A 40,715-nucleotide genomic window follows, 5' to 3' on the forward strand; every position below is an offset into this window, starting at 1 on the left:
CGAGCCGGGCAGTTGCTTCGCCGGGTCGCTGCTCGAACTCGCGCTGGCCGCCGACCGCTCGTTCCAGCTGGCTGGGGTGTTCGAGGATAAGGACTCTGACGCCGAGCCCGCGACCGTGACCCTCGGCGAGGCCAACCTCGGGCCGCTGACGATGAGCAACGGGCTGACCCGTCTGCAGACCCGGTTCTGGGGCGACGAGGCCGGCTACGAGGCGGTGACGAAGCGCAAGAACGAGGCCCTGGAGGCCGAGGACGCGGCCGACCTGGGCCTGGTGACGTTCGCGCCGGACGACATCGACTGGGACGAGGAGATCAGGATCGCGACCGAGGAGCGCTCCAGCTTCAGCCCCGACGCGCTCACCGGGCTCGAGGCCAACTACCGGTTCGCCGGCCCGGAGACGATGGAGACCAAGATCTTCGGGCGGCTTACCGCCTGGCAGAACTGGATATTCAACCGGCCCAACGCATCAGGCCCGGACGGCGCGCTACGCCGGTTCGGCACCGGGCAGCGGGCCGTCTTCGACCGGAAGCGAGTCTGATCCCCATGCCAGCCAAAAATGACGGAGCGGCCGCCGACTACACCGAGAAGATCCCGAACAACGTCAACCTGCACGAGGACAGGCGGCTGCAGCGGGCCCTGGAGTCCTGGCAGCCGAACTTTATCCAGTGGTGGCAGACCATGGGCCCGACGCTGCCGACCCAGGACGTCTACCTGCGCACCGCGGTCAACGTCGGCCGGGATGGCTGGGCGCAGTTCGGTCACGTGGCCATGCCGGAGTACCGGTGGGGGATCTTCCTGGCCGAACGGGACCCGGGCCGCACGGTCGGGTTCGGCGAGCACAAGGGCGAGCCGGTGTGGGCCAAGGTCCCGGGGGAGTACCGGGCGGAACTGCAGCGGCTGATCGTGATCCAGGGCGACACCGAGCCCGCCTCGGTGGAGCAGCAGCGCAACCTGGGCGCCACCGCGCCGAGCCTGTACGACCTGCGCAACCTGTTCCAGGTGAACGTCGAGGAGGGGCGGCACCTGTGGGCGATGGTCTACCTGCTGCACGCCTACTTCGGCCGCGAGGGCCGGGAGGAGGCCGAGGAGCTGCTGCACCGCAACTCCGGCAGCGACGACGCCCCGCGCATCCTCGGTGCCTTCAACGAGGAGACGCCTGACTGGCTGAGCTTCTACATGTTCACCTACTTCACCGACCGCGACGGCAAGTACCAGCTGGGCACGCTGAAGGAGTCGGCGTTCGACCCGCTGAGCCGCACCTGCGAGTTCATGCTCAAGGAGGAGGCCCACCACATGATGGTGGGCACCACCGGCATCGACCGCGTCGTCGAGCGCACCGCGATGCTGATGACGGAGCACGACACCGACGAGGTCGCCGCCCTCGGCGCGATCCCGCTGCCGGTGATCCAGAAGTACCTGAACTTCCACTACTCGGTGTCGCTCGATCTCTTCGGTGGCGAGACGTCGACGAACGTCGCGAACTACTACACCGCCGGCATCAAGGGCCGCTGGTTGGAGGACCGCCGCAAGGACGACCACCGCCTCGGCGACGACGCGATGATGGTCGACGCCGTCGTCGACGGCGAGATCGGCGAGGCCGAGGTGTCGGCGCTCGTCGGCCTCAACACCGACCTGCGCCGCGAGTACATCTCCGACTGCCAGGGCGGTATCAAGCGCTGGAACCGCATCCTCGACGAGGCCGGGTTGTCCGAGCGGCTCGCGCTGCCGAGCGTCGCGTTCAACCGCAAGGTCGGCGCGTTCGCCGCGATCGAGGCGACGCCGGAGGGAAGGAAGATCAGCGGCGACGAGTGGGCCGAGCAGCAGGGTGAGTGGTTGCCGACGGAACTGGACAAGACCCACGTCCGTTCCCTGATGCATCCGGTCTACGAGCGCGGCAAGATTGCCTCGTGGATCGCACCACCGCGTAACGGCATCAACAATCAGCCGCTCGACTACGACTACGTGCGGCTTCCCTGATCGGGGGACCGGGCGATGGCTGAGTTGTTCAACGCGTCCGTCTACCTCCTCGACCGGCGCCTGGAGGCCGGCGACGGCGACCGGCTCGCGCTCACCGGCGTCGGCGGCGATCTGACCTACGCCCGGCTGCACGAGCGGGTGCTCCGGGCCGCGGCCGGGTTGCGCGCGATCGGGCTGCAGCCCGAGCAGCGCGTGCTCATGTTCATGGCCGACTCACCCGAGTTCGTCATCGTCTACCTGGCGGCGATGCGGATGGGGGCGGTGCCGGTGCCCGTCTCGACGATGACGCACGCCGACGGCCTGGCCGAACTGCTGCGCGACTCCCGGGCCCGGCTGCTCGCCGTCACCCGCGAGTTCGGCGATCTCGCGAGCAGCGCGCTGAAGGACGCCCCCGAGGTCGCGGGCGTCCTGGCCGGCCCGGGCGCCGAGGTCGCGACCGGCCTCTCCGTCCACGCCCTCGACGAACTGGACGGCGTCGACCCGAACCCCTACGACACCAGCGCCGACTCGCCCGCGTTCTGGCTCTACACGTCGGGCACCACCGGCCTGCCCAAGGGCGCGATGCACCGGCACGGCTCGATCCGGCACAGCTGCGAGACCTACGGCACCGAGGTCCTGGGCATCACCCGCGACGACCGCTCCCTCTCCGTGGCCAAGGCCTTCTTCGCCTACGGCCTCGGCAACTCGGTGCTGTTCCCGCTGTCGGTCGGCGCGGCCGCGGTGCTCGAACCGGCGCCGTCGCGTCCCGACGTCATCGCCGAGCGGGCCCGCCAGTACGGCGCCACGCTGTTCTTCGGCGGCCCGACCTTCTTCGCCAACATGCTGCGCGCCGGACTGCCGGCCGACGCGCTGGGTCCCGTGCGGATGGCGGCCAGCGCCGGCGAGGCGCTGCCGGCCAGCCTCTACACCCGCTGGACCGAGCACTTCGGCGTCGAGATCCTCGACGGCATCGGCATGACCGAGATGCTGCACATCTTCCTGTCCAACCGGCCGGGGCAGGTCCGGCCCGGTACCACCGGCGTCGCCGTCCCGGGCTACGACCTGCGCATCCTCGACGACGACGGACGCGAGGTGGGTCCCGGAACGCCGGGCACCCTGTTCGTCCGAGGCGATTCGACCGCGATCGGCTACTGGTCGCGCTACGACGCGTCGCGCCAGGTGTTCCAGGGCGAGTGGCTGCGCACCGGCGACACCTACATCGAGGACGCCGACGGCTACTACGCCTGCCTCGGCCGCACCGGTGACATGCTCAAGGCCAGCGGCATCTGGGTCAGCCCGGCCGAGGTCGAGACCCGGCTGCTCGCCCACGACGCCGTCGCGCAGGCCGTCGTCGTGGCTGCGGCCGACCTCGACGGGCTGGAGAAGCCGGTCGCCTACGTGCTGCTGCACGAGGGGAGAGCGGTCGCCGAGGACGAGCTGATCGCGTTCTGCCGCGAGGGTCTGCCGTCGTTCAAGCGCCCCCGCAAGGTGGTGTTCGTCGACGCCTACCCGACCACGGCCACCGGGAAGATCCGTCGCGTCGAGCTGCGGGCGATGGCGGCCACTGCGCTGGTCGAGGCCCCGGTCGAGCAGCCGGTCGGCGGGCTGCACTGGCAGCGCGAGGACGCCCCGCGCTGGGACACCCACAAGCAGAGCGTGTTCGGCCCGACCGAACTCGCGAGCGTCGGGCTCACCGCCCCCGCGGCCGGCGCCGCGATCGCCGACGAGTGGTGGCAGGTCGTCGACGACGCCGGGACGATCCTCGGCTACGGCTGGCTCGACTCCGAGTGGGGCGACGCCCAGATCTCGTTCCTCGTCGTGCCGGACCGGCGCAGGGCCGGTGTCGGCGGCTTCATCGTCGGCCGGCTCGAGCGCGAGGCCGCGGCCCGCGGGCTCAACTACATCTACAACCAGGTGCCGCCCGGCCACCCCGATCGGGCGTGGATGACCGCCTGGCTCACCGCGCGGGGGTTCCAGGAGTCGTCGCAGGGCGATCTGCGCCGCCGCGTCGGCGCGGTTGCACCCGCTCCCGGTACCGCGTGAAGTGATCTTCCTTCCCGGGAAGGCTGTGCTCAACCGCTGAACCCCCGGAGGTCGACGATGCTCTCCCACTTCCTCGGACGCGTGCGTCGCCCGGCCCCGCGCCCCCCGTGCCGCCGCACCGGCCACAGCATCAGCGACATGTGCTCGCCGCCGGCCTGCCGGCACTGCGGACGGACCGTACGCTGAGCGGATGCTCGACGGCCGTCCACTGATCGACGTCCACCTCCACCCCGCCCGGCGCAGCACCCTCAAGCTGCCGTGGGACGTCTGGGTGCAGGACTTCGACGCACCCGAGCTGGACGGGCTGTACCCGGACGGTGACACCGTCGACGGCGCCGCCTTCGACGCGCTGCTCGCCGCCGAGGGGGTCGACGTCGCGCTGGTGCTCTCGGAGTACAGCCCCCGGGTCACCGGCACCCAGGCGGTCGAGGACATGGCCGCCGTCTGCGCGGCCAACCCGGACCGCCTGCACTTCGCGGCCAACGTCAACCCGCACCTGCACCACCCGGTCGACGAGGAACTGGCCCGCCAGCTCGACCTCGGCGCCGTCGCGTTGAAGGTCCACCCCGTCCACGGCGGCTTCGGCGTCAACCACCGGGCGCTGTACCCCGCCTACGCGATCTGCCAGGAGCGCGGCGTCCCCGTCGTCGTGCACTGCGGCACCTCGACCTTCCCCGGCGCGCTCAACCAGTTCGGCGACCCGATCCTGCTCGATGACGTGCTGCGCGACTTCCGCGACCTCGACCTCGTCCTGGCCCACGGCGGGCGCGGCTGGTGGTACGACGCCGCCGCGTTCCTCGCGCTGGCCAACCCGCGGGTGTGGATCGAGCTGTCCGGCCTGCCGCCGTCGCGACTGCAGACCTACTACGCCCGGCACAGCTGGCCCCGCCTGGCCCGGCGGATGATCTTCGGCACCGACTGGCCCGGCATTCCCGGGATCGCGGAGAACGCCCGCGCCGTCGCCGCCGTGTGCCCCGACCCCGAGACGGCCGACCTCGTCCTCGCCGGGAACGCGATGCAGGTCTACAAGTTCAAGCCCGGCTGCTGACGTGGCGGGCGCTCCCGAGCTGACGCTGCGCTCGACCCGCGGCAGGGGAGTGCTGGCCGCGACGATCCTGGGCAGCGGGCTGGCCCAGCTCGACGGCACGGTCGTCAACGTGGCGCTGCCCCGCATCGGCCGCAACCTCGGCGCCGGCTTCACCGCCCTGCAGTGGACGGTCAACGCCTACACGCTCACGCTGGCCGGACTGCTGCTGCTCGGCGGATCGCTCGGCGACCGGCTCGGCCGGCGGCGGATCTTCGTCCTCGGCGTCGTCTGGTTCACCGTCGCCTCGGCCGGGTGTGCCCTCGCGCCGTCGGCCGGCCTGCTGATCGCCATGCGGGCGCTGCAGGGCGTCGGCGCGGCGCTGCTGACACCGGGCTCGCTGGCCATCCTCGAAGCCGTGTTCCGGCGGGAGGACCGCGCCGCAGCGGTCGGGTCGTGGTCCGGCCTCGGCGGGGTGGCGACGGCGATCGGGCCGGTGCTCGGCGGCGTGCTCGTCGGCGTCGCGCCGTGGGGCTGGCGGCTCGTCTTCCTCATCAACCTGCCGCTCGCCGCCGTGGTCGTGTTCCTGTCCGCGCGCTACGTGCCCGAGACGCGCGACGACGAGGCGACCGGGCGTCTCGACGTGACCGGCGCCGTGCTGGCCGCCGTCGGGCTCGCGCTCACCGTGTACGCGCTCACCGAGGGCCCGCAGCGGCACTGGCCGGCCGCGCTGATCACCTGCCTCGTCGTCGGACTGCTGGTGCTGGCCGGCTTCCTGGTCGCGGAGGCCCGGGGCCACGCGCCGATGATGCCGCTGAGCCTGTTCCGCGACCGCGAGTTCTCGGCGGCCAACCTGGTCACGTTCGTCGTCTACGCCGCGCTGTCGGGGGCGCTGTTCCTGATCCCGGTGCAGCTGCAGCGGGTCTCCGGATTCACCCCGGTCGCGGCCGGCAGCGCCCTGCTGCCGATCACCGCCGTGATGCTGCTGCTGTCGGCGCGGATGGGACGCCTCGCCACCCGCATCGGGCCGCGGCTGCCGATGACCGTCGGGCCGATCGTCGCCGGCACCGGACTCGCGCTGCTGGTCCGGGTCGGACCGCGCGCGTCGTACCTGACCGATCTGGTACCAGCCCTGCTCGTCTTCGCGCTCGGCCTCTCGGCCACCGTCGCGCCGCTCACCGCCACCGTGCTCGCGGCGGCGCCCGCACGCCAGGTCGGCGTCGCGTCGGCGGTGAACAACGACATCGCCCGCGTCGCCGGCCTGCTCGCGGTCGCGGTGCTGCCCGGCCTGGCCGGCATCACGCCCACCGCGTACGACCACCCGGCGCTGCTCTCGACCGGTTTCCACCACGCCGTGCTCATCGCCGGCGGGCTGTGCGCGCTCGGCGGGGTGCTGTCGTTCCTGCTGATCCGCAACCCGCTCGCCGAGCCCGCGGCGCACCCGGTCGCCCACCACTGCGCCGTCTGCGCACCCCCAGCCCCTTCCGCTTCCCCTCCGGTCGACCCCGTCCGGGCCGGCTGAAACGGGGTCAGCCGGAGGGGAGGCGGTCAGCGGCGGGCAGCCACCAGCGGTCGGCGTCGTCCCGCGGGCGGTCGGGGTAGTCGCGGACGGCGATCGCGAGCAGCTCGTCCATGCGCCGGCGCAGTTCGGCGTCCACATCGCGCGGGTCGTCGCCCGGAGCCGCCACGATGGCCTCGCCGACGAACACCATGATCGTCTTGCCGCGCCGGACGCTGTAGCGGCGGTCGACGGTGAAGGTGCGTTGCGCGCCCCACAGCACGACGGGGACGAGCGGCACCTGCTCCCGCACCGCCAGGGTGGCCGCCCCGAGCTTGAACGACTTCAGGGTGAACGAGCGGCTGATCGTGGCCTCGGGGAAGATGCCGACGAGCTCGCCGGCAGCCAGCTCGCGGGCCGCCCGCCGGTAGGCGGCGGCACCGCTCGAGCGATCGACCGGGATGTGCCGCATGGCCCGCATCAACGGGCCCGACACCGGGTTCGCGAACGTCGCGTGCTTCGCCATGAACCGCACGAGCCGGTGCCGGGACGACGCGGCCAGCCCGATGAAGGTGAAGTCGAGGTAGCTCAGGTGGTTGCTGGCCAGCACCGCCGGACCGTGCCGCGGGATGTGCTCGGCGCCGCGCACGTCGAAGCGCAGGCCGAGCAGCCGGAAGACGATCCGGAACACGCGGACGACGACGCGGTAGGTCCTGTCGCGGGGCATATCCAACAGTTCGTGGGCGACGCCCCGGACGGACTCACCCGCGCGCGGGTCGTTGCCTCAGACCGGCACGGACAGCGACAGCGCGAAATCGCCGTCGGCGTCCGTCCACCACTGGGTCAGCCGGAGCCCGGCGGCGGCCAGTTCCTCGACGACGCGCTCGGGGCGGAACTTGGCGGAGATCTCGGTGCGCATCTCCTCGCCGCGGGCGAAGTGGACGTCGAGGTCCAACGACTCGATGCGCACCGGCTGGTCGCGCAGCGAGCGCAGGCGCATCTCGATCCACTCGTTCGCGTCGTCCCACATCGCCACGTGCTCGAACGCAGCGGGATCGAAGTCGCCGCCGAGGTCGCGATTCACCACGGTGAGGACGTTCTTGTTGAACGCCGCGGTGACGCCCTGCGCGTCGTCGTACGCCGCGACGAGGCGGTCAATCGACTTGACCAAGTCGGTGCCGAGCAGGAAGCAGTCGCCCTCGGTCAGGGGGCCGCGCACGGCGGTCAGGAAGCCGTGACGCTGAACGGGATCGAGGTTCCCGATGGTCGAACCCAGGAAGGCGAGCACGCGCCGCGGGTGGCGGGGCAGCTCGCCCAGGTGCTTCTCGAAGTCGCCCACCACCGGCTCGACGTCGAGGCTGGGGAACTCGTCGGACACCGCCGAGCTGGCGTCCTTCAGCACGGCCGGGTCGACGTCGAACGGCACGAACCGTTCGAGCGTGCCGGCGTCGCGCAGGGCGCGCAGCAGCAGGCGGGTCTTCTCCGAGGTGCCGCTGCCGAGCTCCACGAGCGTCTCGGCGCCGGTGACCGCCGCGATCTCGCCGGCGTGCAGCTCGAGGATGGACCGCTCCGTGCGGGTCGGGTAGTACTCGGGCAGCCGGGTGATCCGGTCGAACAGGTCGCTGCCGTGCGCGTCGTAGAAGTACTTCGGGGGCAGCGCCTTAGGGGTCGCGGTCAGCCCCGCTCGGACGTCGGTCGCCAGCTGCTCGGCGAAGGCGCCGGGGTCGAGATAGATCTCCACTACGCGGTCTCCAGATCGGTCACGGTGACCCCGGACCGGGTCACCTCCACACGGTGGTGGTCGGGCACGTCGACCCAGCGCGGGTCGTCGTCCCACGGCTCGCTCGCGACCACCACACCGTCGGGCTCGACGAGGTAACTCAATTCGTCGCCCCAGGTGATACCCACGATGCGGTCGCTCGTGATCATGAGCAGGTTGAGATACGCGTCCGGGTCGAGCCGGGCCACCTCGCGCACCGTGTCGACGGCGTTCGCCGCGCCGGCCGCGAACACATGCGCGGCCAGGAGCGCCGAGTCGCACACCGACTCGGCGTCGGCCCGGGCCGGCACGGCCTCGCGCGACACCCGGCCGTTGTGCGAGAGGAGCCACTCGCCGTCGGAGAACGGCGCCGCGGCGCTCTCGTCCGTCGGCATGCCGGCCGTCGCCGAGCGGACGGCCGCGAGCACCGCGCCCGACGACAGCACCGGCGCCACCGACGCGAACGACGCGTCGCCCCACAGCGGTCGGGCCGAGCGCCACCGTCGGACGCCGCCGTCGGTGTCGAGGAATCCGACGCCCCACCCGTCGGCGTTCAGCAGCCCGCGCTTCTGCCGCCGCGGCGCGTACGACTGGCGCAGCAGCCCGCAGGGCGGGTCGAGCACCAGCGAGGACACCGACCGGGGCTCGCCCAGCCAGGCCAGGTGCCTACACAACGTCCCACGCCAATCGGAGGCCGCAGAAGATCTGCCGGCGGATCGGGTGGTCCCAGTTGCGGAAGGACGGCCGGATCGTGTTGCCGCCCACCGCCCAGGAACCGCCGCGCAGGATGCGGTAGTCGCCGCCGAAGAACGGTTCGCTGTACTGCCGGTAGAGCATCGGGGTGAAGCCGGGCCACGGCGTGAGCGCCGACGTCGTCCATTCCCAGACGTCGCCGATCAGCTGCTCCACGCCGTAGGCCGAGGCGCCCGCCTCGTACGAACCGACCGGGGCCGGGCGCAGGGCCGCGCCGCCGAGGTTGGCCAGCGCCGGAGTCCACTCCGAGGCTCCCCACGGCCAGCGGCGGCGCGCCTCCACGGCGGGGTCCCAGACACACGCCTTCTCCCACTCCTGCTCGGTCGGCAGCCGCGCGCCGGCCCAGGCGGCGTAGGCCTCGGCCTCGAAGAAGCAGACATGCTGCACCGGCTCGTCCGGCGGGATGTCCTCGACGATGCCGAAGCGGCGCCGCGAACCGTCGACCCCCCAGAACTGCGGACGCTCGAGCCCGGCCTCGACGCGGTGCTGCCACCCGCGGTCCGACCACCAGCGCGGCTCGCGGTAGCCCCCGGCCGCGACGAACCGGGCGTACTCGGCGTTCGTCACCGGCACCCGCCCGATGCGGAACGCCGGCAGGTCGACCCGGTGCGCCGGCCGCTCGTTGTCGAGCGACCACGGTTCGTCCTCGGCGTCGACCCCGAGCACGAACTCACCGGCCGGCACGAGCACGGCGTCGTGCGGCACCGGGCGCGGCGGGGGCAACGCCGCCCCCGCCCCGAGCAGTGCCACGCCGTCGCGCAACTGATGCGTGGCCAGCATCGTCTCGATGTGCTGCTGCTCGTGCTGCTCGACCATGACCACCGGGAACAGGTCCTCGGCGGTGGTCCGCGCAGCGAGTGAGTCGAAGACCTGATCGCGGACGTCGGCGAGGTAGCGCCGCGCCTCCTGCGGGGTGAGCAGCGGCAGCGCGACGCGGGTCGCCCGCGGGTGCTCGAACGCGTCGTAGAGCTTCTCGATCGCGGCCGGCAGCACGCCCTGACGGGCGGCGTCGCCGCCGCGCAGCAGCCAGAGATCCTCCTGCTGGCCGATGTGGGCGAGGTCCCAGACCAGCGGACTCATCAGGGGGCTGTGCTGGCGGGTCAGCTCGGGCTCGTCGAACTCGGTGAGCGCGGCCGTGCGCACCCGGGCCTGCTCGAGGCCGCGGGCCGCCGCCTCGCGAAGGTCAGACACCCGCTCTCGCCTCCTCGGCCAGGACGGTGATCGGATCCGAGCGCCGGGCCCGCTCACGCAGCTCGTCGCCGGGCGTGCGGCCGTCGGCCACGAGCTCGGCCAGCGCCTCGACGCCGGCCTTGAGCTCGGGCGCGCAGCGGCGGGTCGCGACCTCGACGCAGCCGAACGCGGCCCGGTGCACCGCCGGGTCCTTCAACCCGTCGCGGGCGGCGGTGACCCAGGCGTCGCGCAGCGGCTCGCACAGCTCGGCGGCGCGATCGGAGGCGATGTCGTCCTCGACGAGCGCGACCGTGAGCGCCGCGAGGGCGGGCCACCAGCGGTCGGGCAGCGCGTCGAGGCAGCGGATCTCGACGTAACCGCGCGGACGCACCGGCGGGAACAGCGTGGTCAGGTGGTAGTCGAGATCGCTGGTCGTCGGGCGCCGGTCGATCGGCGACGCCCCACGCAGCCAGGCCCGGAAGGGCACCCGCTGCCGCACCGGGGTCACCCGCTCGCCGTCGCGCACCAGCATGACCGGCGCGTCCAGGGCGTACGACGCCCACGCCGCGCCCGGCTCGACGCCGCGCACAGGGTCGCTGCGGCTGTGGTCGATGCCGTGCCAGGCCTCCTGGCGCATCGAGTGCCAGCCCGACGCCTCGCCGGCCAGCAGGGTCGAGCAGGCCGACACGGCGACGAGCACGGGTCCGAGAGCGCGGATGCGGCCGAGCCGGTCGGTCCAGCGCTCACGCGGGCCGGCGTCGAGATTCACCTGCAGGGCCGCCGTCGCCGACATCATCGCCTTGCCCGAGCGGGCGCAGTTCAGCGCGGCGAAGTGCTCCTCCATCGCGACGTACCGGGCGCTGGGATTGATGCGCTGGACGGGCCGCGCGGGGTCGGTGCCGAGCGGGGCCGAGCCGAAGCCGGCGGCGGCCAGGCCGTCCTGCAGGACCCGCCGGTCGGCGAGCAGCGCGGCCACGGAGGCGGCCACGCCGACCTCGGGCGGCGTGGAGAGTTCGAGCTGACCCCCGGGTTCGACGGTCACGCTGCTGCCCGACGGCATCGGCGGCAGGCCGCCGGCGAGCTGCTGGACCTGCTCCCATGACGGGCGGCGCGCCGGTTCGGCGAGATCGACGAGATGGAACTCGAGCTCGAGGCCCACCCGCGCGGCGTCACCGCCGGGACTCTCGCGCAGCGCGCCGTCGATGATGTGCCGCCGGGCGGCGTCGAGCGGGTCGGCCGCGGTCAGCAGCTCGTCGGCGGATTCGTCGTGCTGGTCGGATGGCACTGCGGAAACAAATTGAGCGGTCACTCCGCCCCCTCCAGGTCCGGACCGGTCGCACTGCGCGACCGCGGGTCGGTGCGGGGGCGGCCCTCTGTCCGGCCGTCCTCGTATCTGCGCTAGCTCTCGGTTGAGCCGGCTGGTGGTGCTGTTCGGTTGTGCCTTCCAGTCTTGCTCACGCCTCTGACAACGCACAACGACCCGGAAAGCGTTCATCCGATCGTCATGAGCTACCGCTCCGGCAGCACCGCCCGCAGCCGCTCCAGAGCCTCGGACGTGACGTCGACGTGGGGGCTCACCCGCAGCAGGGGGCCGGCGCCGTCGCGCGGGGCGCGCGTCGTCGAGCCGGCGGTGGTGAGGACGGCGTGCTCGGCGAACAGCCGGTCCCGCACCGCCGCGACGTCCTGGCCGGCCGTCGGCCGCAGCGCCGTGATCGCGCTGCCGGTCGATCCGGCCACCGCCCACCCGGGCACGACGGCCAGCACCTGCCGGGTCAGCCGGCCGACCTCCTCCAGGCGGGCGACGACGGCGGCCGGTCCGAGGTCCAGGTACTCGCGCACCGCCCGGGCCAGGCCGATGCGCCCGGCGATGTGGGCCTCGTGCGATTCGAGGTGCCGCAGCGGCAGGGGCGAGTCCTCCATCGGACGTCGCGCCACCCGCAGCGACTCCCACCACGGCTCGGCCACTGCCAGCAGGCCGACCCCCCGCGGACCGGTGAGCCACTTGCGGCTGGTCGAGTACACCGCGTCGACGCCCTGGGCGGTGTCGACGTGTCCGAGTGCCTGGGCCGCGTCGACCCACAGCGGCACGCCGGCCGCGCGGCACGCGGCGAGCGCCTCGGCCACCGGTTGCACCAGCCCGCGGTGCGACGTGACCTGGGTCAGGTGCACCACTGTCGGCGGGTCGTCCGCCAGCACCCCGGCGAGGGCGGCGACGTCGAGCCGGCCGGTGCCGTCGTGCGGGACCTCGACGATGCGCAGTCCGCGGGCGGTGAAGGCGGCGAGGTTCGGCCCCCACTCCGGGGCGACGACACCGACCGACGCGTCCGGCGGCAGCGGCCACACCCGCAGCAGCGCCTCCAGCCCGGTCGTCCCGCTCTCGACGAACGCCACCCCGCCCGCCGGCTGCGCGAGCAACCCGGCGATGTCGTCCCGCAGCCCGTCGAGCGCGGGCTGGGCCTCGCGCATCGCGATGTAGGCACCGCGGGTCGCCTCGCGCCGGGCGTGCGCGGCCACCGCGTCGAGGGTCGCCACCGACGACCGGCCGGCGGCGCCGCTGTCGAGGTGCAGCACGGTCGAGGTCGGACGGTTCGCCGCCCACACGTTCCACGGATCGGCCAGCACCCGATCCACGCTGCCACAGCCTCCAACCGGGATACGTCAAGCACTAGCCTCCGGGTATGACTGCCGTCGAGATCGCCGCCGACGTCCGGTCCGGCCGGGGCACGGCCCGGCAGGCCGTGGAGCATGCGCTCGAGCGGATCGAGAACATCGATCCCGACATCGGGGCCTACCAGGAGGTCCGGGTCTTCGCGGCGCTGCGCGAGGCCGATGCCGTCGACGCGCGCCCCGACCGCGAGAGCCTGCCGCTGGCCGGCGTGCCGGTCGCGATCAAGGACAACGTCGCCGTCGCCGGTGAACCCATGCGGGTCGGCTCGGCGAGCACCGACCCCACGGGCCAGCCGGCGGACCACGAGATCGTCCGGCGCCTGCGCGCGGCGGGCGCCGTGGTCGTCGGCCTCACCCGGGTGCCCGAGCTCTGCGTCTTCGGCGCGACCGATTCGACGTTCGGCACCACGCACAACCCGTGGGACCGCGCCCGCACCCCCGGCGGCTCGTCCGGCGGCTCGGCCGCCGCCGTCGCCTCCGGCACCGTGCCCATCGCGCTCGGCAACGACGGCATGGGCTCGATCCGCATCCCGGCGGCCTGCTGCGGACTCGTCGGGCTCAAGCCCGGCTCGGGCGTCGTCCCGGCCGACCTCGGCAACGGGTCCTGGTTCGGGATGGCCGAGAACGGCCCGCTCGCCACCACCGTCGCCGACGCCGCCCTGATGTTCTCGGTGCTCGCCGCTCGACCCGACTACGCCGACATCGCCGACCCGGGCCCGCTGCGCATCGCCGTCTCGATCAAGGTGCCGGCCGCCGGCACCCCGCTCGACCAGCAGTGGGCCGCCGCCGCCCGCCGCGCCGGCGACCTGCTGCGCGGCGCCGGGCACGCCGTCGAGGCGGCCGACCCCCCCTACGACCAGCGCATGTTCGTCTCCGAGGCCGTGCGCTGGACGGCCGGCACCGAGCTCGACGCCCAGCTCGTCAGCAACCGGTCGGCGCTCGACGCCCGGGTGCGCCGGCACGCCGCGCTCGGCCGCCTCGCGCTGCGGGCGGGCCTGCCCAAGGAGAACGGCCGCCGCCGCTGGCAGCAGCGGGCCGGGTCGTTCTTCGCCGACCACGACGTGCTCGTCACCCCCGCCCTCGCCCAGCCGCCGATCGCCGCCCGCCGGTGGTCGCACCGCGGCTGGCTGTCGAACGTGTGGGCCAACGCGCGCTACGCACCGTTCGCCGCACCGTGGAACCTGGCCGGCTGGCCGGCGATGACCGTGCCCGCCGGGCTCGACCGCAGCGGGCTGCCCCTGGCCGTCCAACTCGTCGCCCGGCCCGGGGGTGAGGCGACCCTGCTCGCGGTCGCCGCCCAGCTCGAACGACTCCACCCGTGGCCGCGCACCGCGCCGAACCGGAAAGGAACCACGCCATGAGCGATCTCGACAGCATTCCCACCGACGAGGCCCGGGTCCGCGAACTCGACCGCGCGCACGTCTTCCACTCCTGGTCGGCCCAGGCGCTCATCGATCCGCTGCCCATCGCGAGCGCCGAGGGGTCGTACTTCACCGACTACGCGGGCAAGCGGTACCTCGACTTCTCCAGCCAGCTGGTCAACGTCAACATCGGCTACTCGCACCCGCGCATGATCGCGGCGATCCAGGAGTACGCCGGGCGGTTCACCACCATCTCGCCGGCCTTCGCCAACGACGCCCGCAGCGAGGCCGCCCGCCTCATCACCGAACTCGCGCCGGGCGATCTCAACCGGGTCTTCTTCACCAACGGCGGCGCCGAGGCCACCGAGAACGCGATGCGCATGGCCCGCCTGCACACCGGCCGGCACAAGGTGTTCGCCGCCTACCGCAGCTACCACGGCGCCACTGCCGGCGCGATCGCGATGACCGGCGACCCGCGCCGGTGGGGTAGCGAGCCCGGCATGACCGGCATCGTCCACTACTGGGGGCCCTACCCCTACCGCTCGGCGTTCCACTCGACCAGCGCCGAGGAGGAGTGCGCCCGTGCGCTGCAGCACCTGCGCGATCTCATCGCCGTCGAGGGGCCGGCCACGATCGCGGCGATCATCCTCGAGACGGTGGTGGGGACGAACGGCATCCTGGTGCCGCCGGACGGCTACCTCGCCGGGGTCCGCGAGATCTGCGACGAGTTCGGCATCGTCATGATCGCCGACGAGGTCATGGCCGGCTTCGGCCGCTGCGGCGAGTGGTTCGCCGTCGACCACTGGGGCGTCACCCCCGACCTCATCACCTTCGCCAAGGGCGTGAACTCGGGCTACATCCCGCTCGGTGGCGTCATCATCTCCGAGCGCATCGCCGCGACGTTCGACCAGCGCCTGTTCCCCGGCGGGCTCACCTACTCGGGCCACCCGTTGGCCTGCGCGAGCGCCGTCGCCTCGATCACGATCTTCAAGGACGAGGGCATCGTCGAGCACGCCCGCAGGCTCGGCACCGACGTCATCGAGCCGGCCCTGGCCAAGATCGCCGCCAAGCACCCGTCGGTCGGCGAGGTCCGCGGGCTCGGCGCGTTCTGGGCCCTCGAGCTCGTGCGCGACCGCGACACCCGGGAGCCGCTCGTGCCGTACAACGCCTCCGGGGCCGAGGCCAAGCCGATGAACGACTTCGCGGGGGCGTGCAAGCAGCGCGGCCTCTGGCCGTTCACCCACTTCAACCGCACGCACGTCGTGCCGCCGTGCAACACCCCGGCCGATCAGGTGAGCGAGGGTCTGGCGATCCTCGACGAGGCCCTCGACGTCGCCGACTCGTTCTACACCGGCAGCTGAGCTACTCGGGCCGCTCGTCCAGCGGCGTCAGGTCCACGATCTCGTCGACGAACGGCGTCGACTCGGGCAGCGGGGCCGGAGGCCGGGCGGGCGACGGCGGCGGCGTCGAGGGCACCAGGCGCAGCGTGTGCAGCCGCACGTCGGCCACCACCTGCTGCTCGACGAGCTGACGGCGCAGGATCTTCAAGGTCTGGTCGTAGACGATGCGACGGGTCAGCCCCGGTGCGAGCGAGCCGGCGATGCCGACGATGCGCCCGCGGGTGCCGGCGAGCTCGATCGGGTTGAGGATCTCGACGCTGATCAGCCGCCGGGTACCGCCGGCCACCGCGGGGGGCGGCGTGCGGTCGAGCGCCGCCGCGGCGGCGGCGTCGGGTCCGCGCTCGTCGTCCGGGCGCAGGTGGAGATAGCCCAGCGCGCCGAGGGTCACGAGGTTCGTCACGACGAGCACGATCACGAGGACGAGCACGGTTCGAACGCTACCGAGACCGGGCGTCGTCAGCCGGGCGTGGGCGCATCGGTGTGCCCCGCGCGCGCGGCGATGACGCCGGCCTGGAACCGGCTCGACGCGCCGACCTGGGCCATGTAGTCGGCGATGTGCCGCCGGCAGGTGCGCACCGAGATCGACAGCCGCCGCGAGATGGCCTCGTCCTTCTCGCCCTCGGCCATCAGCCGCAGGATCGCGGCGCGGGTCTGGTCGAGCTCGGTGTCGTCGTGCTGCTTGTTGATGACGTCCTCGAGCGGCGCGGCCTCGGCCCAGAGCTGCTCGAACGTGGCGACGACCCAGGCGATGACGTTGGGTTCGCGGACGACGGCCAGGCCGTGCCGGCCGGGGTCGTCGGTCGGGATCGGCAGCAGTGCGACGGAGCGGTCGACGACCAGGCTGCGGCCCGGCACCGACGGCGCGAAGCGGATCTTCGCCCCGTTCTGGGCGAGCTCGTTGAGGTAGGAGCGGGTGGCGCGATCGCGCAGCGCGGTGTGCTGGTAGAGCGCCCGCGTCTTGATGCCCCGCCGGGCCGAGTAGACGTTGGCGACCCGCGTGCGGCCGTCGATCCGGGTCGAGGGCAGCCGCCCGGGTGCCACCGACAGCAATTCCTGCTCGCAGCGGTCGGCGTAGTGCATGAGCACGTTCGCGATGGCGCTCTGGTCGGAGATGACGTCGACCGCGCCCTCGTGGACGATCGTGCTGAACGCGGCGTTCCACTCGGGGACGAGTCGCCGGATCGTGTCGCGACGCTGCTCGACCGCCGCCCGGCGGGCGCCCAGCTCAAGGTCCTCGGCGCCGAGCACGGTGGCCTCGGCCAGCATCGGGCTGACGGCGTTGAGCCGGTCGCCCTCGCTCAGCCGCAGCAGCCCCATCTCGGCGAGCCGCGCGACCGACTTGTCGATCTCGTCGGAGGTCGTCGCCAGCTCCTCGGCGAGGTCCGGGATGAGCTGGTCCGGCCGGCTCAGGGCGGCACGGTAGAGGGCCACGTCCAGATCGGCCAATTCGCCGAAATCGCCCACAGGTGCCGTCCGTTAGTTCGTGCCAGGCAGCTTGCTGCCACTTGGCCGATTTGAGTTCCTGGCCCTTCAATGACAATCCTATTGTCAGGCATCGGACCGATGTGAGCGACTGCAGCAGATTCATGTGCGACAAAATCGCCATAATTCTGGGCAAAGGGGTGGAAATGCTTCGGGTTGTTTCGCGGGCGGCGGCAGTTGTGGCCGTCGTCGCGGGGGTCACCCTCGGCGCGTCCACCCTCCCGGCGCAGGCCGCTCCCGCTCCGCACTCGACCGTCAGGACCGCGCCGGTCAAGAGCGCGCCGGTCCGGACCGCTCCCGCCAAGTCCACTTCCTCCGGCGTCACCTACACCCAGCAGGACTGGTGGTGGTAGCGCCCGTGCGCTGACGCTGCAGACCGTATGTCCTGGCGGTCGCAGCAGCGTGACACCGGTCCCGCCCTCCTCTGCAGCAGTCCCTCACCTCCGTCGGGTGAGCGGCTTCGGAGGGCGGGATCGATGTGTCCGGCCGTGGGGGCTCTGCGAGGATCACCTCATGGTCGAGACTCCGGACGGACTCACGCACGTGCACAGCGGCAAGGTCCGCGATCTCTATCGCAGCGCGGACGGCCGGTTGGTGATGGTCGCGAGCGACCGCATGTCGGCTTTCGACTTCGTGCTGGACTCCCCGATCCCGGACAAGGGACGCATCCTGACCGCGATGTCCGTGTGGTGGTTCGCCCAGCTCGACGCCCTGGTCGCGAACCACCTCGAGAGCGTCGACGACCCGATCATCCCGAGCGAGTGGCAGGGCCGCACGATGGTCTGCACCCCGCTCGACATGGTGCCCGTCGAGGCCGTCGCCCGGGGCTACCTCACCGGTTCCGGGCTGCTCGACTACCGCGCCACGGGCGAGGTGTGTGGGGTCGCCCTGCCGCCCGGCCTCGTCGACGGCGACCGGCTGCCCGAACCCATCTTCACCCCGGCCACGAAGGCCGCGATCGGCGAGCACGACGAGAACGTGTCGTTCGAGACCATCACCGCCGACGTCGGCCCCGAGACCGCTGCGGAGGTCCGCGACCTGACCCTGGGCATCTACTCCTTCGCCGCCGAGCTGGCGGCCGGCCGCGGCATCATTCTCGCCGACACCAAGTTCGAGTTCGGCCGGCATCCGGACACGGGGGCACTGGTGCTCGGCGACGAGGTGCTCACGCCGGACTCGTCGCGCTTCTGGCCGGCCGACCGCTGGACACCGGGCCGGCCCCAGCCCAGCTTCGACAAGCAGTTCGTCCGCAACTGGCTGCTGTCGCCCGAATCCGGCTGGGACCGCGCCTCGGGTGAGGCGCCGCCGCCCCTGCCGGACGACGTCGTGGCCGCGACCCGCGAGCGCTACGTCGAGGCGTACGAACGGCTCACCGGGTTGAGCTTCGCCGACTGGCCGGGATGATCCGACGGGGGCCGCCGGGCCACGAGATAGGCTCGCACCACCCCCGCCTGAAGGAGTTGCCCGTGGCCCGCGTGGTCGTCGACGTCGTGCTCAAGCCCGAGATCCTCGATCCGCAGGGACAGGCGATCGTCGGGGCGCTCGGCCGCCTCGGCATCCACGGGGTGAGCGAGGTGCGGCAGGGCAAGCACTTCGAGCTCGAGGTCGACGACAGCGTCGACGACGCCGCGGTGACCCGCCTCGCCGACACACTGCTGGCCAACCCGGTGATCGAGACGTTCACGATCACCCGCCCCGAGCCCGAAACGCCCGCCGCGGGCGAGGAGCAGTAGTGCCCGCTCGCGTCGGTGTCGTCACCTTCCCGGGCAGCCTCGACGACCGGGACGCCGCCCGCGCCGTGCGCATCGCCGGCGGCGAGTCGGTGGCCCTGTGGCACGCCGATCCGGACCTGCACGGGGTCGACGCGGTGATCCTGCCCGGCGGCTTCTCCTACGGCGACTACCTGCGCTGCGGCGCGATCGCCCGGTTCTCGCCGGTCATGGAGTCGATCATCGCCGCGGCCCGTGACGGCCTGCCGGTGCTCGGCATCTGCAACGGCTTCCAGGTGCTGTGCGAGGCCCACCTGCTGCCCGGCGCGCTGATCCGCAACGACCATCGCAAGTTCGTCTGCCGTGACCAGCGCCTGCGCATCGAGAACACCGCGACGGCCTGGACGTCGCACTACTCCGAGCGCCAGGAGATCGTCGTCCCGCTGAAGAACGGCGAGGGCGGCTACGTCGCCGACAAGGCCACCCTCGACGAGCTCGAGGCCGACGGTCGGGTCGTCGCCCGCTACGTCGGTGACAACCCGAACGGCAGCTACCGCGACATCGCCGGCATCACCAACGAGGCCGGCAACGTCGTCGGCCTCATGCCCCACCCCGAGCACGCGGTCGAGGCCCTCACCGGCCCCGGCACCGACGGGCTCGGCTTCTTCCTCTCGCTTGCCGGGGTGAATGCGTGAACAGCGCGAACGTCGACACCGTCGGCCGGGCCGAGGAGACGCCGGAACAGGCGCAGCCGTTCAAGGAGCTGGGGCTGGCCGACGACGAGTACGCGCGCGTGCGCGAGATCCTCGGCCGCCGCCCCACCAGCTCCGAGCTCGCCATCTACTCGGTCATGTGGAGCGAGCACTGCTCGTACAAGTCGTCCAAGGTGCACCTGCGCCAGTTCGGTGAGAAGAAGCCAGAGACCGACGCGCTGCTGGTCGGCATGGGCGAGAACGCCGGCGTGGTCGACGTCGGTGACGGCTGGGCCGTCACGTTCAAGATCGAGTCGCACAACCACCCGTCCTACGTCGAGCCGCACCAGGGCGCGGCGACGGGCGTCGGTGGCATCGTCCGCGACATCCTGACGATGGGGGCGCGCCCCGTCGCCGTCCTCGACAGCCTGCGCTTCGGCCCGCTCGACGCCCGCGACACCGGTCGGGTGCTGCCCGGCGTCGTCGCCGGCGTCGGCGGCTACGGCAACTGCCTCGGCCTGCCCAACATCGGTGGCGAGGTCGTCTTCGACGAGACCTACATCGGCAACCCGCTGGTCAACGCGCTGAGCGTCGGCGTCATGCGGGCCGACGGCATCAAGCTGGCCAAGGCCGACGGCCCGGGCAACAAGGTCGTGCTCTTCGGCGCGCGCACCGGCGGCGACGGCATCGGCGGCGCCTCGGTACTCGCGAGCGCCACGTTCGATGACGCGCATCAGGCGAAGCGCCCGAGCGTGCAGGTCGGCGACCCCTTCGCCGAGAAGGTGCTCATCGAGTGCTGCCTCGAGATCTTCGCGGCCGACCTCGTCGTCGGCATCCAGGATCTCGGCGCGGCCGGGTTGTCCTGCGCCACCACCGAGCTGGCCGCGGCCGGCACCGGCGGCATGGACGTCGACCTCGATCTCGCCCCGCTGCGCGACCCCACGCTCACGCCCGAAGAGATCCTGATGAGCGAGTCGCAGGAACGCATGATGGCGGTCGTCACGCCCGAGCGGCTCGACGAGTTCCTCGCGGTCTGCGCCAAGTGGGAGGTCCTCGCCACCGTCATCGGCGAGGTCACCGACAGCGGTCGGCTGCGCATGCGCTGGCACGGCGAGCAGATCGTCGACCTGCCGCCGCGCACGGCCGCCCACGACGGCCCGGTCTACGAGCGCCCCATCGAGCGGCCGCTCGACCAGGACGCGCTCGTCGAGCACGACGGCGCCAGCCTGCCCCGGCCGCGCGACGCCGACGAGCTGCGGGCCACCGTGCTGCGCCTGGCCGGCGCGCCGAACCTCGCCGACAAGGGCTGGATCACCGACCAGTACGACCGCTACGTGCTCGGCAACACGGTGCTGGCCCAGCCCGAGGACGCCGGCATGATCCGCATCGACGAGTCGACGAACCGCGGTCTCGCCCTCGCCACCGACGGCAACGGCCGCTACACCCGGCTCGACCCGTACGTCGGCGCGCAGCTCGCGCTCGTCGAGGCCTACCGCAACGTCGCCTGCACCGGCGCCCGCCCGCTGGCGGTCACCGACTGCCTGAACTTCGGCTCGCCCGAGGACCCTGCGGTCATGTGGCAGTTCGCCGAGGCCGTCCGCGGTCTGGCCGACGGCTGCCTGGAGCTCGGCACGCCGGTCACCGGCGGCAACGTCAGCTTCTACAACCAGACCGGCAACACCCCCATCCTGCCTACGCCGGTCATCGGCGTGCTCGGCGTCATCGACGACGTCGCCCGCCGCACGCGGCACGCGTTCCACGGCGACGGCGCGATCGTCTACCTGCTCGGCGACACCCACGACGAGTTCGGCGGCTCCGAGTGGGCCTACGCCACGCACGGCTTCCTCGGCGGTCGCCCGCCCGCGGTCGACTTCGCCCGCGAGAAGGCCCTGGCCGAGGTGCTGATCGCGGCGTCGGGGCAGGAGCTGCTCGACTCGGCCCACGACCTGTCCGACGGCGGCCTGGCCCAGGCGCTCGTCGAGTCCTGCGTGCGGGGCGACGTCGGCGTGCGGATCGAGCTGCCCGAGGGGGACCCCTTCGTGCACCTGTTCAGCGAGTCCTCCGGACGCGCGATCGTCAGCGTCACCCGCGGGCACGAGGAGCGTTTCGCCGAGCTCGCCGCCGCGCACGGGGTGCCGCTGCGGCGCCTCGGCCGGGTCGACCTCCTCGACCCCGTGCTCGACGTCGCCGGGCAGTTCCGCATCCCCGTGCGCGAGCTCCGCGACGTCTGGGGATCGACGATCCGGCGCCGCTTCGAGCCGTGACCCGGCGGCTCGCGGCGGAGGTCGAGGCCTTCCTCGCCCAGAGCTCCGCCCTCGCCGACTGGCTCGCCGCGCTGCGCCCGGACGAGTGGGCCGCGCCGTCGGTGCTGCCCGGGTGGGACGTCCGCACCCTCGCCGCGCACGTGGCCGGGCTCCACGACCGCCTGGCCGACGGGCTGCGGGCCCGCACGCCCGCACCGTCCACGCCGGTCGCGCTGTACGTGCGCAACTACGCGCCGGCCGCCGGCGAGATCGCCGCCCGTGAGGCGGGTGCCGTCGCCGGCGCCACGCCCCACCAGCTCGTGGCCCGCCTGCGCGACAGCCTCGCCGGCCGCGCAGCGGCCGACGGCGTCGCCGACCGCACCCCGGTCGCCGCGCCGCGGGGCACGCTGACCGCGCTCGACTGGGTGCTGACCCGCACCGTCGATCTCGTGGTCCACTGCGACGACCTGTCCCGCTCGCTGCCCGATCGCGATCCGGCGCCGCTGCACCGCGCCGCACTCGCCGCAGCCACCCGGCTGCTGGCCGAGATCCTGGCCGCGCAGGCGCCGGGCCGTTCGGTCGAACTGCGGGTGCCGCCCTTCGTCGCGGTGCAGGCGGTCGAGGGCCCGCGGCACACCCGCGGCACCCCGCCCAACGTCGTCGAGACCGATCCGCTCACCTGGCTGCGGCTCGCGACCGGGCGCCTCGCATTTGCCTCCGCGGTCGCCGCCGGCGCGGTGCGGGCCAGCGGCAACCGAGCCGATCTCACCGACCACCTGCCGCTGCTGTCGTAAGCCGCGGCGCGCCCGTGGGCCCGTCCGGCTGTGGCCCCGCTCACCCGTACACTCGAAGGCGTGGCGAGACGCGATGGCAAGCTCACGCACGAGTTCCTCGACGACGACAGGAAGCCCCAGGACGCCTGCGGGGTCTTCGGTGTCTGGGCCCCCGGCGAGCAGGTCGCCAAGCTCACCTACTTCGGCATCTTCGCGCTGCAGCACCGCGGCCAGGAAGCGGCCGGCATCGCGGTGAGCGACGGCAGCTCGCTCGTCGTCTACAAGGATCTCGGCCTGGTCTCCCAGGTCTTCGACGAGGCCACGCTCGCCACCCTGCAGGGCCACATCGCCGTCGGGCACACCCGTTACTCGACCACCGGCTCGACGACGTGGGAGAACGCGCAGCCGAGCTTCCGCACCACCCCGGCCGGCACCGGTCTCGCGCTCGGCCACAACGGCAACCTCGTCAACACCGCCGACCTCGCGGCCGAGGCCCGCGCCGCCGGCATCGGCAGCGGCATGGGCGCCACCACGGACTCCGAACTGCTGACGGCGCTGCTCGCCGCGCACCCCGACCTCTCGGTCGAGGAGGCGTCGATGCTGGTGCTGCCCAAGCTGCGCGGCGCGTTCTCGCTCGTGTTCATGGACGAGCACACGCTCTACGCCGCCCGCGACGCGCAGGGCGTGCGACCCCTGGTGCTCGGGCGACTCGAGCGCGGTTGGGTCGTCACCTCCGAGACCGCGGCGCTCGACATCGTCGGCGCCAGTTTCGTCCGGGAGATCGAACCGGGCGAGCTGATCGCCATCGACGAGGACGGCCTGCGCTCGCAGAGCTTCGCCCCGCCGAAGCCCAAGGGCTGCGTCTTCGAGTACGTCTACCTGGCCCGCCCCGACACCACGATCTCCGGACGCAGCGTGCACTCCGCCCGCGTCGAGCTCGGCCGCCGGCTGGCCCGCGAGCACCCGGCCGAGGCCGACCTCGTGATCCCGGTGCCCGAGTCGGGTACCCCGGCCGCCATCGGCTACGCCGAGGAATCCGGCATCCCCTACGGCGTCGGGCTGGTCAAGAACTCCTACGTCGGGCGCACCTTCATCCAGCCGTCGCAGACCATCCGCCAGCTCGGCATCCGGCTCAAGCTCAACCCGCTGCGCGACGTCATCCGCGGCAAGCGGCTCGTCGTCGTCGACGACACGATCGTGCGCGGCAACACCCAGCGCGCGCTGGTCCGCATGCTGCGCGAGGCCGGTGCGCTCGAGGTCCATGTCCGCATCTCGGCGCCGCCGGTCAAGTGGCCCTGCTTCTACGGCATCGATTTCGCGTCCAAGGCTGAGCTCGTGGCGAGTGGTCTCGACGACGAGGGCATCCGCGCCTCGATCGGCGCCGACTCCCTCGGCTACGTCTCGCTCGACGGCCTCATCGCCGCGACCGAGCAGCCGAAGACACGCCTCTGCCGGGCGTGCTTCGACGGCGAGTACCCGATCGCGCTGCCCGAGGTCGTCGGCAAGCACGTGCTCGAGGGCATCGAGAAGTCGGTGAACGGCGTCGGCCGCGAGCCCGAGCACGCGGCGTCCTACGCCGCCGAGGACGCGCTGACGCGTCCGTAAAGGAGAAGCACACCGATGAGCTCCTATGCCGACGCCGGGGTCGACATCGAGGCGGGTGACCGCGCCGTCGAATTGATGAAGGCGGCGGTCAAGCGCACCGACCGCCCCGAGACCCTCGGCGGCCTCGGCGGTTTCGCCGGTCTGTTCGCGCTCGACCTCGCCAAGTACCCGCAGCCGGTGCTGGCCAGCTCGACCGACGGGGTCGGCACCAAGCTGGTCATCGCCCAGGCGCTCGACCGGCACGACACCATCGGCATCGACCTCGTCGCGATGGTCGTCGACGACCTGGTCGTCGTGGGCGCCGAGCCGCTGCTGCTCACCGACTACATCGCCACCGGCAAGGTCGTCCCCGAGAAGATCGCGGCCATCGTGTCGGGCATCGCCGAAGGGTGCGTCCAGGCCGGTTGCGCCCTCGTCGGGGGCGAGACCGCCGAGCACCCGGGCGTCATGGCCGCCGACGAGTACGACATCTCCGGCACCGGGGTCGGTGCCGTCAACGCCGACGCCGTCCTCGGCCCCGAGCGGGTGGTCGTCGGCGACGCCTTGATCGCGATGGGCTCGTCCGGCCTGCACTCCAACGGGTACTCGCTCGTCCGCCACGTCCTGCTCGAGCAGGGCGGGCTGTCCCTGGACGGCACCCCGGAGCTGCTGGAGGGCCGCACCCTCGGCGACGAGCTGCTGACCCCGACCCGCATCTACGCGCTGGACTGCCTCGCCCTGGCCGCCGAGTGTGACGCCCACGCCTTCGCCCACATCACCGGTGGCGGCCTCGCCGGCAACCTCGCGCGCGTGCTGCCCGACGGCTCGGGCGCGACCATCGACCGCTCGAGCTGGGCCCCGCAGCCGATCTTCGACCTCGTCCAGCGCACCGGCGCCGTGGCGCGGGCCGACCTGGAACTGACCTTCAACCTCGGGGTCGGCATGGTGGCGATCGTGCCGGCCGATCGGGTCGACGACGCGCTCGCACTGCTCACCGCCCGCAATGTGCCGGCCTGGCCGCTCGGGGTCGTCGAGGCCACCGGAACAAGGGACGAAGGAACCTCGGACGGCCGCACCGGGCCCGTCCGGCTCTCCGGGGACTACGCGGGTCCGGCGTCGACCTGGCGCTAGCGTGCCAGGGTGTCGCCGGGTCGAGCGGCATGAAAAAGCAGTTTTCGCATACCCGACATCTCGTCGCGCGGGGTGATCAGCTGCGACGGAGGGTGGCCAGACCCGGCGTCAGCGTTCGGTGCCGGTCCAGTCCTCGCACTCGTCGTCGCGAGCACCGGTGTCCTCTGGTATTCCGTGCCCACCAGAGTCCGAAGTCCCAAGCTCGCGCTGAAGGGCATCGAGATCCGTGAAGTGGGTGTTGTACTTCAGCTCTCGGGCCACTTTTTGCTGCTTGGCTTTCGCACGGCCGCGCCCCATGGCTCGACCCCCTCGCTCGCGCGCTCATCCGGCTGACGGCCGTCAGTAGGGGTTGACGGGCCTTGCCGGGGAAATTGTCATGTCGTCTCCTCAGCGTACCTCGCGCAGAAGTGCCGCCGCACGCCGGTGCACAGTGTCCTAAAGTGACCGGGAAAGTCCCATTTGAACCCCCGAAAATTCGGGACAGGGACTTCCTGCATGGCACACAGTGGACAGTTGGACCTTCGTCCCTGGGCGGCGCGCTTTACGTTATGCATACTTAGCGGTGTTCACGTGGAACAGGACTCCTCGTGATGAATCGCCAGAAGGGTGGCACCCACATGACAACGGTCCGCCATCGTCCGGAGACCGAAGCTCTGCTCACCCCGTCCGAGGTCGCGACGCTCTTCCGCGTCGACCCGAAGACGGTCACGCGCTGGGCCAAGGCCGGCAAGCTCACCTCGATCCGCACGCTCGGCGGCCACCGCCGCTACCGTGAGTCCGAGGTTCGCTCGCTTCTCGACGGCAACACTGCTTCCGTCGAGTCCTGACGCAAGACACACGCGGTACTGACGCCGCGTCGAATCGCTGCTGCGGCGATTCGACGCGGCGTTCGCCGTTTTCGCCCTCCCGGTTGTGACCGGCACTACCTAGGCTGACGCAGGTGAGCGCTGAACTGTCCTACGCCAACGGCCCCGCGGCGAAGCCGCTGATCGGCCAGACGATCGATGCCAACCTGCGCGCGGCCGTCGCCCGCTTCGCCGAGCGCGAGGCCCTGGTCGATGTCGCCTCCGATCGCCGGTTCACCTACGCCGAGCTCGACGGCGCGGTCGATCGCCTCGCCCGCGGGCTGCTCGGCCGCGGCATCGCGAAGGGTGATCGCGTCGGCATCTGGGCCCCGAACTGCGTCGAGTGGTTCCTCGCCCAGTACGCGACCGCGCGCATCGGCGCGATCCTGGTCAACATCAACCCGGCCTACCGCACCCACGAGGTCGAGTACGTGCTGCGCCAGGCCTCGATCGGCACGCTGATCTCGGCCGTCTCGTTCAAGACCAGCGACTACCGCGCGATGATCGACGAGGTCGCACCGAAGCTCGAGGCGCTCGCCGGCGTCGTCTACATCGGCGAACAGTCCTGGGACGACCTGCTGGCCGCCGGCGAGTCCGTCAGTCGCGAGGACGTCGACGCCCGTTCCGGCATGCTCGCGTTCGACGACCCGATCAACATCCAGTACACCTCGGGCACCACGGGCTTCCCGAAGGGCGCCACGCTGAGCCATCACAACATCCTCAACAACGGTTTCTTCGTCGGGGAGGGGATGGGTTACACCGAGCAGGACCGCATCTGCGTGCCGGTGCCCTTCTACCACTGCTTCGGGATGGTCATGGGCAACCTCGCCTCGACCAGCCACGGGGCCTGCATCGTCATCCCGGCCCCGGGATTCGACCCGGCCGCCACGCTGCACGCGGTGCAGCGGGAGCGCTGCACCTCCCTCTACGGCGTCCCGACGATGTTCATCGCCGAACTCGCGCTGCCCGACTTCGCCACCTACGACCTCTCCTCGCTGCGCACCGGCTGCATGGCCGGCTCCCCCTGCCCGGTCGAGGTCATGAAGCGGGTCATCACCGAGATGAACATGGAGGACGTCACCATCGCCTACGGCATGACCGAGACGTCGCCGGTGTCGACCCAGACCCGCAAGGACGACTCGCTGGACCGCCGCACCGCCACCGTCGGGCGCGTGCACCCCTACCTCGAGGTCATGGTCGTCGACCCCGAGACCGGGCTCATGGTCGAGCGAGGTCAGCCGGGCGAGCTGTGCACCCGCGGCTACTCGGTGATGATCGGCTACTGGGACGAGCCGGAGAAGACGGCCGAGGTGCTCGTCAACGGCTGGATGCACACCGGCGACCTCGCCGTGATGGACTCCGAGGGCTACCTCAGCATCGTCGGCCGCATCAAGGACATGGTCATCCGCGGGGGCGAGAACGTGTACCCGCGCGAGATCGAGGAGTTCCTCTACACGCACCCCGACATCGTCGACGCCCAGGTGATCGGCGTGCCCGACGAGAGGTACGGCGAGGAACTGATGGCCTGGGTGCGGCTGCGCGACGGCGCCGACGAGCTGACCGCCGAGGCGCTGCGGGAGTTCTGCTCGGGCAAGCTCGCCCACTACAAGATCCCGCGCTACGTCCATCGCGTCGACGAGTTCCCGATGACCGTCACCGGCAAGGTGCGCAAGGTGCAGATGCGCGAGGACTCGGTTCGCCTGCTCCACCTGGCGTGAAACCCATTTGCTTTTCGACCCCGTCCGGGTAGATGCTTGCCGACAACAACTAGTTGTATGTGTCAAGCAACAAGGATCCGCCATGAACGAGACGCTGGGCGCCGAGCCGGCCGAAGAGGTTGTCGCCGTCGCCGACAACTTCGTCGCGCTGATGCGCACCTTCGGCAAGGCCCGGGCCCGGATGCTGCAGGCCGCGGCCCACGACGTCGAGTGGTCGGCCCACGTCCTGCTGAAGTGCCTGTCCAGCGAGGGACCGATGCGGGCGAGCGCGATCTCGGACCACCTGAACTCCGACCCGTCGACGGTCAGCCGCCAGGTGGCCGCCCTGGTCAAGGACGGCCTGCTCGAGCGCCGCGCCGACCCGGATGACGGCCGGGCCAGCCTGCTCGTCCTCACCCCCAAGGCCGACGCCGTGCTGGCCGATCACGACCGCATCCGCCTCGACTTCTTCGCCGGCATGCTCGGTGACTGGAGCGAGGACGACCTGCGCACCTTCGCCGCGATGCTCGACCGCTTCACCGCTGACTACGAACACGCCAACCACGATTGGCTCACCGGACGGATCGCGACCCGAACCGTCCCTGCCGGAGGTACCAACTGATGTCGTCCACCACCGCGGCCAACCCCGTGGCCGCACCATCCGAATCGGGCGATCTGTCGCACAAGCAGATCATGACGATCCTGTCCGGGCTGCTGCTCGGCATGTTCCTCGCCGCGCTCGACCAGACGGTCGTCTCGACCGCCATCCGCACGATCGGTGACGACCTGCACGGGCTGTCGATCCAGGCCTGGGTCACCACCGCGTTCCTGATCACCTCGACGATCTCGACGCCGCTGTTCGGCAAGCTGTCCGACATCTACGGGCGCAAGCCGTTCTTCATGTTGGCGATCACGATCTTCATCCTGGGTTCGATGCTCTGCGGGCTGGCCCAGTCGATGTACCAGCTCGCCGCGTTCCGGGCGTTCCAGGGCATCGGCGCCGGCGGCATCATGCCGCTCGCGCTGGCGATCATCGGCGACATCATCCCGCCGCGCGAGCGCGCCCGCTACCAGGGCTACTTCATGGCCGTCTTCGCGACCTCGTCGGTGCTCGGCCCGGTCGTCGGCGGCTTCCTCGCCGGCCAGAGCAGCATCTTCGGCATCACCGGCTGGCGCTGGATCTTCTACATCAACGTGCCGATCGGCATCTTCGCGTTGTTCGTCGTCACCCGCGTGCTGCACCTCGACCACAACCGGCGCGACCACCGCATCGACTGGGCCGGCGCGTCCGCCCTCGTGGTGGCCCTCGTCCCGCTGCTGATCATCGCCGAGCAGGGCCGCACCTGGGGCTGGGGCTCGGCCAGCGCGTTCGTCTGCTATTTCCTGGGTCTCCTCGGTATCGCGGCCTTCATCTGGATCGAGGGCCGCATGGGCGACGAGGCGTTGCTGCCGCTGCGCCTGTTCCGGCACAGCGTGTTCGCGCTCGGCTCGGTGCAGTCGATCGTCGTCGGTATGGGCATGTTCGGCGGCATCGCGTGCGTCCCGCTCTACCTGCAGATCGTGCAGGGAGCGTCGCCGACCAAGGCCGGCCTGCTGATGCTGCCGCTGATCGGTGGGCTCATGGTCGGATCGCTGACGACCGGCCAGATCACCTCGCGCACCGGTCGCTACAAGATCTTCCCCGTCATCGGTTCGGTCATGATGGTCGTCGGCCTGCTGCTGATGACCCGGATCGGCGCCGACAGCGCGCTCTGGGTCACCGACATCTACATGGCGATCTTCGGCCTCGGTCTCGGCATGAACATGCAGACGATCGTGCTGGCCATGCAGAACGCCGTAGACCCGAAGGACATGGGCGTCGCTACCTCGGCCGTGACGTTCTTCCGCCAGGTCGGTGGCTCGCTGGGCACCGCGATCTTCCTGTCGATCCTGTTCTCCAGCGCCGGCAACAACATCGCGACCGAGTACGCCAAGGCCCGCACCCAGCCGTCCTTCCAGGCGGCGGCCGCGGCGCACCCGGACCAGCTCAAGGCGATCACCGGCGGGGCCAGTCTGAACGACACGTCCTTCCTGCACACGCTCGACCGCGCCATCGCGCATCCCTTCCTCGTCGGCTTCTCCAACGCGATGGACCTGGTGTTCCTGGTGGGGTCGCTGCTCCTCGTCCTGGCCATCGTGCTGTCGGCGTCGATGAAGGAGGTGCCGCTGCGGATGATGTCCGGTCAGCAGGCGGCCCGGGCGGCCGCGGCGAACGCCGAGCAGCGAGCGGTCCCCGTCGACGTCTCGCCCCCGCACGCCGAGGCCGAGGACCCGTCCGTTCGCCGTGCGCCCGCGCCCGACCACCCTTAGGCTTCCCTCAGACGTGTTCGGGCACGGCCACGCCGCTGGTGGGCAGCGGCGTGACGACGGGACGAAGGTGGCACATGGCGCACGGCGAGAAGCGTGAGTTGGTCGCTCAGCTGAGTGGGTACGCGACGTTCGCGGACTGTGGACGCGAGGACGTCGCCGCCCTCGTCGAGGCCGGCGGCCCGTTCGCGTTGCCGTCGGGCTGGCCGCTCGTGCAGGAGGGCGTGCCGTCCGACGCGTGCTACGTGCTGACCGACGGCGAGGCGCGCGTGTTCCACCAGCGCGAGCAGGTCGCGACGATCACCGCGGGCGACGTCGTCGGCGAGATGACCCTGCTCAGCGGCGGCCAGCGCCGCGCGACCGTCACCTCGTCGACCCGGGTCAGCGGGCTGCGCATCGAGAACGACAAGCTGCGCGACGTCCTGAAGACGCACCCGAAGCTGGCCGACGCGTTCAAGGCGGTGTACGACGCGCACAGCGCCGCCGGCTGATTTACCCGTCCGGATCGCCTCGGAGCGAAATCGGACGAATTCCCCCACGAAGGCGCCTCGGATGCGAGGATCGTCGCGCGGTGCCGCGACCTCGTCGGCGCCGCACGTTCGGTAGCCGGGGGGCAACCTCTGACCCGGCTGCCCCGGGGGCGGGGGTCCACGTCATGCGCGCAGCACACAGGGCAGGTCGGCGGGGAGTGCTGGGGGCGACTCTCCTGGTCGCCACCTCGATCGGGATCATCGCGCCGACGTCGGCGCGCGCGGCCGCACCGGTCGCGCACGATCTCGGCACGCTGGGCGGCGCGACCAGCCGGGTGACCGCCATGAACAGCCGGGGCGGGGTGGTCGGCCAGGCGCAGACCGCGTCCGGACAGTTCCACGCCTTCCGCTGGACCCGCGCGGGCGGCATGCAGGATCTCGGCTCGCTCGGCGGTGGCACCAGCGCCGCCACCGCGATCAACGCCTTCGGCGTGGTCGTCGGCCAGTCCTTCACCGCGAGCGGCGTCAGCCACGCGTTCCGCTGGACCGCGGCGACGGGCATGCGGGACCTCGGCACGCTCGGGGGCGACACCAGCGCGGCGGCCGCGGTCAACGACCTCGGGGTGATCGTCGGCTCGGCCGACACGCCCGCCGGCTTTGCCCACGCCTTCCGCTGGGGCCCGTCGAGCGGGCTGCGTGACCTCGGCACGCTGGGCGGCCCGGGCAGCAGCGCGACCGCGCTCAACGACTTCGGCCAGATCGCCGGCACGGCCTCGGCGGCCGACGGCAGCAGCCATGCCTTTCGCTGGACGGCGGGCCAGGGGATGCGCGACCTCGGGGTCGCCGCGGGGCAGGGCAGCTTCGGCGGCGTCATCAACGCGCGGGGCCAGGTGGCCGGGGCACTCGCCATCTCCGACGCCGACGTCGTACATCCCTTCCGGTGGACCCCGGGTGACCGGCTGCGCGATCTCGGCGCGCTGGCGGGCGGGTTCATCGGTGCGGCGACGGACCTGAACTCGGCCGGGGAGGTCGTCGGGTACAGCGGCCGGCACGCGTTCCGCTGGACCCCCACGAGCGGGCTGCAGGACCTCGGCACGCTGGCCGGCGGATCGAGCCGCGCTGCGGCGCTCGACGACCGCGGCACGGTGGTCGGGGTGAGTGACGGGCACGCCGTGCGGTGGAGCCCGCGCGGCGGGCTGCAGGACCTCGGCACGCTCGGCGGCCCGACCAGCGACGCGGTGGCGATCGACGCCCGGGGGTTGGTCGGCGGGAGCGCCGACACCGCCGACGGGAACGCCCACGCGACGGTCTGGACGAACTGACCGGACACGGCAGCGCCCCGGGCCGATCGGTGCGATCCGATCGAGCCCGGGGCGTCGGTGGCCAGGGGCGGGGTCGAACCGCCGACCTACCGCTTTTCAGGCGGTCGCTCGTACCAACTGAGCTACCTGGCCGTGCCTCGCGCCGCGGCGCGAACCCGTGGAACTCTACCGGACCCGGCGGCGATGCTCGGACGACGTCAGCCGGCGAGCACCTCGTCGTAGCGGGTCCACACCAGTTCGACGAGCTTGGGGTGCACGCCGATGGGTTCTCCGACCAGGGCGAGGCCGGCAGCGGCCGTGTGCAGCGTGGTGACGAACTGCCCGTCGGCCAGCAGGTAGGTGGCCACCTGGCGCGGTGCGGGGAGCTGCTCGAGGGCGGTGCGCAGGTCGTCGGCCATGGTCAGCACGGTAACCGGGTGCCCCACCCGCTCGGCCAGCAACTCGCCGGTGGCGGCCAGCTCGGTGGTCGCGCCGGAACGGGTCGAGCCGGCGCCGACGAGAGCGGTGGAGGCGATGCCTTCGGCCCTGGGCATCCGGTCGAGCACCGCGTCGACGAGCAGCGGGTGCGGGCCGAGATGACGGGCGACGCGCACGTTCGGATGCGGGGCGGCAGCGGCGGGGATGTCGGTCTGCACGTGGTACCCGGTCGACAGGAGCAGCGGCACGACGATCGTCGGCTCGTCGGAGCCGGCGAGGGCGGCGGCCAGCCGCGGATCGACGACGTCGAGGAAGCAGAGCTCGACCGGGACGGCGGGTCGGGCCGCGGCGACGGCGGCCACGAGACGAGCGGTGGTGGCCGAGCCGGCCGGGGATGCGGTTCCGTGGGCGACCACGAGAAGACGCGGCGCGATGTGATGCATGGCGACCCAGACGGGACTTGAACCCGCGACCTCCGCCGTGACAGGGCGGCACGCTAACCAGCTGCGCTACTGGGCCTCGACCCGACGTCGTCCGCGAGAACTCGGTCAGGCTTCTTGCTTCGTGCCCCCAACGGGATTCGAACCCGTGCTACCGCCTTGAAAGGGCGGCGTCCTGGGCCTCTAGACGATGAGGGCAACCGCATCATGCTAGCCCCGCTGGTGGACGTCACCAGCATAGGGGACGTCCTCGACCAGTTCCAAAGCACCCCGGCCGCGGAACGTCAGCCGACCGGCCGCATCCCGAGCAGCCGCACCCCGTCGTCGTCGCGCAGGACGGCCGTGACCCAACCGCCGGTCTCGCCGTGGGCGACGAGCTCGGCGGTCGACGCCGAGAGCTCGACCGGCTCGAAGCGGCGGTGCTCCCAGTTGATGCGGGCGTCGTGCCCCTCGGCCGCGAGCGGGTAGACCGAGCTCCCGGCGGCCAGCGCGGTGCGGGCCGAGGTCAGATGCGCGATCGCGTCGTCGAGTGCGGCCACCAGCGCGGGGTTGTCGTCGCACCACGTCGTCACCAGCTCGGGACGGGTGCGGGCCACGCGGGAGCCGGACATGTACGACCCGGCCGCGAGCGAGAGCCCCAGCGGGCCGCCGGCCAGCCCGGTGACGGCCAGCGCGCCGGCGAGCACATGCGGTAGCCCGATGACCCGGGCCACCGCGGCGTCCTGGTCGGCGGCCGTGGTGGGCACCGGTTTGGCGCCGAGGTCGCAGACGAGCCCGGCCAGCTTCAGCCACGCCTCGATGGACGTCTCCGGCTCGACGATGAGGGCCCAGGGGGAGTCGCGGAAGAGCAACGGATCGGCCGCACCCCAGCCGGTGTCCTCGACGCCGGCCAGCGGGTGGCCGCCGACGAAGACGGCGTGCGGCGCGTGGGTGCGCACGGCCTCGAGGACGGGCCGCTTCAACGTCCCGACATCGGTGACGATCGTGTTCGACCCGAGGTTGGGGGCCAGCGACTGCAGGGCTCGCGCGACCTCGGGCAGCGGCATCGCGAGGACGACGAGGTCGGCGCCGTGCACCGCGGCCGCATCGGTCGGGGCCACGGGGAAGCCGGAGGCGCTGGCGGCCGCGGCCGTCGCCGGGTCGGTGTCGTAGCCCACAACGTCGATGCCGGCCTGACGCACCGCCTGGACGAGGGAACCGCCGATGAGACCGAGGCCGAGGACCGCGATGCGGTGGAATCCGGCCGTCACGTCGACGTTCCTGAGGATTCGTTCACCGCGCGACGGTATCGCCATCGTGGCGACGGGTTTCGGGCTCCGGGAATTCCGTGCCAGGATCGAGACCCGCCACACGGCGGAACGTTCGCCTCCGGGAAGGTGGTGGGACCGATGGCTCAGCAAGGGTTCGCGGTCGCGGCATTCCGCGAGGGACCGCTCTGGCGTGTGGAGCCCCTTCCGCCGACCGTCCTCGACGACCTCGGCGTGCTGCTGTCGGCGCTCCGCTCGCAGCCGCCCGAGGGCGGCCCGTTCGTCGTCGCGTGCGTCGAGGACGAGTTCTTCGTCATCGCCCGGCAGGACGGTCCACGGATCTCTCTGCTGCTCTCCGACCTGACCGCCGTCGTCGAGTTCCCACTCGCCGAGCAGGCGATGACGCGCCTCGGTGAGGATCCGCCGGACGACGACGAGCTCGACGAGGTGTGGCCCATCGGTGACCTCGAGCTGTTCGCCGATCTCGGCCTGGGCGACGAGGAGATGGAAGACATCCTCGACGACATGGACCTCCTGCCGGAGGAGATGCTCGACGCGATCATCGAACGTCTGGAGCTGACCGACTCCTACAGTCGGGCGATCGACGCAGCCTGGGTGAGGTGAAACCCCCATGTCCTACTTCGCGGCCGTGCTGATGCGAAGCGGTGACCGCTGGAAGGGCGAGGAGGCGAGCCTCGAAGGATGCGAGTCCCTCGATGACCTCGGTGACGTGCTGCGCGATGTCGCCGGAGACGTGCGGCTGCTGCTCATCGAGCAGGACGACGAGTACGCCGCGATCGTGCGGCTCGACGACGGCGAGGACGAGCCGCGCGCGTTCCTCTCCGACGGGCACGCCGCCGACGAGTACCCGATGGCGGCCGTGGTCGCGGAGGAGCTCGCCGAGGTCGGCGGCGACGACCTCGAGGACGACGAGGACGCGCCGCCCGCCCACGACAGCGCGCCGTTCGGCGAGGCCGACGTCGTCGAGGACATCGGCACGCCGGCCGTCGAGCTGATCGCCATGTGCGAGCACGAGGGCACGCTGCCGGTCGACCTGCTGCTCGCCGTCTGCGAGAAGGCCGGCTGCGGCGAGGTCTTCGAAGAACTGCGCGGGTGACCCGGGCCGACGACGCCGCGGCGATGGATGCGGCGCTGGCCGAGGCACGTCGCGCGGGCGAGGCCGGCGAGATCCCGGTCGGGGCAGTGGTGCTGTCGGCCGACGGCACGATCCTCGCGGCCGCCCACAACGAGCGCGAAAGCGGGCACGACCCGACCGCTCACGCCGAGGTCGTCGCCCTGCGCCGGGCGGGGGAGGCGCTCGGCTCGTGGCAGCTTGCCGGCGCCACCCTCGTCGTCACCCTCGAGCCGTGCACGATGTGCGCCGGCGCCCTCGTGCTGGCCCGCGTCGCACGCCTCGTGTTCGGCGCGTGGGACCCGAAGGCCGGCGCCGTGGGCTCGCTGTGGGACGTGGTGCGCGACCGCCGGCTGAACCACCGTCCCGAGGTCGTGGCCGGCGTGCGTGAGGACGAGTCGGCCGCCCTGCTGCGTGAATTCTTCGCCGAACGCCGCTGGTAACCTTCTCGGCGGTGGCGTGTCCGAGCGGCCAAAGGAGCACGCCTCGAAAGCGTGTGTGGGTAAAACCACCGTGGGTTCGAATCCCACCGCCACCGCCAACGAGATGGTCGAGGGCGAGCACCCGTGCTCGCCCTCGACGTCGTTACGGCCGGATGTCCGCAGCTTGGCGATGGCGCTGCGGCGCGCCGGGTGCCACCATGGTGGATCTCGCCGATGCGCGTTCTGGAGGCAGTCATGGGGATCGTTCTGGCGGGCGCCGCCCTGGTTGCGTTCTACGCCGGGGAGCGGGTCATCTCCTTCGTCCGCCGAGCGCGTATCGAGACCCGTCGAGCCGCCGCCGAATATCCGATCACGGAGAACGATCCGGTGGGTCGCATCATCGTCTGAGCCGCCGCCCGGTCGACGTCGGGCCCCGGCCCGATCGTCATCGAGTCGTGACCGTCCGGCTGCAACTGTCGCCCGGTCGATCCGATCTATGGGATGTACGCAAGATCGCATCCTGTGAAGGTGACCGTCGATGAGCCCAGCAGCCAGTGGTGGAGATGTCGCGCGCCGCGCGGTCCTGCTCAGCATCGGTGGGGTGATCGCCGGGACAGCGCTGTCCACCATGAACGCGGCCGCCGCCGCGGGCGTCGCCGCGAACCGCGCGACCGGTCGCCGGCTGCCGCCGTGGTCCGAGCGGTGGCACGCGCCCGTGCGCGACCTCGAGGACTTCCTCCGGCGCGACCGCGCGGCGCGATTCCCGGCCCGCTCGATCATGCTCACGATCGACGACGGGCCCAGCCCGGAGTGGACGCCCCGATACCTGCGGCTGCTGGCGCGCCACCGCGTCACCGCGACCTTCTGCGTGATCGGGCAACAGGTGCGACCGAACCGGAGCCTGGTCCGGGCCGTTGCGGCCGAGGGCCATGTCATCGCGAACCACACGTGGACGCACGACGAGCAGCTGGCCTACCGCTCACCCGATGTCGTCCACCGCGAGATCGCCCGCACCAACGAGGTGGTGCACGAGGCGACCGGTCACCTGCCGGCGCAATTCCGTGCGCCCGGCGGTGTCTGGGGCCCACGAGTGTTCGACGAACTGGCCGCGCAGCACATGATGCCGCTCGGCTGGGACGTCGACCCGCGCGATTGGGCGCGGCCCGGGACCGGGGCGATCGAGGCCGCGCTGGGTCGGGCCCGACCCGGCAACATCCTGCTGTGCCACGACGGCGGGGGTGACCGGACCGAGACCTACCGGGCCCTGCAGACCGTGATCCCGGCGCTGCTGCGCCGGGGCCTCCACTTCGTCACCCTCCCGGCCGCGAGGCAGTGAGGCGACCGGTCAGGTCTTGGCCCAGCGGGCCATCGCGAAGCCGTACACGCCGAAGGCAATGAGGCCGACGGCAAGCGCGCCGAGGATCCAGGGGCCGGCCGGGGCCTGGGCGAAGGTGCGCAGGGCGCCGTCCAGGCCGGTCGACTTGTTGGGGTCGTACTGCACGGCAGCGATGACGACCAGGACGCCGGCCATCGCGAACACGATGCCGCGGGCGACGGTGCCGACCATGCCGAGGCGGGTCACGACCTTGCTCTGGGTGGGCGACATCTCGCCGGTGCGCAGTTGCTTGAGGAACTTCTTCTTGACGCCCTCGACGATCATCGCGACGCCGACGATCACGACGACGATGCCGACGATGCCGACCAGCCAGCGTCCGAAGTCGTGCTTCATGACCTTCGCCGTCGTACTGGCCTGCTGCTGCGACTGCCCCTTCTGCGACGACCCGGCGATGAAGGCGAACGTCGAGACGGACAGGGCGGCGTAGATGACGCCGCGGATCGCGGACTGCGCGCGGGGGCCCTTCTCGTTGCCCTCGGCCGCCGTACCGAACGCGGCCTCGCTGAGGCGCCAGATCGCGTAGGCGGCGAATCCGACGGCCAGCAGCCAGAGCAGCACCGTGCCGCCGGTGTTCGAGGCGATCTCGGCGAGGGCGCCGCGCTGGTTCGCCTGCTGGGAGTGATGGCCGAGGGCGATCTGGAAGGCGAGCCAGCCGATCACGAGGTAGACGAAGGCCCGGGAGGCGAGACCGAAGCGGGCGAGGCCGGCCATGGCATCGCCGCGGGAGGCGTGCCGGGCCGAGGACGCAAGTGAAGTTCCAGCAGTCATGGTGTGACTCCGGTGGTCGGGCCGGCGGTGTGTGGAGCCCCCCGGCGTCTGACGGCCAGCGTGCCCAATGATCAAGATCGAATACCCGTGGGACGCAGAAGGCCCGCGCCTTCGGGCGAAGGCGCGGGCCGAATGCGACGACTGGGCGAAGTGCGCAGGCGTCAGGCCGACTTGATGGCCGAGATCTCGAACTCGAGGGTGATCTTCTCGCTCACCAGCACCCCGCCGGCCTCGAGCGCGGCGTTCCAGGTCACGCCCCAGTCCTTGCGGTTGATGACCAGCGAGCCCTCGAAGCCGACGCGGGCGTTGCCGAACGGGTCGGTCGCGGAGCCCTGGAACTCCAGCGGCAGGGTCACGGACTTGGTGACGCCGCGGATCGTCAGGTCGCCGGTGACCTCGAAGTCGTTGCCGCCGTCGTGGCTGATCGAGGTCGAGGCGAAGGTGATGGTCGGGTACTTCTCGGCGTCGAGGAAGTCGTTGGTGCGCAGGTGGTCGTCGCGCTGCTGGTTGCGCGTGTCGATGCTGGCGACCTGGATCGTGACCTGGACGGCCGAGTTGCTCGGGTTCGCGCCGTCAATGGTCGCGGTGCCGTCGAACTCGTTGAACGAGCCGCGCACCTTCGTCACCATCGCGTGGCGGGCGACGAAGCCGACCCGACTGTGGGACGGGTCGAGCGTGTAGGTGCCGGTGAGGGTGCTGAACTCGGTGGAGGTGGTGGTGGTCATCGCGTGGTGCCTCTTCCTCGGGACTGCTGGTTGGTTGACCTTTCAATCAACACCATAGACCGAGGTTTGTGATGTGTCAACAACTTGGCGTTCGCGGGGTCGGCTACGCCGGACCGGTAAGGTGCGCTGGATCGCACCCCGCAGCCATCGAGGAGGGCACGGTGAGTGACCTCCTGTCGCGCGTGCTGCTCGTCGAGGACGACGAGGGCGACGCGATGCTGGTCCGGGAGTGCCTGATCGAGGCGGGCTTCCCCGAGTCAGACGTGCTGTGGCAGCGCACCCTGGCCGACGGAATCACCGCACTCGCCGAGGCTCCCGGCTGCGTACTGCTCGACCTGGGGCTGCCTGACGCCGAGGGTCTCGGCGCGCTGTACCGGCTGGTGTCCGAGGCCGTCGCGACGCCCGTGATCGTGCTGACGGGCCGCAACGACCGCACCGGCGTCGAGGCGGTCGCGGCCGGCGCCCAGGACTACCTCGTCAAGGACGACATCACCCCGGAACTGCTCGACCGCTCGATCCGCTACGCCGTCGAACGCAGCCGCGCGCAGGCCACCGAGCTGGCCCTGCGCGAGGAGCAGATGCTCTCGGCCGAGAACGGCCGGCTCGAGCGGGGGCTGCTGCCCAAGCCGCTGCTGCGCGACGACCTCATCGACTGCGCCACCTACTACCAGCCGGGCCGCAACCTCGCCGTGCTCGGCGGGGACTTCTTCGATGTCGTGCAGACGCCGGACGGGCGTGTGCGTGCCGTGATCGGCGACGTCATGGGGCATGGCCCCGACGAGGCCGCACTCGGCGTGCACCTGCGCGTCGCCTGGCGCACGCTCGTCCTCGCCGGTGTCGCCGAGGAGACCATCCTGAGCTCGCTGTCTCGGCTGCTGTCGGCCGAGAGCGGCAGCGGCGGCCGGTTCGTCACAGCCTGCGACATCACCATCGACCCCGACCTGCGCGTCACGCTGCGGGTCGCCGGCCACCCCGCGCCGCTGCTGTGCGCCTCGGGCCGGGCCGCCTACCTCGAGCCCGAGGTCGGGCCACCGCTCGGCGTCGAGGGTCTCAGCGGTGCGGCCCGCCGCTGGCCCGACAGCGGCGGCTGGCCGGTCACGCACACGTTGCTGTCCGCCGAGGCCTCGCTGATCCTCTACACCGACGGGCTGCTCGACGCCTACCGGGTGCCGGCCAATCGCTCCAGCCTCGGTGTGGAGGAACTGCTCGACGCGACCAGCGATGCGGTGGCCACCGGCCGCTCGATCGCGTCGTGGATTCCGTCGATCGTCGGCAGCGCACCCGAACGCTCCCTCGACGACACGGCCGTCGTGGTGCTCACCGTCCGTCCCCGCTCGTCGCGGTGAGCCGAGTCGTCCCGAGTCGTCGGACGGGCACGGCCGGTCGGCCGCTGCGGCAGCGCGCCGTGCGCGCATCGCTGGTGCTACTGGTCCTGCTCCTGCTGATGGTCACCGCCGTGATCGGCGCGCTCGTCGATTTCAGCGCCAAGGGCAACGACGTGATCAACCGCTGGGAGCCCGCGTACAGCCTGAGCGAGAGTCTGCTCGCGGACGTGGTCAATCAGGAAACCGGCGTTCGCGGCTACGCCCTGGGCCACCGCGACTCCTTCCTGCAGCCCTACCGCGATTACCTTGCCGCCGAGGTCCGTCACGAAAAGGCGCTGTCACGGTTGATCAGCGGACGTGGCGACCTGCAGACCGCGTTCACCGAGTTCCGCACGGCGACCCGCGCCTGGCGCTCCTCCATCGCCACACCGTTCATCGCCCGCGTGCGCGCCCACGATCCGTCCGTCGGCGAGGCGGCGTCCTCGGACCGGGCGAAGGCCGCCTTCGACCGGATCCGGGTGGCGGCGTCGGCCCTGACTGCCAAGATCGGCGCCGTCCGCGACCAGGCCAAGCGCGACCGCGTCACGTCCATCCGAATCGTGGTGGCCGCGTTCATCGTGTCCGCGCTGTTGGTGCTCCTGGCCGGCGTGGTCGTGTGGCGCGCCCTGCGCAGGACCGTTCTCGGCCCGGTCGAGGACCTCGCCCGGCAGGCGCGCGAGGTTGCCGGCGGTGCCATCGACAAGCGCATCGTGGCCACCGGGCCGGCGGAGATCGCCGAGCTCGGCCGCGACGTCGACACCATGCGCGAGCAGATCGCCAGCGAGCTGGCTCGGGTGGAGGCGGCGCGCGCGGTCCTGGCCGAGCGCGGTGAGGACCTCGCGCGTTCCAACGCCGATCTCGAGCAGTTCGCCTACGTCG

Annotated in this window: 40 protein-coding genes, 4 tRNA genes and 1 pseudogene; 29 read left to right on the top strand and 16 right to left on the bottom strand. The window is 71.9% G+C overall.

Features of this window, described 5'->3' with window-relative positions:
* The 5 genes and pseudogenes from VGN18_RS19645 to VGN18_RS19665 all read left to right on the top strand — a co-directional run.
* A pseudogene (locus VGN18_RS19645) lies at window positions 1-538 on the top strand (benzoyl-CoA-dihydrodiol lyase); the annotation flags it as partial.
* Between the two features lie 5 nt (window positions 539-543).
* Window positions 544-1,977 carry a benzoyl-CoA 2,3-epoxidase subunit BoxB gene (boxB, locus tag VGN18_RS19650; protein ID WP_327541423.1) on the top strand — a complete coding sequence of 478 codons (1,434 nt, stop codon included), beginning with the start codon at window positions 544-546 and terminating at the stop codon, window positions 1,975-1,977.
* A 15-nt stretch (window positions 1,978-1,992) separates the two neighbouring features.
* Window positions 1,993-3,999 carry a benzoate-CoA ligase family protein gene (locus VGN18_RS19655; protein WP_327541424.1) on the top strand — a complete coding sequence of 669 codons (2,007 nt, stop codon included), beginning with the start codon at window positions 1,993-1,995 and terminating at the stop codon, window positions 3,997-3,999.
* 190 nt (window positions 4,000-4,189) lie between these two features.
* A complete protein-coding gene (locus tag VGN18_RS19660; protein ID WP_327541425.1) occupies window positions 4,190-5,047 on the top strand; it encodes an amidohydrolase family protein in 858 nt (285 codons plus the stop codon).
* A gap of 1 nt (window position 5,048) precedes the next feature.
* The gene (locus VGN18_RS19665) at window positions 5,049-6,545 is read left to right on the top strand and encodes a DHA2 family efflux MFS transporter permease subunit (RefSeq protein ID WP_327541426.1); all 1,497 of its coding nucleotides are present in this window, start codon (window positions 5,049-5,051) and stop codon (window positions 6,543-6,545) included.
* A gap of 7 nt (window positions 6,546-6,552) precedes the next feature.
* Here VGN18_RS19665 and VGN18_RS19670 read toward each other — a convergent pair whose 3' ends face one another.
* The 6 genes from VGN18_RS19670 to VGN18_RS19695 form a co-directional block, all read right to left on the bottom strand.
* Complete coding sequence (locus VGN18_RS19670; RefSeq protein WP_327541427.1) at window positions 6,553-7,248, bottom strand: lysophospholipid acyltransferase family protein; 696 nt, start codon at window positions 7,246-7,248, stop codon at window positions 6,553-6,555.
* A gap of 57 nt (window positions 7,249-7,305) precedes the next feature.
* On the bottom strand, window positions 7,306-8,262 hold the full coding sequence (gene egtD / locus VGN18_RS19675; protein ID WP_327541428.1) for an L-histidine N(alpha)-methyltransferase: 957 nt from the start codon (window positions 8,260-8,262) through the stop codon (window positions 7,306-7,308).
* Window positions 8,262-8,954: an ergothioneine biosynthesis protein EgtC gene (egtC, locus tag VGN18_RS19680; RefSeq protein ID WP_349259972.1), complete on the bottom strand. Its 693-nt coding sequence runs from the start codon at window positions 8,952-8,954 to the stop codon at window positions 8,262-8,264. Before egtC ends, egtD begins: the two co-directional genes overlap by 1 nt.
* Window positions 8,947-10,224, bottom strand: a complete 1,278-nt coding sequence (egtB, locus tag VGN18_RS19685) for an ergothioneine biosynthesis protein EgtB (RefSeq protein ID WP_327541430.1) — start codon at window positions 10,222-10,224, stop codon at window positions 8,947-8,949. The genes egtC and egtB overlap by 8 nt, the downstream gene beginning before the upstream one ends.
* A complete protein-coding gene (egtA, locus tag VGN18_RS19690; RefSeq protein WP_327541431.1) occupies window positions 10,217-11,488 on the bottom strand; it encodes an ergothioneine biosynthesis glutamate--cysteine ligase EgtA in 1,272 nt (423 codons plus the stop codon). The genes egtB and egtA overlap by 8 nt, the downstream gene beginning before the upstream one ends.
* Before the next feature lie 224 nt (window positions 11,489-11,712).
* Window positions 11,713-12,834, bottom strand: coding sequence for an aminotransferase class V-fold PLP-dependent enzyme (locus VGN18_RS19695; RefSeq protein ID WP_327541432.1), 1,122 nt, complete (start codon window positions 12,832-12,834; stop codon window positions 11,713-11,715).
* A gap of 47 nt (window positions 12,835-12,881) precedes the next feature.
* On the opposite strand from VGN18_RS19695, the gene VGN18_RS19700 reads away from it, so the two are divergent.
* On the top strand, window positions 12,882-14,231 hold the full coding sequence (locus tag VGN18_RS19700) for an amidase (RefSeq protein WP_327541433.1): 1,350 nt from the start codon (window positions 12,882-12,884) through the stop codon (window positions 14,229-14,231).
* Entirely contained in the window at window positions 14,228-15,592 is a 1,365-nt protein-coding gene (locus VGN18_RS19705; protein ID WP_327541434.1) for an aspartate aminotransferase family protein, read from the top strand. Before VGN18_RS19700 ends, VGN18_RS19705 begins: the two co-directional genes overlap by 4 nt.
* A gap of 1 nt (window position 15,593) precedes the next feature.
* On the opposite strand, the gene VGN18_RS19710 is transcribed toward VGN18_RS19705, so the two are convergent.
* Together VGN18_RS19710 and VGN18_RS19715 are read right to left on the bottom strand one after the other, a co-directional pair.
* A complete protein-coding gene (locus tag VGN18_RS19710; protein ID WP_327541435.1) occupies window positions 15,594-16,058 on the bottom strand; it encodes a hypothetical protein in 465 nt (154 codons plus the stop codon).
* Between the two features lie 29 nt (window positions 16,059-16,087).
* The gene (locus VGN18_RS19715) at window positions 16,088-17,062 is read right to left on the bottom strand and encodes a helix-turn-helix transcriptional regulator (protein ID WP_327541436.1); all 975 of its coding nucleotides are present in this window, start codon (window positions 17,060-17,062) and stop codon (window positions 16,088-16,090) included.
* 230 nt (window positions 17,063-17,292) lie between these two features.
* On the opposite strand from VGN18_RS19715, the gene VGN18_RS19720 reads away from it, so the two are divergent.
* The 8 genes from VGN18_RS19720 (at window position 17,293) to purM (ending at window position 25,245) form a co-directional block, all read left to right on the top strand.
* Window positions 17,293-17,466, top strand: a complete 174-nt coding sequence (locus VGN18_RS19720) for a hypothetical protein (protein WP_327541437.1) — start codon at window positions 17,293-17,295, stop codon at window positions 17,464-17,466.
* A gap of 160 nt (window positions 17,467-17,626) precedes the next feature.
* Window positions 17,627-18,517, top strand: a complete 891-nt coding sequence (locus VGN18_RS19725) for a phosphoribosylaminoimidazolesuccinocarboxamide synthase (protein ID WP_327541438.1) — start codon at window positions 17,627-17,629, stop codon at window positions 18,515-18,517.
* Between the two features lie 62 nt (window positions 18,518-18,579).
* Window positions 18,580-18,846, top strand: a complete 267-nt coding sequence (purS, locus tag VGN18_RS19730) for a phosphoribosylformylglycinamidine synthase subunit PurS (protein WP_327541439.1) — start codon at window positions 18,580-18,582, stop codon at window positions 18,844-18,846.
* Window positions 18,846-19,517: a phosphoribosylformylglycinamidine synthase subunit PurQ gene (gene purQ, locus VGN18_RS19735; protein ID WP_327541440.1), complete on the top strand. Its 672-nt coding sequence runs from the start codon at window positions 18,846-18,848 to the stop codon at window positions 19,515-19,517. The genes purS and purQ overlap by 1 nt, the downstream gene beginning before the upstream one ends.
* The gene (purL, locus tag VGN18_RS19740; RefSeq protein ID WP_327541441.1) at window positions 19,514-21,778 is read left to right on the top strand and encodes a phosphoribosylformylglycinamidine synthase subunit PurL; all 2,265 of its coding nucleotides are present in this window, start codon (window positions 19,514-19,516) and stop codon (window positions 21,776-21,778) included. The genes purQ and purL overlap by 4 nt, the downstream gene beginning before the upstream one ends.
* Window positions 21,775-22,551: a sterol carrier family protein gene (locus tag VGN18_RS19745; RefSeq protein ID WP_327541442.1), complete on the top strand. Its 777-nt coding sequence runs from the start codon at window positions 21,775-21,777 to the stop codon at window positions 22,549-22,551. Before purL ends, VGN18_RS19745 begins: the two co-directional genes overlap by 4 nt.
* Before the next feature lie 60 nt (window positions 22,552-22,611).
* Window positions 22,612-24,135 carry an amidophosphoribosyltransferase gene (gene purF, locus VGN18_RS19750; RefSeq protein WP_327541443.1) on the top strand — a complete coding sequence of 508 codons (1,524 nt, stop codon included), beginning with the start codon at window positions 22,612-22,614 and terminating at the stop codon, window positions 24,133-24,135.
* A 15-nt stretch (window positions 24,136-24,150) separates the two neighbouring features.
* Window positions 24,151-25,245 carry a phosphoribosylformylglycinamidine cyclo-ligase gene (gene purM / locus VGN18_RS19755; protein ID WP_327541444.1) on the top strand — a complete coding sequence of 365 codons (1,095 nt, stop codon included), beginning with the start codon at window positions 24,151-24,153 and terminating at the stop codon, window positions 25,243-25,245.
* 108 nt (window positions 25,246-25,353) lie between these two features.
* Here the strand turns inward: purM and VGN18_RS19760 are convergent, their stop codons facing one another.
* On the bottom strand, window positions 25,354-25,542 hold the full coding sequence (locus VGN18_RS19760; RefSeq protein ID WP_327541445.1) for a DUF3073 domain-containing protein: 189 nt from the start codon (window positions 25,540-25,542) through the stop codon (window positions 25,354-25,356).
* Between the two features lie 320 nt (window positions 25,543-25,862).
* Here VGN18_RS19760 and VGN18_RS19765 point away from each other — a divergent pair, with 320 nt between their 5' ends.
* The 6 genes from VGN18_RS19765 to VGN18_RS19790 all read left to right on the top strand — a co-directional run bounded on the left by VGN18_RS19765 (window position 25,863) and on the right by VGN18_RS19790 (window position 31,925).
* A complete protein-coding gene (locus VGN18_RS19765; protein ID WP_327541446.1) occupies window positions 25,863-26,072 on the top strand; it encodes a BldC family transcriptional regulator in 210 nt (69 codons plus the stop codon).
* A gap of 104 nt (window positions 26,073-26,176) precedes the next feature.
* Window positions 26,177-27,808, top strand: coding sequence for an AMP-binding protein (locus VGN18_RS19770; protein WP_349259973.1), 1,632 nt, complete (start codon window positions 26,177-26,179; stop codon window positions 27,806-27,808).
* Window positions 27,809-27,890: 82 nt separating this feature from the next.
* The gene (locus tag VGN18_RS19775; RefSeq protein WP_327541448.1) at window positions 27,891-28,409 is read left to right on the top strand and encodes a MarR family transcriptional regulator; all 519 of its coding nucleotides are present in this window, start codon (window positions 27,891-27,893) and stop codon (window positions 28,407-28,409) included.
* On the top strand, window positions 28,409-30,136 hold the full coding sequence (locus tag VGN18_RS19780) for an MDR family MFS transporter (RefSeq protein ID WP_327541449.1): 1,728 nt from the start codon (window positions 28,409-28,411) through the stop codon (window positions 30,134-30,136). Before VGN18_RS19775 ends, VGN18_RS19780 begins: the two co-directional genes overlap by 1 nt.
* A gap of 74 nt (window positions 30,137-30,210) precedes the next feature.
* A complete protein-coding gene (locus VGN18_RS19785) occupies window positions 30,211-30,624 on the top strand; it encodes a cyclic nucleotide-binding domain-containing protein (protein WP_327541450.1) in 414 nt (137 codons plus the stop codon).
* Between the two features lie 197 nt (window positions 30,625-30,821).
* Window positions 30,822-31,925, top strand: coding sequence for a hypothetical protein (locus VGN18_RS19790; protein ID WP_327541451.1), 1,104 nt, complete (start codon window positions 30,822-30,824; stop codon window positions 31,923-31,925).
* Window positions 31,926-31,983: 58 nt separating this feature from the next.
* Here the strand turns inward: VGN18_RS19790 and VGN18_RS19795 are convergent.
* From VGN18_RS19795 to VGN18_RS19815, 5 genes are all read right to left on the bottom strand, one after another.
* Window positions 31,984-32,057 (bottom strand) — tRNA-Phe (locus VGN18_RS19795).
* Window positions 32,058-32,122: 65 nt separating this feature from the next.
* Window positions 32,123-32,758, bottom strand: a complete 636-nt coding sequence (locus tag VGN18_RS19800) for a sirohydrochlorin chelatase (protein WP_327541452.1) — start codon at window positions 32,756-32,758, stop codon at window positions 32,123-32,125.
* 26 nt (window positions 32,759-32,784) lie between these two features.
* Window positions 32,785-32,861: transfer RNA gene (locus VGN18_RS19805), tRNA-Asp, on the bottom strand.
* A gap of 46 nt (window positions 32,862-32,907) precedes the next feature.
* A tRNA-Glu gene (locus tag VGN18_RS19810) sits at window positions 32,908-32,980 on the bottom strand.
* 86 nt (window positions 32,981-33,066) lie between these two features.
* On the bottom strand, window positions 33,067-34,032 hold the full coding sequence (locus tag VGN18_RS19815; protein WP_327541453.1) for a prephenate dehydrogenase: 966 nt from the start codon (window positions 34,030-34,032) through the stop codon (window positions 33,067-33,069).
* A 138-nt stretch (window positions 34,033-34,170) separates the two neighbouring features.
* Between VGN18_RS19815 and VGN18_RS19820 the strand changes: the two genes are divergently transcribed.
* The 6 genes from VGN18_RS19820 to VGN18_RS19845 all read left to right on the top strand — a co-directional run bounded on the left by VGN18_RS19820 (window position 34,171) and on the right by VGN18_RS19845 (window position 36,919).
* Window positions 34,171-34,653, top strand: coding sequence for a tRNA adenosine deaminase-associated protein (locus tag VGN18_RS19820; protein ID WP_327541454.1), 483 nt, complete (start codon window positions 34,171-34,173; stop codon window positions 34,651-34,653).
* Window positions 34,654-34,660: 7 nt separating this feature from the next.
* Window positions 34,661-35,146: a tRNA adenosine deaminase-associated protein gene (locus VGN18_RS19825; RefSeq protein WP_327541455.1), complete on the top strand. Its 486-nt coding sequence runs from the start codon at window positions 34,661-34,663 to the stop codon at window positions 35,144-35,146.
* Window positions 35,143-35,604: a tRNA adenosine(34) deaminase TadA gene (gene tadA / locus VGN18_RS19830; protein ID WP_327541456.1), complete on the top strand. Its 462-nt coding sequence runs from the start codon at window positions 35,143-35,145 to the stop codon at window positions 35,602-35,604. Before VGN18_RS19825 ends, tadA begins: the two co-directional genes overlap by 4 nt.
* Before the next feature lie 10 nt (window positions 35,605-35,614).
* Window positions 35,615-35,702 (top strand) — tRNA-Ser (locus VGN18_RS19835).
* A gap of 25 nt (window positions 35,703-35,727) precedes the next feature.
* Window positions 35,728-35,991 (top strand): hypothetical protein, encoded by a 264-nt coding sequence (locus VGN18_RS19840; RefSeq protein ID WP_327541457.1) that lies wholly within the window; start codon window positions 35,728-35,730, stop codon window positions 35,989-35,991.
* Window positions 35,992-36,121: 130 nt separating this feature from the next.
* On the top strand, window positions 36,122-36,919 hold the full coding sequence (locus VGN18_RS19845; RefSeq protein ID WP_327541458.1) for a polysaccharide deacetylase family protein: 798 nt from the start codon (window positions 36,122-36,124) through the stop codon (window positions 36,917-36,919).
* Window positions 36,920-36,928: 9 nt separating this feature from the next.
* Here VGN18_RS19845 and VGN18_RS19850 read toward each other — a convergent pair whose 3' ends face one another.
* Together VGN18_RS19850 and VGN18_RS19855 are read right to left on the bottom strand one after the other, a co-directional pair.
* Window positions 36,929-37,747: a DUF1206 domain-containing protein gene (locus VGN18_RS19850; protein ID WP_327541459.1), complete on the bottom strand. Its 819-nt coding sequence runs from the start codon at window positions 37,745-37,747 to the stop codon at window positions 36,929-36,931.
* 161 nt (window positions 37,748-37,908) lie between these two features.
* Complete coding sequence (locus VGN18_RS19855; RefSeq protein ID WP_327541460.1) at window positions 37,909-38,472, bottom strand: YceI family protein; 564 nt, start codon at window positions 38,470-38,472, stop codon at window positions 37,909-37,911.
* A 161-nt stretch (window positions 38,473-38,633) separates the two neighbouring features.
* On the opposite strand from VGN18_RS19855, the gene VGN18_RS19860 reads away from it, so the two are divergent.
* Window positions 38,634-39,818, top strand: coding sequence for a fused response regulator/phosphatase (locus VGN18_RS19860; RefSeq protein ID WP_327541461.1), 1,185 nt, complete (start codon window positions 38,634-38,636; stop codon window positions 39,816-39,818).
* 59 nt (window positions 39,819-39,877) lie between these two features.
* Window positions 39,878-40,715, top strand: an 838-nt coding sequence (locus tag VGN18_RS19865; RefSeq protein ID WP_327541462.1) for a CHASE3 domain-containing protein, incomplete at its 3' end; no start/stop codon positions are given.

This window comes from Jatrophihabitans sp., assembly GCF_036000465.1.
GTDB lineage: Bacteria > Actinomycetota > Actinomycetes > Mycobacteriales > Jatrophihabitantaceae > Jatrophihabitans.

Excerpts from the sequence above, each read along its gene's own strand:
- VGN18_RS19660 (WP_327541425.1), top strand. The coding sequence starts at position 4,190 with ATGCTCGACGGCCGTCCACTGATCGACGTCCACCTCCACCCCGCCCGG.
- VGN18_RS19785 (WP_327541450.1), top strand. The coding sequence starts at position 30,211 with ATGGCGCACGGCGAGAAGCGTGAGTTGGTCGCTCAGCTGAGTGGGTAC.
- boxB (WP_327541423.1), top strand. The coding sequence starts at position 544 with ATGCCAGCCAAAAATGACGGAGCGGCCGCCGACTACACCGAGAAGATC.
- VGN18_RS19820 (WP_327541454.1), top strand. The coding sequence starts at position 34,171 with ATGGCTCAGCAAGGGTTCGCGGTCGCGGCATTCCGCGAGGGACCGCTC.
- VGN18_RS19765 (WP_327541446.1), top strand. The coding sequence starts at position 25,863 with ATGACAACGGTCCGCCATCGTCCGGAGACCGAAGCTCTGCTCACCCCG.
- VGN18_RS19760 (WP_327541445.1), bottom strand. The coding sequence starts at position 25,542 with ATGGGGCGCGGCCGTGCGAAAGCCAAGCAGCAAAAAGTGGCCCGAGAG.
- VGN18_RS19655 (WP_327541424.1), top strand. The coding sequence starts at position 1,993 with ATGGCTGAGTTGTTCAACGCGTCCGTCTACCTCCTCGACCGGCGCCTG.
- VGN18_RS19705 (WP_327541434.1), top strand. The coding sequence starts at position 14,228 with ATGAGCGATCTCGACAGCATTCCCACCGACGAGGCCCGGGTCCGCGAA.
- VGN18_RS19845 (WP_327541458.1), top strand. The coding sequence starts at position 36,122 with ATGAGCCCAGCAGCCAGTGGTGGAGATGTCGCGCGCCGCGCGGTCCTG.
- VGN18_RS19670 (WP_327541427.1), bottom strand. The coding sequence starts at position 7,248 with ATGCCCCGCGACAGGACCTACCGCGTCGTCGTCCGCGTGTTCCGGATC.
- VGN18_RS19775 (WP_327541448.1), top strand. The coding sequence starts at position 27,891 with ATGAACGAGACGCTGGGCGCCGAGCCGGCCGAAGAGGTTGTCGCCGTC.
- VGN18_RS19855 (WP_327541460.1), bottom strand. The coding sequence starts at position 38,472 with ATGACCACCACCACCTCCACCGAGTTCAGCACCCTCACCGGCACCTAC.
- VGN18_RS19725 (WP_327541438.1), top strand. The coding sequence starts at position 17,627 with ATGGTCGAGACTCCGGACGGACTCACGCACGTGCACAGCGGCAAGGTC.
- VGN18_RS19700 (WP_327541433.1), top strand. The coding sequence starts at position 12,882 with ATGACTGCCGTCGAGATCGCCGCCGACGTCCGGTCCGGCCGGGGCACG.
- VGN18_RS19825 (WP_327541455.1), top strand. The coding sequence starts at position 34,661 with ATGTCCTACTTCGCGGCCGTGCTGATGCGAAGCGGTGACCGCTGGAAG.
- purM (WP_327541444.1), top strand. The coding sequence starts at position 24,151 with ATGAGCTCCTATGCCGACGCCGGGGTCGACATCGAGGCGGGTGACCGC.
- VGN18_RS19850 (WP_327541459.1), bottom strand. The coding sequence starts at position 37,747 with ATGACTGCTGGAACTTCACTTGCGTCCTCGGCCCGGCACGCCTCCCGC.
- VGN18_RS19780 (WP_327541449.1), top strand. The coding sequence starts at position 28,409 with ATGTCGTCCACCACCGCGGCCAACCCCGTGGCCGCACCATCCGAATCG.